The sequence below is a fragment of the Rhizobium sp. CG5 genome (assembly GCF_023701945.1).
Classification (GTDB): Bacteria; Pseudomonadota; Alphaproteobacteria; order Rhizobiales; family Rhizobiaceae; genus Allorhizobium.
In genome coordinates this window covers 75,121-132,791 of the sequence record NZ_JABAEF010000012.1, presented here as the reverse complement: position 1 = coordinate 132,791, position 57,671 = coordinate 75,121, and the positions used below count along the sequence as shown (strand labels likewise).

40 protein-coding genes and 1 tRNA gene (2 of these 41 only partly in view) are annotated in these 57,671 nt (G+C 60.1%); 21 read left to right on the top strand and 20 right to left on the bottom strand.

From position 1 onward, the window contains the following. Positions 1-258: the 5' portion of an ammonium transporter gene (gene amt / locus HGO38_RS19625; protein WP_250957590.1), read on the bottom strand. Its footprint begins 2,868 nt before the window's first position; only the first 258 of its 3,126 coding nucleotides appear in the window; its start codon is at positions 256-258; its stop codon lies beyond the left edge, outside the window. Positions 259-544: 286 nt separating this feature from the next. After that, positions 545-883, bottom strand: coding sequence for an HlyU family transcriptional regulator (locus HGO38_RS19620; protein ID WP_250957589.1), 339 nt, complete (start codon positions 881-883; stop codon positions 545-547). Between the two features lie 174 nt (positions 884-1,057). Here HGO38_RS19620 and HGO38_RS19615 point away from each other — a divergent pair, with 174 nt between their 5' ends. Next, entirely contained in the window at positions 1,058-2,041 is a 984-nt protein-coding gene (locus HGO38_RS19615) for an alpha/beta hydrolase (RefSeq protein ID WP_250957588.1), read from the top strand. Here the strand turns inward: HGO38_RS19615 and ilvA are convergent. After that, a complete protein-coding gene (ilvA, locus tag HGO38_RS19610) occupies positions 2,034-3,290 on the bottom strand; it encodes a threonine ammonia-lyase (RefSeq protein WP_250957587.1) in 1,257 nt (418 codons plus the stop codon). The two genes, HGO38_RS19615 and ilvA, sit on opposite strands and share 8 nt — an antisense overlap. Before the next feature lie 93 nt (positions 3,291-3,383). Between ilvA and HGO38_RS19605 the strand changes: the two genes are divergently transcribed. From HGO38_RS19605 to HGO38_RS19595, 3 genes are all read left to right on the top strand, one after another. Then, a complete protein-coding gene (locus tag HGO38_RS19605; RefSeq protein WP_250957586.1) occupies positions 3,384-4,838 on the top strand; it encodes a TrkH family potassium uptake protein in 1,455 nt (484 codons plus the stop codon). A gap of 72 nt (positions 4,839-4,910) precedes the next feature. Next, on the top strand, positions 4,911-5,516 hold the full coding sequence (locus HGO38_RS19600) for a hypothetical protein (RefSeq protein ID WP_250957585.1): 606 nt from the start codon (positions 4,911-4,913) through the stop codon (positions 5,514-5,516). Positions 5,517-5,588: 72 nt separating this feature from the next. Then, a tRNA-Leu gene (locus tag HGO38_RS19595) sits at positions 5,589-5,673 on the top strand. A gap of 63 nt (positions 5,674-5,736) precedes the next feature. On the opposite strand, the gene HGO38_RS19590 is transcribed toward HGO38_RS19595, so the two are convergent. Together HGO38_RS19590 and wrbA are read right to left on the bottom strand one after the other, a co-directional pair. Beyond that, positions 5,737-5,982, bottom strand: coding sequence for a PilZ domain-containing protein (locus HGO38_RS19590; protein WP_250957584.1), 246 nt, complete (start codon positions 5,980-5,982; stop codon positions 5,737-5,739). A 192-nt stretch (positions 5,983-6,174) separates the two neighbouring features. Then, on the bottom strand, positions 6,175-6,774 hold the full coding sequence (gene wrbA / locus HGO38_RS19585) for an NAD(P)H:quinone oxidoreductase type IV (protein WP_250957583.1): 600 nt from the start codon (positions 6,772-6,774) through the stop codon (positions 6,175-6,177). Between the two features lie 226 nt (positions 6,775-7,000). On the opposite strand from wrbA, the gene HGO38_RS19580 reads away from it, so the two are divergent. From HGO38_RS19580 to gpt, 3 genes are all read left to right on the top strand, one after another. Beyond that, a complete protein-coding gene (locus tag HGO38_RS19580) occupies positions 7,001-7,768 on the top strand; it encodes a competence/damage-inducible protein A (RefSeq protein WP_250957582.1) in 768 nt (255 codons plus the stop codon). A 111-nt stretch (positions 7,769-7,879) separates the two neighbouring features. Further along, positions 7,880-8,722: a universal stress protein gene (locus HGO38_RS19575; protein WP_250957581.1), complete on the top strand. Its 843-nt coding sequence runs from the start codon at positions 7,880-7,882 to the stop codon at positions 8,720-8,722. Positions 8,723-8,948: 226 nt separating this feature from the next. Further along, entirely contained in the window at positions 8,949-9,446 is a 498-nt protein-coding gene (gpt, locus tag HGO38_RS19570; RefSeq protein WP_250957580.1) for a xanthine phosphoribosyltransferase, read from the top strand. Positions 9,447-9,582: 136 nt separating this feature from the next. On the opposite strand, the gene HGO38_RS19565 is transcribed toward gpt, so the two are convergent. After that, on the bottom strand, positions 9,583-11,388 hold the full coding sequence (locus tag HGO38_RS19565) for a M10 family metallopeptidase C-terminal domain-containing protein (RefSeq protein WP_250957579.1): 1,806 nt from the start codon (positions 11,386-11,388) through the stop codon (positions 9,583-9,585). A gap of 66 nt (positions 11,389-11,454) precedes the next feature. Beyond that, complete coding sequence (locus HGO38_RS19560) at positions 11,455-11,718, bottom strand: hypothetical protein (RefSeq protein ID WP_250957578.1); 264 nt, start codon at positions 11,716-11,718, stop codon at positions 11,455-11,457. A 469-nt stretch (positions 11,719-12,187) separates the two neighbouring features. Between HGO38_RS19560 and HGO38_RS19555 the strand changes: the two genes are divergently transcribed. The 7 genes from HGO38_RS19555 (at position 12,188) to HGO38_RS19525 (ending at position 23,524) form a co-directional block, all read left to right on the top strand. Beyond that, entirely contained in the window at positions 12,188-14,104 is a 1,917-nt protein-coding gene (locus HGO38_RS19555) for a methyl-accepting chemotaxis protein (protein ID WP_250957577.1), read from the top strand. A 59-nt stretch (positions 14,105-14,163) separates the two neighbouring features. After that, positions 14,164-14,748: a hypothetical protein gene (locus HGO38_RS19550; protein ID WP_250957576.1), complete on the top strand. Its 585-nt coding sequence runs from the start codon at positions 14,164-14,166 to the stop codon at positions 14,746-14,748. A 722-nt stretch (positions 14,749-15,470) separates the two neighbouring features. Next, the gene (locus HGO38_RS19545; protein WP_250957575.1) at positions 15,471-19,277 is read left to right on the top strand and encodes a vitamin B12-dependent ribonucleotide reductase; all 3,807 of its coding nucleotides are present in this window, start codon (positions 15,471-15,473) and stop codon (positions 19,275-19,277) included. A 221-nt stretch (positions 19,278-19,498) separates the two neighbouring features. Continuing rightward, the gene (locus HGO38_RS19540) at positions 19,499-21,025 is read left to right on the top strand and encodes an adenylate/guanylate cyclase domain-containing protein (protein ID WP_250957574.1); all 1,527 of its coding nucleotides are present in this window, start codon (positions 19,499-19,501) and stop codon (positions 21,023-21,025) included. Between the two features lie 35 nt (positions 21,026-21,060). Then, complete coding sequence (locus tag HGO38_RS19535) at positions 21,061-21,819, top strand: E2 domain-associated cysteine-rich protein (protein ID WP_352230504.1); 759 nt, start codon at positions 21,061-21,063, stop codon at positions 21,817-21,819. Between the two features lie 10 nt (positions 21,820-21,829). Beyond that, positions 21,830-22,396 carry a Pycsar system effector family protein gene (locus tag HGO38_RS19530; protein WP_250957572.1) on the top strand — a complete coding sequence of 189 codons (567 nt, stop codon included), beginning with the start codon at positions 21,830-21,832 and terminating at the stop codon, positions 22,394-22,396. Positions 22,397-22,426: 30 nt separating this feature from the next. Then, positions 22,427-23,524 carry a hypothetical protein gene (locus HGO38_RS19525; RefSeq protein ID WP_250957571.1) on the top strand — a complete coding sequence of 366 codons (1,098 nt, stop codon included), beginning with the start codon at positions 22,427-22,429 and terminating at the stop codon, positions 23,522-23,524. A 506-nt stretch (positions 23,525-24,030) separates the two neighbouring features. On the opposite strand, the gene HGO38_RS19520 is transcribed toward HGO38_RS19525, so the two are convergent. From HGO38_RS19520 to HGO38_RS19505, 4 genes are all read right to left on the bottom strand, one after another. Then, complete coding sequence (locus HGO38_RS19520; RefSeq protein ID WP_250957570.1) at positions 24,031-25,122, bottom strand: hypothetical protein; 1,092 nt, start codon at positions 25,120-25,122, stop codon at positions 24,031-24,033. A gap of 196 nt (positions 25,123-25,318) precedes the next feature. Further along, complete coding sequence (locus tag HGO38_RS19515) at positions 25,319-27,631, bottom strand: AAA family ATPase (RefSeq protein ID WP_250957569.1); 2,313 nt, start codon at positions 27,629-27,631, stop codon at positions 25,319-25,321. A 12-nt stretch (positions 27,632-27,643) separates the two neighbouring features. Then, positions 27,644-33,202 carry a DUF3320 domain-containing protein gene (locus HGO38_RS19510; RefSeq protein ID WP_250957568.1) on the bottom strand — a complete coding sequence of 1,853 codons (5,559 nt, stop codon included), beginning with the start codon at positions 33,200-33,202 and terminating at the stop codon, positions 27,644-27,646. Positions 33,203-33,301: 99 nt separating this feature from the next. Continuing rightward, a complete protein-coding gene (locus HGO38_RS19505; protein ID WP_250957567.1) occupies positions 33,302-33,604 on the bottom strand; it encodes a hypothetical protein in 303 nt (100 codons plus the stop codon). A 368-nt stretch (positions 33,605-33,972) separates the two neighbouring features. On the opposite strand from HGO38_RS19505, the gene HGO38_RS19500 reads away from it, so the two are divergent. Then, the gene (locus tag HGO38_RS19500; protein WP_250957566.1) at positions 33,973-34,341 is read left to right on the top strand and encodes a very short patch repair endonuclease; all 369 of its coding nucleotides are present in this window, start codon (positions 33,973-33,975) and stop codon (positions 34,339-34,341) included. 54 nt (positions 34,342-34,395) lie between these two features. Here HGO38_RS19500 and HGO38_RS19495 read toward each other — a convergent pair whose 3' ends face one another. The 7 genes from HGO38_RS19495 to HGO38_RS19465 form a co-directional block, all read right to left on the bottom strand. Further along, positions 34,396-40,272 carry a DEAD/DEAH box helicase gene (locus tag HGO38_RS19495; protein ID WP_250957565.1) on the bottom strand — a complete coding sequence of 1,959 codons (5,877 nt, stop codon included), beginning with the start codon at positions 40,270-40,272 and terminating at the stop codon, positions 34,396-34,398. A gap of 2 nt (positions 40,273-40,274) precedes the next feature. Next, positions 40,275-42,305 carry an apolipoprotein A1/A4/E family protein gene (locus HGO38_RS19490; RefSeq protein ID WP_250957564.1) on the bottom strand — a complete coding sequence of 677 codons (2,031 nt, stop codon included), beginning with the start codon at positions 42,303-42,305 and terminating at the stop codon, positions 40,275-40,277. 13 nt (positions 42,306-42,318) lie between these two features. Then, a complete protein-coding gene (locus tag HGO38_RS19485) occupies positions 42,319-44,754 on the bottom strand; it encodes a hypothetical protein (RefSeq protein ID WP_250957563.1) in 2,436 nt (811 codons plus the stop codon). A 50-nt stretch (positions 44,755-44,804) separates the two neighbouring features. Continuing rightward, positions 44,805-46,625, bottom strand: coding sequence for a DNA cytosine methyltransferase (locus tag HGO38_RS19480; RefSeq protein ID WP_250957562.1), 1,821 nt, complete (start codon positions 46,623-46,625; stop codon positions 44,805-44,807). 577 nt (positions 46,626-47,202) lie between these two features. Beyond that, complete coding sequence (locus tag HGO38_RS19475; RefSeq protein WP_250957561.1) at positions 47,203-49,062, bottom strand: AAA family ATPase; 1,860 nt, start codon at positions 49,060-49,062, stop codon at positions 47,203-47,205. 10 nt (positions 49,063-49,072) lie between these two features. Next, complete coding sequence (locus tag HGO38_RS19470; protein WP_250957560.1) at positions 49,073-49,699, bottom strand: hypothetical protein; 627 nt, start codon at positions 49,697-49,699, stop codon at positions 49,073-49,075. Between the two features lie 1,021 nt (positions 49,700-50,720). Next, positions 50,721-50,924 (bottom strand): hypothetical protein, encoded by a 204-nt coding sequence (locus HGO38_RS19465; RefSeq protein ID WP_250957559.1) that lies wholly within the window; start codon positions 50,922-50,924, stop codon positions 50,721-50,723. 132 nt (positions 50,925-51,056) lie between these two features. Between HGO38_RS19465 and HGO38_RS19460 the strand changes: the two genes are divergently transcribed. Beyond that, positions 51,057-51,647, top strand: coding sequence for a type II toxin-antitoxin system VapC family toxin (locus HGO38_RS19460; RefSeq protein ID WP_250957558.1), 591 nt, complete (start codon positions 51,057-51,059; stop codon positions 51,645-51,647). Between the two features lie 12 nt (positions 51,648-51,659). Here HGO38_RS19460 and HGO38_RS19455 read toward each other — a convergent pair whose 3' ends face one another. Further along, the gene (locus HGO38_RS19455) at positions 51,660-51,860 is read right to left on the bottom strand and encodes a hypothetical protein (RefSeq protein ID WP_250957557.1); all 201 of its coding nucleotides are present in this window, start codon (positions 51,858-51,860) and stop codon (positions 51,660-51,662) included. Positions 51,861-52,172: 312 nt separating this feature from the next. Here HGO38_RS19455 and HGO38_RS19450 point away from each other — a divergent pair, with 312 nt between their 5' ends. Then, complete coding sequence (locus tag HGO38_RS19450) at positions 52,173-54,323, top strand: DNA cytosine methyltransferase (RefSeq protein WP_250957556.1); 2,151 nt, start codon at positions 52,173-52,175, stop codon at positions 54,321-54,323. Positions 54,324-54,362: 39 nt separating this feature from the next. On the opposite strand, the gene HGO38_RS19445 is transcribed toward HGO38_RS19450, so the two are convergent. Further along, entirely contained in the window at positions 54,363-55,178 is an 816-nt protein-coding gene (locus HGO38_RS19445) for a hypothetical protein (RefSeq protein ID WP_250957555.1), read from the bottom strand. Positions 55,179-55,227: 49 nt separating this feature from the next. Here HGO38_RS19445 and HGO38_RS19440 point away from each other — a divergent pair, with 49 nt between their 5' ends. From HGO38_RS19440 to HGO38_RS19425, 4 genes are all read left to right on the top strand, one after another. Next, positions 55,228-55,398 carry a hypothetical protein gene (locus tag HGO38_RS19440; protein WP_250957554.1) on the top strand — a complete coding sequence of 57 codons (171 nt, stop codon included), beginning with the start codon at positions 55,228-55,230 and terminating at the stop codon, positions 55,396-55,398. A 591-nt stretch (positions 55,399-55,989) separates the two neighbouring features. Beyond that, a complete protein-coding gene (locus tag HGO38_RS19435) occupies positions 55,990-56,319 on the top strand; it encodes a hypothetical protein (RefSeq protein WP_250957553.1) in 330 nt (109 codons plus the stop codon). A gap of 42 nt (positions 56,320-56,361) precedes the next feature. After that, positions 56,362-56,814: a hypothetical protein gene (locus HGO38_RS19430; protein ID WP_250957552.1), complete on the top strand. Its 453-nt coding sequence runs from the start codon at positions 56,362-56,364 to the stop codon at positions 56,812-56,814. Between the two features lie 183 nt (positions 56,815-56,997). After that, positions 56,998-57,671, top strand: the 5' portion of a protein-coding gene (locus tag HGO38_RS19425; protein WP_250957551.1) for a hypothetical protein. Its footprint extends 172 nt past the window's final position; the window shows 674 of its 846 coding nt (coding positions 1-674); the start codon lies at positions 56,998-57,000; its stop codon lies beyond the right edge, outside the window.

Here is a 57,671-nt window from a genome sequence, read left to right as displayed (position 1 = left end):
GTCACTTTCGATCCCGACGATGAAGCCGTCGGACGCTCCAAAGGCGATCATGAAACCGATGCCGGCAAAGGCCACAACGCCAAAGACAAAATCCAGCAAGTTCTTCTGGGCGACATTGATGGAATTCTTGGAGCGCACCATGCCGGCTTCGAGCAGCAGAAAACCGACCTGCATCATCATGACCAAACCGGCTGCGACCAGGATCCAGACGAGATCGAGATTGCCGGCGACCGTGGCGGCAGAGGTATCAGCGGCCATCGCAGCCGGCGGCAGAGCGCAGAATGCGACTGCCGCTCCCAGAAATCTCGACAGATGGCTGTTCACAAATAGCGAAAACCTGAATTTCACCCGCACATCCCGAACCAAGCTTTAAGGCCATATGATCGGCAATCACTTAAAATTGAGTGATCATTTGACGTGCTTTTTAAGGTAAAAGAGGCCACCGCGGGACACGGAATAATTCAATCTTTTCAAGCAGAAAGAGTGTATTTTGGCGCTGCACCATCATGACGTGCAAAAAGAGCATGCGGCACCCTTGCGCCGCTCAGGCGGAACGCGACTTCGCGCCGTCCGAAAACAGCGAAGCGCCGTTCTGGTCGATGATCTGGCGGGCCTTGCGAAAGGTGCCATCCAGTGCATCGTCGGCTGAGGAGAAGACGTCGGCGCGGATGAACACCCGCTCCAGGGTTTCGCCCTCGACGACCTTCTCGATGCGTCCGGCCAGCCGGAACTGGTTTCCCTCGCGGATCGGCTCGGCAAAAATCGTGCAGTCGCCATGAACCTGCGGCTCGGCGGCAAGCTTTGCCACAGAACCAGCCTTGGCGGTGCCCGACTTGGGTGCACCGGAAAACATAGAAATGATATTCGACAGAAACGAAGCCATGCGGTGTGCCTAGCATATCTGTCCGGCGCACTGAAGTCCCCGTTTCATCGAAATGCCCGATTTCCACGGGGCATCGATATCTTGCCCTATCGCGGCAATGGCCGTCGCGTTACGTTGGCACGGATTTGAGACGAATGCGGAACACTGCCGACGATCCTGGCTCCGGGGAGATCGATGCCGTATACACTTATCGCTGTTTCGGTCGTCGTCGCGGCAGTCGCCCTGGCCGGCCTTGCGCTCGTGACCGGCCGCATGCCGCCGTCAGCCCCTGCCCCCTTCAATCCCCGCGTTATCGGCGACGATCCGGACCTTTATCTCGCGAATACCGAAGCCAAAGCCGGCCATGTGCGCCCCGGTGCGCAGAAGCAGATCGTCTGGGCCGATCCGGTCAGCCGGGCAAGGACGCCCGTCGTGCTGGTCTATATCCATGGCTTCTCCGCGTCGGCCGGCGAAGTCCGACCGCTGCCGGATCTGGTGGCGCGGGATCTCGGCGCCAATCTCTATTTCACCCGCCTGACCGGCCACGGACAAAGCGGCGATGCGCTCGCCGAGGCCAGCGTCTCGGACTGGATCGCCGATTTTTCCGAAGCCCTTGCCATCGGTGAGCGCCTCGGCGACAGAACCGTGGTCATGGCCACCTCGACCGGCGGCGCTCTGGTCACCTGGGCGCTGGCGCAGCCGCTTTACCGCGACCGCATCGCGGCGGTCGTTCTGCTGTCGCCCAATTACGGGCTGCAGGCGACGGGCTCGTTTCTGCTCGCCATGCCATTCGGCCGGCAGATTGCCCGGCTGGTTATCGGCGCGCGCCGCGGTTTCGAACCCCGCAACGAATTGCATGCCGCATTCTGGACGACCGAATACCCGGTCGACGCCCTGATCCCCATGGCGCATCTGGTGCGCCTTGCGGCACGCGTGCCGGTCGAGACGATCGATACGCCGGCGCTTTTTCTCTATTCGCCGCAGGACACGGTGGTCAGGCCCGACCTGACGGCCATGATCGCTGTGCGCTGGGGCGCTCCGGCGCAGATCATCGATCCCGGTGCCGTCGAGGATCCCAACCACCACGTCATTGCCGGCGACGCTTTGTCGCCCTCGACGACGCAGCCGCTGGCCGCTCGCATTACCGCATGGCTCAGGGACCAGCCGGCGATCAGATGATCAGGTTGGCGAGGATCTCGTTTTCGGTAATGTCCTCGTAGCCGAGCCCTGCCGCCTCGAAACGGGCCATCAGTCCTGAAAAATGGCCGCGTTGCTTGGTTTCGATGCCGATCAGGATCGAGCCGAAATTGCGGGCCGACTTCTTCAGGTATTCGAACCGGGCGATATCGTCATCCGGCCCGAGCAGATTGAGGAAGTCGCGCAGCGCGCCCGGGCGCTGCGGCAGGCGCAGGATGAAATATTTCTTCAGCCCGGCATGGCGCATGGCGCGCTCCTTGACATCCGGCAGCCGCTCGAAATCGAAATTGCCGCCCGAGACCACCGCGATGACGGTCTTGCCCTGCAATCGCTCCGGCCCTAGTTCCTCCAGCGCGGCAATAGCCAGTGCGCCGGCCGGCTCCAGCACCACGCCTTCGACATTGAGCATCTCGGTGATCGTCACGCAGATGGCGTTTTCGGCGATCAGCAGGACCTGATTGGCCGGAAAGCCGCGCAAAGCTTCGAAATTCAGGTCGCCGATCCGGGCAACGGCTGCTCCATCGACGAAATTGTCGACTTTCGGCAGCGTGACGATGGCGCCCGCCTCCAGGCTGCGCTTCAGGCTCGGGGCGCCGGACGGCTCGGCAAAGACGAATCCGTCGGCCGCCATATCCGTCATATAGCCGGTCATGCCCGCCGACAGACCGCCGCCACCGACCGGCATGATCACCAGATCGGGGCTTTCGCCATCGGGCAGTTGGTCGAGAATTTCAGCGGCGACGGTCGCCTGTCCCTCGATGATATCGGCGTGATCGAAGGGCGGCACCATATAGCCGCCGATCGCCTCGACATGCTCGCGGGCCGCCGCATAGCACTGGTCGAAGATATCGCCGAACAGGCGGATGGTGATGAACTCGCCGCCAAATATCCGCGTCTTGTCGATCTTCTGCTGCGGCGTGGTCACCGGCATGAAGACGATACCCTTGACCCCGAAATGCCGGCAGACAAAGGCGAAACCCTGGGCATGATTGCCGGCAGATGCGCAGATGAAGGTCTTGTCGGTTCCGCCGCCGGCAATCACCTTGCGGAAGAAATTGAAGGCGCCGCGGATCTTGTAGGAGCGCACCGGCGAGAGGTCCTCGCGTTTCAGATAGACGTTTGCACCGTAGCGGGCGCTCAGATGCTCGTTCAGCTGCAGCGGCGTCGCCGGGAAAATCTCCCGCATCGCCTCGGTCGCCTGCACTACGGTCTGTCGGGTCACATCGTCCATCCATTGAATTTTGCCATGGCTCCCGCTATGGCATAACGAACAGGTGGAAACAAAGCGCTTTTCCGCGACATTTTGTACAGGAACGTCTCGTCCTTGAACGCCAACCTCCTCCGCTTCGCCATTTACATCGCCGCCCTGTGCGGGCTCTATCTGGCGACGGCGATGGTCGTTCCGGCGATGATCGACCTTTATTACGGCCATGAGGACTGGGAGATCTTCGCGATCTGCGCCTTCATGGTTGGCGGGTTGTCGCTGATGACCGCCATGGCGACGCGCGGCGCGCCACCGACATTTACCAAGCGGCTCGGCTTCGTCCTGGTCAACCTGCTGTGGGCGGTGTTTTCGCTGGTCGGCGCCGTGCCGATCTATTTCTCCGGCCAGGGGCTAACCTTCGCCCAGGCGCTGTTCGAGTGTATTTCCGGCATCACCACGACCGGATCGACCGTGCTGGTCGGCCTGGATGATATGCCGCCGGGGCTGCTGCTCTGGCGGTCGCTGCTGTGCTGGCTGGGCGGCATCGGCATCGTCGCGCTCGGCCTGTTCGTGCTGCCGTTCCTGAGGGTCGGCGGCATGGCCTTCTTCAAGATGGAATCCTCCGACACCAACGACAAACCCTTCGCGCGGCTGGCAAGCTTCACAAGGGCCTTTGTCGCGGTCTATGTCGGCATCACGCTCTGCTGCGCCGTGGCCTATGATTTTGCCGGCATGGGCCATTTCGATGCGATCAACCATGCCATGGCCACCGTGGCGACGGCCGGCTTCTCCACCCATGATGCCTCGTTTGGTTTTTTCCGGAACGACGCCCTGTTGTGGGTCTCGACTTTCTTCATGACGATCTCGAGCCTGCCCTTCTCGATCCTCATCGTCTTCATCGTGCGCAAACGGTTGGATGCCCTGCGCGATCCTCAAATCAGCGTCTTCATCGGCTATCTCTGCGCCTTTTCGGTGGCGGTGGCGGTCTACCATCACCTGCGCAACGATGTCGAACTGACCACGGCGCTCACCCATTCCTTCTTCAATATCTCCTCCATCCTGTCGACAACCGGATTTGCCAGCGACAATTATATCGCATGGGGCCCTTTCGTGGTGTTGCTGGCCCTGTTTGCCACCTTCATGGGCGGCTGCTCGGGGTCGACAGCCGGCGGTATCAAGGCCTATCGCTTCGTCATCCTGGCCAGCATCATCACGACAGGGTTGAAGAAGCTCATCTATCCGAACGCCGTCTATTCGGTTCGCTACGGTCGGAAAACGGTCGATACGGAGACCCAGTCCACGGTCATCCTTTTCACCACCGCCTATATCTTCCTGTGGGTGGTCGGCAGCCTTGTTATGGGCTTGCTGGGCTATGATATCGAGACATCGACATCGGCCGTCATCACCGCCCTGTCGAATGTCGGCCCCGGCATCGGCCCGATCATCGGGCCTGTCGGCAACTTTTCGACGATCAGCGATCCGGCCCTTTATCTGCTGTCGCTGATGATGCTGCTCGGCCGCCTCGAAGTGCTGTCCGTAATGGTGCTGCTGATGCCGATGTTCTGGAAAACCTGACGCCTGGCCCCTTGACTGTCCCGGTCGTTGCTTGAAATTGTCGCCAGGGGGATGGGCAAGGGAGGCCGGACAATGAACCAGATCAGCACACGGTTTGGCAGGCGCATGCAACGTGTCGCATGGGTGGCGGCGGTCATCGCCGCCGCGACGGCCGCCGAAGGCAAGGCCGGACCGCTTGCCGATGCCGCGGCCACTGCCGAACAAAAGGCGGCGGCTGGCGATCCGCTCGGCGCCTATGATGCGGCGGCCCAAGCCTTTGCCGCCTTTGCCGCCACCCTGCCCTTTTCCGTGAAAACGGCGGTCTTCGTCTCGGACAAACCCAAGGCCTATGGCGCGTATACGCCGCGCAAGGGTTCGACCTTCGCCCCCGGCGAGCCGCTGGTCACCTATGTCGAACTGATCGGCCTATCCTGGAAGGATATCGGCGAAGGACAGCAGCAATCCAATTTCAGCGTCGACCTGGAACTGAAGGACAAGGGGGGCGAGACCCTTGCCGCGCAAAAGGGATTCGGAAGCTTCAGCTTCACCGGCTTTGTCGCCAACCAGGAAATCTACACCCATCTGACGCTTGACATCACCGGCGCCGAGCCCGGCGACTACGTGCTGCATTATACGATCAACGACAATGTCGGCCAAAAGGTCACCGCCTTCGAGCAACCATTCACCGTGCTGAAATAACAAACGGCAAGCGTCACAAAGCCGTAACGCCGCCCTTGACGCGCCTCCGCAACTGGTTGAAACAAGGGCCGCGCGGGCGTGGCGAAACTGGTAGACGCAAGGGACTTAAAATCCCTCGGCCTCGGCTGTGCGGGTTCGACCCCCGCCGCCCGCACCATTTTTGTTTGCGCGCAGCCGCCACACCACCCTGCGCTTTTGTTTGCGCGCAGCCGCCACTCGATCAGCTGTCGAACGAAACGCCGATGTCCTTCATCGTGCGCCAGCGCACCGTGCAGGCGTGCTGCACGCCGTCCTCCAGGCGCAGTTGAAACTGATCCGGAATATCGATGGTGGTCTCGAAGACCAGCTTTGCGCCCTGAGCCGTTATATTGCGGACGATGCAGTTGTGGGTCGAGTAACCATTGTTGGACACCACGCGTCCTGCCTTCAGCGCGCGCGACCGGGTTGCCTTTCGTCGTTCTTCCATAACCGTTATCCTTCACCCAGCGGAAAACGCCGCTGGCGCCCGCCAAGGCTAGGGAAAAAAGGTCAAGGAACAATTAGGGACCTATAGCAGATTGGCTTGGCAGCAACGCGCGCAGCGGCCGGTTCCCAACACGAAAAAGCGCGACCCACAGGGCCGCGCTTCCTCAGACTCACCTCTTTGGTGGCCGTTTTCTTATGCCGACAGCTTGGCGGCAATCTTGGCGACATGGGCGCCCTGGAACTTGGCAGCGTCGAGTTCGATCTCGGACGGCATGCGCGAACCATCGCCATCGGTGATCGTCGACGCGCCGTAGGGCGAACCGCCCTTGACGGCTTCAACGCCCATCTGGCCCTGGAAGGCATAGGGCAGGCCGACGACGACGAGACCATGATGCAGCAGGGTCGGGATGAAGCCGAGAATGGTCGATTCCTGGCCGCCATGCTGGGTTGCCGACGAGGTGAACACCGAGCCGACCTTGCCGACCAGCTTGCCGGCGAACCACAGGCCACCGGTCTGGTCCCAGAAATTGCGCATCTGCGATGCGACCGTGCCGAAGCGCGTACCGGCGCCGACAATGATGGCGTCGTACTCGGCCAGTTCCTCGACGGTGGCGATTTCGGCCTTCTGGTCCATCTTGAAGTGCGAGGCCTTGGCGACCTCTTCCGGCACCAGTTCGGGAACGCGCTTGACGGTAACGTCGGCGCCTGCCGACTTCGCGCCTTCGGCCACAGCGTAAGCCATCGTTTCAATGTGGCCATAAGCCGAATAATAAAGAACCAGAACCTTAGCCATGATATGTCTCCGTTCGTTCAGGGGATAATGTAGAGCGTCGGATGCATATGTAGCGCTCTTGGCGCACAGGGCTAGCCTACCGAGCGAAGACGGACTGTTCACAAGCGCGCTGCGCCTGCGCCCTGCTCCTGACATTCGCGCGACGCAAACCTGTGCCAAGCAGCATTTGCTTTGGCGCTGAACGGCGCTAAGTAGTGAGCGACCAACAGCATTCAGGAACATCTCCATGACCCACGCCACCATCGTCACGGCAGCCATGCTCGCCATCGGCGACGAACTGCTGTCCGGACGGACGAAGGACAAGAATATCGGCCATCTCGCCGACATGCTGACGCTGGCCGGGATCGACCTCAAGGAAGTGCGGATCGTGGCGGACGAGGAGGAGGCGATCGTCGAAGCGCTGAACGCGCTGCGCGGTCGTTACGACTATGTCTTCACCTCCGGCGGTATCGGCCCGACCCATGATGACATCACCGCCGATGCCGTCTCGAAGGCTTTTGGCCTTGCCTGCATCCATGACGACAAGGCGATGGAACTGCTCGGCGAGATGTACAGCCGCCGCGCCATGGAGTTTACCGAAGCGCGCAAGCGCATGGCGCGCATGCCGGAAGGCAGCATCCATATCGCCAACCCGGTCTCGACCGCGCCGGGTTTCCAGATCGGCAATGTCTTCGTCATGGCCGGCGTGCCGCAGGTCTTCCAGGCCATGCTGAACGCGGTGATCGATCAATTGCCGGCTGGCAGCAAGTTGCTGTCGCGGGCGCTCGCCTGCCCGTTCGGCGAAGGCGATATCGGCACCTTGCTGGCCGCCATCCAGAAAGAGCATCCCGACACCAGCATCGGCTCCTATCCGCGCTTCGACGGGCGCAGCTTCAGCACGGAGCTGGTCGTGCGGGCCCGCAGCGAAGCGCCGCTGGAGGCAGCCGCTGCGGCCATTGAGGCCATGATCGCCGACCTGGCGGCCAGCCGCGCGGCTGGCTCTGGAAACCCTTGAGACAGCCGACCGGGGATTGCCGCGGGGTTGACCGAAGTCAAGGAAGGGCAGAGGGTTGCGCGCATACAGTCACAAGGCGGGCACATCACAGATACCGCTGAGGAGAAGATCATGGGCTACAAAACCATTCTAGCCGTCTTGGACACGCCCAAGAACGCGCACCAGATTAGCGAATTCTCGATTGCGCTGGCCGACACCTTCCAATCCCATATCGTCGGCCTGCATGCCGAAACCATTGCCGCCGTGCCGCTGGTTGCACCGATGGAGATCCCCGATCCGGCCACGGTTCAGGCGCTGCAGGACATGGCCCATACCGAAACGGTCAATGTCGAGCAGATCTTCCGGGGTCTGGCCGAACGCAACGGCGCCTCCCATGAATGGCGCAGCTTCCTGTCCTCGGCCGGCTACAGCTCGGGGTCATTGGTCGACAGCGCCCGGACCGTCGATCTGGTGATCGCGGCACAGGGTGACAATTCGTTGCTGTCGGAAAGCCGGGCCGATCTGGAAAACTTCCTGTTTGAAAGCGGTCGCCCGGTGCTTCTCGTTCCCTATATCCTCAAGGCGCCGAAGCCGATCAAGCGGGTGCTGATCGCCTGGAACGGTTCGCGGGAGGCGGCGCGCGCCACCTTCGACGCCCTGCCCTTCCTGAAGGCTGCGGATTCGGTCGAGGTGTTTTCCGTCGATCCGCCGGAAACCAACACCCAGTCGCCTGACATGGCCGGTGCCGAAATCGCCGCGACGCTGGCCCGCCATGGCGTCAAGGTGATGGTGGCACACCAGGAGACCGATAAGATGTCGGCGTCGGCTGCCATCGAGAACCGGCTGGCCGACAGCAGCATCGATCTGCTGGTCATGGGCGCCTATGGCCACAAGCGCTGGTGGGAAACGCTGTTTGGCGGCGTGACCCGCACGGTACTCGATTCGATGACCGCGCTGACCCTGCTGTCGCGCTGATCGCCTTGATATCCGGGCTTGCCTAGAGCCCACGATTGCCGCTAATAGCAATGGCCAAAGACAGATCGCCCCTGCGGGCTGCTTTCGCGCGACGCCGTTCGCGCGAAACGTGTTTTTGGCGGCAGCGCCTGGAACGCGGCATGGCCTCTCCCGCACGCTCCCTGCCTTGTTGAACACGCCGGATGCCGGCGCAATGCCAAACCTTTGTCCTGCGGAGCCCAGACCCATGTCCCTTCCCGAAAAAGCCTTTCCCGTTTCCTGGGATCAGTTTCACCGCGACGCCCGGGCGCTGGCCTGGCGGCTGGCCGGCAGTGGCCAGGATTTTCGGGCGATCGTCTGCATCACCCGCGGCGGCCTGGTGCCGGCCGCCATCATCTCGCGCGAGTTGAACATCCGGCTGATCGAAACGGTATGCATCGCCTCCTATCATGATTACGTCAATCAGGGCGAGATGAACCTCTTGAAGGGCATTTCTCCGGAACTGACCAGCGAAGGCGGCGCCGGCGTGCTGGTGGTCGACGACCTGACCGATACCGGCAAGACGGCAACCGAGGTGCGCGCCATGCTGCCGAAAGCCCATTTCGCCTGCGTCTATGCCAAGCCGAAGGGCGTGCCGGTGATCGACACCTTCGTCACCGAAGTCAGCCAGGATACCTGGATCTATTTCCCCTGGGACATGGGCTTCACCTATCAGGAGCCGATCGCCAAGGGTGCGCGCGGCTGAGAGCTTGGCGCCCCCTGCTGGGGCCCGCCATCCGGCACCCCGGATCTGAAACGACCGGCACGCATGTCGACGAAAAAAGGCGCCCGGGAGGCGCCTTTTTGTTTCAAACCGGTAACCGGACAGCCCGCAACCGACGTCAGATGATCAGGAAATCCTGATGGGTCATCGACAGGCCGGCGTCGAGATGGGCGATCCTGACGCGCCCTCCCGAACCCGTTCCATTCGAGTCATAGAAAAGATTGCCGGTATCGGTCTCGTAAATGATCCGGTCGCTGCTATCGCCCGCCAAGCCGGTAGCATTCTTGCGGAAGGCTGCGGACGACAGGGTTCCGGCCGCGCCGGCCCGGGTGAAGATGGCGTTTTCCAGCACCACGAAGTCGCTGACAACACTGAAGTCGTCGATCGTATCGACATTGGTACTGCCGTTCAGCGTCGTGTTGAATACGAACTTGTCGGCTCCCGCACCGCCGATCAGGCGGTCATTGCCGAGACCGCCATAAAGCCGGTCATTGCCATTGCCACCGAAGACGCGATCGCTGCCCAGTCCTCCGAAAAACTGGTCATTGCCATTGCCACCGCTCATCACGTCACTGCCCGAATAGCCGGTCAGCTTGTCATTGCCGCCATTGCCCCAAAGGCGGTTCGCCAGACTGTTGCCGTAGACGGTGTCGTTGCCAGAGCCACCCTTGGCATTTTCGATCGATGCACCGACGGCAATCGAGACATTGCCCGAGAATCCGCCAATATTGGAGAAGGAGGCAGCTGCGAGATTGATCCGCTGAGCCATGGAATATTCCGAGGCATCGATCGTGTCGTTGCCACGGCCGTCCCAGATGCAGAAGACCGGGTCGGTGTTGGTCTCGAAATTGTAAACGGAGCCGGTATTGGCGTTGAAACCATAAACGGAATCACCGGACCGCGTGTTGCGATTGACGCCGTACAATTGCTGGACTGCCAGGATATCGAACATCAGCAAAGTGTCGGGATAGCTGTCGAAGCTGTCCGTCGTGTTGTCTTCGTCGAAATAGCTCATCACGGAATATTGGTGGGAATCTTCCGTGAACTGGGCATCGTTATCATAGGTAATGTCGACGCCTGCACTGGCATTGTAGTCGCCGGGATGGGAAAGGCCCATGGCATGGCCGATTTCATGCAGCATGGCGAAGAAGGAATAGCTGCCACGGGCAATGCTGCCGGTCGAGATGCTGTCATTGTTGAGGTTGACGTCGCCTGCCGTATCATCGGCGCCCGTGCCGCCCGGGAAATAGGCGTAAGCGCCGGCGCCGTCCGTGGTGGAATTGTAGGCGGAGAAGCGCATCGTGCCGGTATTGGCCGAAGCCTGGGTGAAGGTGACGTTGCCAACCTCGGAAAACAGCGCCAAGCTTTGCCGCGCCGCCGTCTGCTGTCCGGCCGTCAATGCGATGAAGGCGGTGGAAGCGCCGCTGGCATCGGTCTGGTCCGAATTCGACGTGTCGAAGGAATAGGTGACAGTGACGGCGGTGCTGGGCGCGGAGGCCCAGCTATCGCCTTCGCGGATCAGGTTGCCGGCCCCCATCATGTAGTCGTAATGGGCGCGGCTGCCGGCCGTGGCCGACAGGCCATATTGCCCCGTCGCGTCACCCAGGCCGCTGGCCTCCAGATAGTAGGTGCCCGATGTGGTCACGGTAAAGGTGATGCTGGAATTGAACCCCGGACCGCCGTCGTCGTTATACGTGACTTCCACGCCAGATGCATTGAGAAGCCGCAGATAGGCATCGGTAACCCCGCTACCGCCGGTGCCGACCAAGGCAAAGGTGTAGGTTTGCCCGGCTGTCAGCGAGACACGGAACCAATCGGCATCCGCTGCGCTGCTGATTGTGCCCTGCGCCGTCTGGCCGATCCCCAATCGATAGGTCGTTCCCGTCGACGCCAGGGCGTCCGTGGTCTCTGTGATATTCGGCATGGTATCGTCCCCCTTCCCCGTCTCTTTTCGGTGCCACCGGATTGTCCGGCAAGCATCCTGATTCGATCACTTGTCCTCGCCGCACAGCCGGATCATCGCCAGCCGCGCCTGTTCCGCCAGTTCCGCGTTGCGCTGGCGCGAGACGAGCGAACTTCCGCTCAGGGCCTCGTGGTAGCGGGCCGTGGCCTGCGCACAGGTTGTCTCCCGCAGCGGTCGCTCCGGATTGCGCGGCAGTGCCCAGACATCTTCCGTCAGGGGGCCTGTCACGATGAGAAGCAGGGAAAGTGCCCGAACCGCAACCAGCCATGTCGTGCCGCGCACGTCGCCCACCGATAACTCCCTTGAATGTCAAATCCCGTCATCGCACACGGGCTGTGCAGCAGACCCATACATCCCGCAATTCGAACCTAGACTAGTTGAGACAGAAGATAAACCCGATTCCAGCCAATCAATCGACCAAAATCGGTTGTGATACATAGATCCATTCGCCCGGATCGCCGTCTTTACTTGATATGGTTTACCAAATGCTTGGCACAAGCGCTTTGTTTTTCGAGGCAAGTCGATCGGGGTTCGAAACCGCGAACGGCCGGCGTGGCGTGGGCTATTGCCAAGCGCAACATATCTTTCTACTTTAGCATTCATTAATATTTTAGTCGCAAGATCGTTCCGTACGTTACACCATTCAAAGATGGAACAGGCATGAAGGCCTGTGGACCTGAGGCGTATGATGCATTTTTACCATCCGATGCATTGACCGGTGCCCGGCTCCGCTTGACGCCCATGAAGGTTGCCTCAACACATGCCCAGTTTCATTCGCAGACTATCGCTTACCGTCAAACTTGCCGCCATGATCGTTGCAATCAATGCCTTTGGCATTGCCGGTCTTGCCGTTTACAACCTGAACAATGAAATCGAAGGCATGCTCAACATCGCCGAAGATAGCTGGCGCAAGGACACCGAGCAGTTTGCCTCGCTGGCTGCCGGCGGCGTGAAATGGGGCAAGTCCGCAGCCGTGCGGGAGGCTTACGCGCTCTATCGCGACGATTCGTCCCTCAACCTCGTGCAGTTCGCCGCGTTTAATGCCGACCTGAAAGCCATCGACACTTGGGATCGCGATGCTGTCAGCGGGATTTTCACCCAGTCCGAGCTTGCCGAAAGGGTCGCGCGCAAGCCGGAAAAGAGCATCGTCGACGACGGCCGGATCAATGAGGGATATTTCACCATCATTTCGCCTCTGCCGCTGGACAAGGCGGGAAAGGTCAGCGGCTACGTGGCCACCAGTTGGAGTGCGTCCAACATATTCACCGCAGCCCGCAGCAAGGCGCTGTTTGCACTCGCCATGCAGTCTCTGGCCATTACCATCGCCGTCATCGCGTTCCTCTTCGCCATGCGCAAGCTGGTCGGCCAGCCGTTGCGCGTGCTGTCGGATCGGATCTCGGCCCTGCAGCAGGGCGATCTCGATGCGCCAGTCGTCTATCAGGCGAACGGCGACGAGATAGGCTTTCTGGCGCGCGCGCTCGAGGTCTTTCGCAATGACGCCATAGCCAAGATCGAGCAGGAGCGGGTGAACGAGCTGCAGCGTCTGTCGCTCAACAGCGAGCGGGCTCGCAACTCGGAAATGACCGAGCGGACCGCTCTGTCCCAGCGCACCGTCATGGATGCGCTGGCCCGCGCTCTGGAGAGACTGGCGAGCGGCGATTTTTCCACGCATCTGACCGGGCTCGGACCGGAGTACACAAAGCTTCAGGGCGACTTTAACGGCATGGTCGACGCGGTCGCCGCAGCGATCATCGAAATCAAGCAGGCCACCATCGCCGTCGAGAACGGCTCAGGGGAGCTGACAAAATCGACCGACCAGCTTGCCAAGCGCACGGAACAGCAGGCCGCCTCGCTTGAGGAAACCGCCGCGGCCCTTAACGAGGTGACGACGACCGTGCGTACCTCGGCCCACAATGCTGAAGATGCGGGCCAGTTGACGAGCGATGCCAAGGCCGGCGCGCAGACATCGGCAACCGTCGTGCGCAATGCCATCGGCGCGATGGGCCGCATCCAGCAGTCCTCCGCCCAGATCGGCCAGATCATTGGCGTCATCGACGAAATCGCCTTCCAGACCAACCTCCTGGCGCTCAATGCCGGAGTCGAGGCGGCACGGGCCGGCGATGCCGGCAAGGGCTTTGCCGTGGTCGCCCAGGAAGTGCGCGAACTGGCACAGCGCTCGGCCAATGCTGCCAAGGAAATCAAGGCGTTGATCAGCGCTTCCGACAGCGAAGTGGCCGCGGGCGTCGCGCTCGTCAATCAGACCGGCGACGCACTCCTGACCATCGAAAAGCAGATCAACCAGATCAATGACAGCATCATCTCGATCGTCTCCTCCTACCAGGAGCAGTCAACGGGCCTTCAGGAAATCAGCACGGCCATCAACAGCATGGACCAGATGACGCAGCAGAACGCTGCAATGGTGGAGGAAACCAGTGCCGCCTGCCACGATTTGCTGTCGCAGAGCCGCCTGCTGCAGACCGCTTCGGGCCGGTTCCAGATCGCCGACGCGATGGCGCGCCGTGCGCCGGCCGGCACGGCGGCATCTTCTTTTCGCACCGGAACCGTGTCCCATACGCGCGCGCCATCGCCGGCAAGCGGCTCGGTGCCCCTGTCCGCGGCCGGCCGGCCGCGCACCGCCGGCAATACCGCCCTCGCCCAGTCCTGGGAAGAATTCTGAAATCGGGCAACGCCCCGTTCGGAAACCATAATTGAAACCAGCAAAATGAGGAAACAACCATGAAAAGACATCTCGCAGTCCTTCTCATTGCATCCGTCTCCGGCCTTGGCCTGACGGCTGGCGCCGCATCGGCCCAGGAAGCCCATGTCGCCCCGGTCACCGAATTTGTTCAGACCAATGTCGCGCCCTGGCTGAACGATCCGGTGATCATCGAGGCGATCAAGGCCCAGAACGCCGCCCATGCCAGCCTCACGGACGCCGATATAGACGCACTCGACAAGAAATGGCGCGCTGAGGTCGACGGTTCCGACCGCGCCATGATCGACGGCATTCTCGCCAATGCCGTCTCGAAACTGCTTCAGGAAAAGCAGGCTGCATCGGGCGGCACGATTTCCGAGGTCTTCGTGATGGACAACAAGGGCCTGAATGTCGGCCAGAGCGACGCCACCTCCGACTATTGGCAGGGCGACGAGGCGAAGTTCCAGAAGTCCTTTGGTGCGGGCAAGGATGCCGTATTCGTCGACGAGATCGAGAAGGACGAATCGACCCAGGCGCTGCAGTCACAGGCCTCGATGACGATCAGCGACGAGGCTGGCAATCCGATCGGCGCAATCACCGTAGGCGTCAACCTCGACGCGCTCTGACAAATTTCCAGCACTGCCGAACCCGAGACCGGGACGCGACAGCGCGTTCCGGTCTCTTTTTTTGCGCCAAGCGGCGCAGGCTGCTGTCTCGGGCAACGTTTCGAGGATCGGTCCGACCCGAAACGATTCGCGCCAATGGGCCGCCCGCTTCTGCCGGCCTCACCCAAATCGGGTGGTTTTCCGCGATAAAATCCCTTAACGCCTTACATGAGCCGAGCCGCGCGACGGGGTACGGCATATCAAGCTTCCCGTGCAAATGACTGAAATTCCTAAACGACCCATCTTTCCCCGTTTTCCACAGCGTGGCGCCACAAGATGTTGTATTAATATTTTGGACACAAACCAGCCCTTGACGGAATCAGTCGTTTCAAACTTAATGTGATCAGTTGCGGCGGCGGCTGAACCGGACGAGTACGAGACCGGTTCGTTTCAAAAAATCACCAAGGCGAGTGGCGGAGATGCCGATGATCGGCTCTTTCCCCATGGCATGCGCTTTTTTTATGATTTTTGGCTGCCAAAAGCTGCACTGGGACTGGCGGCAATAATCTGTTAATACTATATTTAGTGTTTGCAGCCACCATCACCACAAGATACAGAGTTGGTCATCAGATGATGATTCCTCTCAAAAGAGCGGGCGAAAGGCTGGCTGCATCCATGGTGATGCCGCCGGACGGATATTTATGTGCCTTTCGGGGGCACGAGTTTACGAGGGACAAAGGCAAATGCGCATCGAACGTCACTTCACCAAGCCAGGCCAGAGCGCTTATGCGGACATCGAATTCCGCAAGGCGATCAGCGAGATCCGCAACCCGGACGGCTCGATCGTTTTCCGGCTGGCCGACATCGACGTGCCGGCGCAGTTCTCCCAGGTTGCCGCCGACATCCTCGCCCAGAAATATTTCCGCAAGGCCGGCGTTCCGGCTCGCCTGAAGAAGGTCGAAGAAAACGATGTGCCCTCGTTCCTCTGGCGCTCGGTTCCCGACATGGAAGCCCTGAAGGCGCTGCCGAAGGACGAACAATACGGCTCGGAAACCGATGCCCGCCAGGTTTTCGACCGGCTGGCCGGCACCTGGACCTATTGGGGCTGGAAGGGCGGCTATTTCACCTCCGAAGAGGATGCTTCCGCTTTCAAGGACGAGCTTGCCTATATGCTGGCCACCCAGCGCGTTGCGCCGAACAGCCCGCAATGGTTCAACACCGGCATGCACTGGGCCTATGGCATCGACGGTCCCGGCCAGGGCCATTTCTATGTCGACCCCTTCACCGGCAAACTGGTCAAGTCGAAGTCGGCCTATGAGCATCCGCAGCCGCATGCCTGCTTCATCCAGTCGGTCGAGGACGATCTCGTCAACGAAGGCGGCATCATGGACCTGTGGGTTCGCGAAGCCCGCCTGTTCAAGTACGGTTCCGGCACCGGCTCCAACTTCTCCCATCTGCGTGGCGAAGGCGAAAAGCTGTCCGGCGGCGGTCGCTCTTCCGGCCTGATGAGCTTCCTGAAGATCGGCGACCGGGCGGCCGGCGCCATCAAGTCCGGCGGCACGACGCGCCGCGCCGCCAAGATGGTGGTGGTCGATATCGACCATCCGGATATCGAGGAATATATCAACTGGAAGGTCAAGGAAGAGCAGAAGGTGGCAGCGCTTGTCACCGGATCGAAGGTGGTTGCCCGGCATCTGAAGGCGATCATGAAGGCCTGCGTCAATTGCACGGCCGACAACGATGCCTGCTTCGACCCCAACCAGAACCCGGCGCTGAAGCGCGAGATCAAGGCCGCCAAGAAGGACCAGGTTCCGGAAAGCTACGTCAAGCGGGTCATCCAGTTCGCCCAGCAGGGCTACAAGGACATGGAATTCAAGACCTATGACACGGACTGGGATTCGGAAGCCTATCTGACCGTGTCCGGCCAGAACTCCAACAATTCCGTTTCGCTCAAGGACGACTTCCTGCGCGCCGTGGAGCAGGATGGCGACTGGAACCTGACCGCCCGCAAGGACGGCCGCGTCATGAAGACGCTGAAGGCCCGCGACCTCTGGGAAAAGATCTCCTATGCCGCCTGGGCATCGGCCGATCCGGGCCTGCATTTCAACTCGACCATGAACGACTGGCACACCTGCCCGGCCGCCGGCCCGATCCGTGCCTCCAATCCGTGCTCGGAATACATGTTCCTCGACGACACGGCCTGCAATCTGGCCTCGCTGAACCTCTTGCAGTTCAAGGATGCCAAGACCAAGAAGATCCACATTGCTGATTACGAGCATGCCGTCCGCCTGTGGACGGTGGTTCTCGAAATCTCCGTCATGATGGCGCAGTTCCCGTCGCGCCAGATTGCCGAACGGTCCTACGAATATCGCACGCTGGGCCTCGGCTATGCCAATATCGGCGGCCTGCTGATGTCGACCGGCATTCCCTATGACAGCGACGAAGGCCGCGCCATTGCCGGCAGCCTGACCGCCATCATGACCGGCGTATCCTATGCCACCTCGGCCGAAATGGCCGCAGAGCTCGGCCCCTTCCCCAACTTTGCGCCGAACCGCGACAACATGCTGCGGGTCATCCGCAACCATCGCCGCGCCGCCCATGGTGAGACGGTGGGCTATGAAGGCCTGTCGGTCGATCCGGTCGCCCTGATCCATGAAGATTGCACGGATCCAGCACTGGTCGCCCATGCGAAAGCTGCCTGGGACAAGGCGCTGGAGCTTGGCGAGAAGCACGGCTACCGCAATGCGCAGGTCTCGGTCATTGCCCCGACCGGCACGATCGGCCTGGTCATGGATTGCGACACGACCGGCATCGAGCCCGATTTTGCCTTGGTGAAGTTCAAGAAGCTGGCCGGCGGCGGCTATTTCAAGATCATCAACGGCGCCGTGCCGGAAGCGCTGCGGGCGCTCGGCTACAGCGAAAGCCAGCTTGCCGAGATCGAGGCCTATGCCGTCGGCCACGGCAATATCAACCAGGCACCGGGCGTCAATCCCGGCTCGCTGAAGGCCAAGGGCTTTACCGACGAGAAGATCGAAGCGATCAACGGCGCCACCAAGGCGGCCTTCGACATCAAGTTCGTGTTCAACCAGTGGACGCTCGGCATCGACTTCCTGCGCGATACGCTGAAGGTCTCCGAGGAGCAGCTGTCCGACATCAGCTTCAACTTGCTTGAGCATATCGGCTTCTCGAAGAAAGAGATCGAAGCGGCCAATATCCATGTCTGCGGTGCGATGACGCTGGAAGGCGCTCCGTTCCTCAAGGCCGAGCACCTGCCGGTGTTCGATTGCGCCAATCCATGCGGCAAGATCGGCAAGCGTTATCTGTCGGTCGAAAGCCATATCCGCATGATGGCCGCGGCCCAGCCGTTCATCTCGGGTGCCATTTCCAAGACGATCAACATGCCGAACGAGGCGACCGTCGAGGATTGCGGTGCGGCCTACATGCTGTCCTGGAAGCTCGCCCTCAAGGCCAATGCGCTTTACCGCGACGGCTCCAAGCTCAGCCAGCCGCTCAATGCCTCGCTGATCGAGGACGATAGCGACGACGACGCCCTGGAAGAATTGCTGCAGGCCCCGGCCGCCGCTCAAGCCGTGATCGTCACCGAGAAGATCGTCGAGCGCATCGTCGAGCGTCTGGTGCGCGAACAGGAAAAGCTGCCGACCCGCCGCAAGGGCTATACCCAGAAGGCCAAGATCGGCGGCCACACCATCTTCCTGCGCACCGGCGAATATGACGACGGCCGGCTTGGTGAAATCTTCCTCGACATGAACAAGGAAGGCTCTGCGCTGCGCGCGCTGATCAACAATTTTGCCATCTCCGTCTCGCTCGGCCTGCAATATGGCGTGCCGCTCGAGGAATATGTCGACGCCTTCACCTTCACCAAGTTCGAGCCGGCCGGCATGGTCCAGGGCAATGATGCGATCAAGAACGCGACATCGATCCTCGACTACGTCTTCCGCGAACTGGCGATCTCCTATCTCGGCCGCCACGATCTCGCCCATGTCGACACCTCCGACTTCGGCAATACCGCGCTTGGCCGCGGCATGAAGGAAGGCAAGGCCGACGCCGTGTCCAAGGGCCTGACCCGCGGCTACAAGCCGGTCCTGGTCTCCGGCCACGGCGCGGCCGCCGCCGGCCTGGAGCCCAAGGGTGCCGCAAGTGCAGCACCTGCCAAGGCCTCAGTCGGCGCCACGGTCACGGCGATCGTCGGCAATACGGTGCGCAAGATCGAACCGGTCATGGCCATCTCGACCTCGGAAGTGGTGTCCTTCAAGCGCGACTACGAGGAACGCGCCGCGGCACTCGTCGAGGAATATGCCGAGGAACTGGCCGAAGCCGTCGAAAGCCAGGGCCTGTTCACCGACAAGGCCGAAGCCGACGCGGCAGCCGCCAAGGCAGACGCCAAAAAGAAGGAAAGCGAACGCCGCATGCGCTCCATCGCGCAAGGCTATACCGGCAACATGTGCCTGGAATGCCAGAACTTTACGATGGTGCGCAATGGCACGTGCGAGAAGTGCGACACGTGTGGCTCAACGAGTGGGTGCAGCTGATCATTACAGGGTAAAGTGGAAATTTCGTGAGAAACCGAAGCTAGTACTGGCCAATCGGCTCTAATATTGGCCATTTTGGAACCTAGAATTGGCCAACCCAACATCTGACTTCCTCCGGGCACTGAAAAGTGTCCGGAAAATGCCCCTCAGAACAAACAGTGAAACAATCGCGTGAGTTGGACACCGTCCGAAATGCACGGAAATCCTGGAGTTGAGTAGCAATGGCAAATACCTGGAAGCACGACCGCGCCAAAACCGCAATCGACGCACGCATCAAGGACGTCGAAAACGTAACGGTGGTCGACTACACACGAACCACCTCGCTTCAGTCGATCCCAACGAACAAGGCCTATCGCCTGGACGGCGTTCATCTCTACATCGACATCGTCAACTTCGAAGAGATGCTCTGGTCGACGGATACCGAAGGAGAAACTTCCCACAAGCGCGCGCTCCGGTTCCTGAACCTCCATTACCGAGCAGTGCACCGGATCCTTGCCGACGCAGATGCCATCCGGGTGGACTTCCATAACCAGCGCCTGCACGCAGTCATCGCCAAGCCCTACGGGACGGATGCGACGGGTGACCGTGTGGACCGCGCGGTGGCGATAGCCAAGCTGATCGTGGATGTTCTTGCCGAGACCGGGGACAATGACGAGAATATCCCTAACGCGAAGGTGCGCGTCGGCATCGACACCGGGAAGGCACTGGCCGTAAACAACGGGCGCAATGGATACCGCGAGCCGCTTTTTCTCGGTCGTCCGGCAAACATTGCCGCAAAGCTCGCCTCGAACAACAAGGCGGTCGGGATCTATCTGAGCAACGAGGCCCGCGATGCGATCGATCTCGACACCGTTGATGTACCTGCGAAGACAAAGCTCACGGACGATGAAATCGCACAGTGCGCAGACAATGCCCAGCTCGGTCTGAGCAAGGATTCGATCGTGAAGGAGTGGAGAAAGGACAACGAGAACAATCCCATCGGGTCATTCTCTTTCTCTCGAGCGACACCTCCCTTGAAGAACCTGGATATCACCGTTCTTACACCGGGTAACTCTCGCCGTATGGACATGGTCTCGATCTACGCCGATGTGGATAATTTCACCGCTTACGTCGACTCCCACATCGATGATGATGCGGAAGACGTCGTCCGCTGCCTTCATGTAATCCGCGCAGAACTTGATCGTGTTGTCACCTCGGATTTCTCCGGGCGCCGGATTCGCTTCATCGGCGACTGCGTCCATGGTCACCTCCTCGAGGGCACCGCCTACACCACTGACACCGATGCCACCATCTCCACGGCGGTACTCTGTGCCGGCGGACTTCGTAGCAGTTTCGATCTTGCTCTCGAACGCCTTCAGGATAATGGCGTGGACACAGACGATCTGGGCCTTGCCATCGGCTTCGACTTTGGCCCGGGTTCGATCACGCGCCTTGGAATGCAGGGGAGCCGCGTTCGTTGCTCCACCGGCCGCTCGGTGCTGCTTTCCGAGGCCGAACAAAAGCGGTGCAACGGAACGCAAACGGCAATCGGCCAGTCGGCCTACGATGACGGGCCGTCGTCGGTACGGAAGCTCTTCGGCTCGTCCCGCCGGGTCGCTAACCTGACCTACGATGTCGCGCTCGAAGCACTTGCCGCCGAGGATGATAGCACAGCAAAGGCGGCGCGGGCCGTGCTCTATGCGGCGGCGAGTCCTGCCATTGCTCGAGCGGCAGAGACACCCTTCCGCCCGCATGCGAAGATCGATTGAGGCCAGCGTTGTCACCTATCGAACATCTTCACAGCGTGGCACATAAGAACCACGCCCGGCTCATCTCGGGAAACGATGAGCGAGCGATATACGGAGTCTGTCCGCCCAGCGCATCCGGCGCTCCCTCACCCGAGTTCATCCTGGAAATCTCACGTGAGGGAGAGAGGGTGTCTGTAAAAGAGGCGGAGGCGACCCTCCTGCCGTCTTTCTGCGCAGAGCGGCACATCAATCCAGGCGGCACGTTCTGCCTCAACTGGGGTGAAGTCGAACCGACACAGATCGAGGACCACGAGGAGGCGGAGGCTTGGTGGGGAAAGCTTCTGACCTTTCTGCTCCGCCAACGTTCAGCAGCCGCGCTGCGGCGCTGGCCGGGCAAGGCTGACGCTCGTGCGCATGGCTCGGAGGCTGCACATTTGCAGGCGATGGCGGAACAGAATGCCGCGGCACTTGGTCCCAAGTTCGTAGCCTTGCTGAGAGACGATCGCCTCCGCCTGGGTCGCGGGCGCCGCCGAGATCGCATCGCACTTCTCCAGGACGGCCGACGAGTGGTCACCGTCGTGCCAGCCGTGCGACGTGTGATGACGCTGCGTCAAAGATGCAAATGCGATCATGCTGATGTTCGTCGTCTCCCGCTGGCCTCGTGTGGTGACCACGCGCGGCTGATTGCCGAACTTGTCCTTAACATGGACGGCTGGCGAAAGGCAGAAGCCGACTTCTACACGTATTTGCGCGCCAGCCGTCAGGTCTGCTGCGGCACCATGGACGAGTGCCCGCTTGCGCGGGTTTCTGGCTGAGGAAAAGAAGATGGCCAAGAACGACCAGCAGGAAGCATATGAGAAGTTGCTCGCTGCCAATCACGGCAGGATGATCGACTTCGGTAAGTTTGCCGAGGCCAAGAATGCTGCCCTCCTTACCTTCTGTTCAGTCTGGATGGGAGCTATCATCACACTCCTAAGAGCTCCAGGCGAGCTTCCTTTCGGCTACTGCTACGCGTTTACAGCGGCCTTGCCGCTTCTCTTCATCGCCGCCGTGATCAGCCTGAAATCCTTGATGCCAAAGTTTCTTGACCAAATGCACAAGCGGGAGGACGACTACAAGAACCTTCTCTATTTCGGAGACATCGACAGGGCGGGAACCGCGGCCTATCCCAACATGGCGGCTGAGCTGTATTTGCCAACCGAAAGCGACTCCGCGACGGCGACCTATCTCCATGACCTCGCGGTACAAACCGCGATCCATGCAAGGATAGCACATAGGAAATTCAGGATGTTCAACTGGGCGGGGTCATTCGTCTTGGCGGCTTTCGCCTGCATGGTAGTTCCTCTGGTGTTCGCCTGTGCCCGATGGGCAATCAGCCAACTAGACTGTTAAGGGCGAGCGATGACAGAACAAGAACCTCGCATGGACGGCCAGCCGGTGCGCTGGATCCCCCGCCTCAAGGATGGGGAAAGCTTCTACCTCCACTTTTCGGGAGGGATACGGGCCGGACGTATTCTTGATGACCGCTGGGCGATCGAGCCCGTTCTCTCACACAGTCGGCCCGCCTCATTCGGCAACTTCGCGAGAACGGACATCTGGAAGATCGGACACTTCCTCGGTGTCACGCCAATCGCTTTTCAACACGCCGGGTGGAACAATGGATCCTACTACAGCAACTGGATTCCGATTGTTCCTGGGCAGTCGAACCACATGATTGGCGCATCGGATCTCTGGCGAAATATCTCTAGCCGCATCGGGGACGAGCGGCGAGGCCCACGGCTGGATGCGCTCAAGGATGCCAGTCATGAGGAATTAGCGGCGATCATCGATGACCAGCAGCCCGACGAGAGGCTGGCCCAGTTCATCGCGTTGAGCCTACGCGGGATGGATATCAGTGTTGAGGAGATCGCAGCCTTCTACCACGAGCAACTCGTTGACCTGATGGCTACCGATAGATTGGAGAATGATCGGGTTTCAGGAACGCTGGATCAGGTGCTGAATACGCACGTTCATTCCTTCTTCATGCATGCCGGAGCGGCGCGGGACTATCTGGGATCCTTCATCGCGTTAAAGGTCGGCGAGGACCCAGGCAAGATCGACTCGTTCAAATCACTTTGCAAGAAGCTCAGGACCCGCCACCTTGATGCCGACCCCATGCTCGCTGAACTTATTACGCGCGGCCTCATCAAAGAATCCAAGCAGAAGGGACAATGGCAAACAGGTGACTGGATGTGGGATCTAACCGAGCTTCGGAATACATTCACCCACAGGCGCCCCTACGGAAGCCGTCACGCCGAGCATTCCGGCATGGCCGTCCAACTCTCTGCGGCAGGCCAATTCTACCGATATCGCCGGCCATTTGAGACCAACGCAGGCGAAGACATTCTGGATCTCATCGTCCGACAGTATCAACGCGTCATCAAGCTGTTTCACTGCCTCGCCGAGATTTCCGGGTTGAACAGCGACATGCCCGTTATCACAGACGACGACATAATCGAGGTTCGGATGTCGAATGAGTAAGCATGTTTCTGAATTGAAGCGCGCATTCTGTGCTTTATCACGAGATGAACACTATACCTCTGGTCCACCACCCCCAGTATCCGATCCGTAATCAGGCGGTTCATCTTCATCCGCTTGTTCCCGAAACCGGGGGCGCGGCTCGCCTTCATTCCGACGCTTCAAGGCGACGGACGATCTGATATCACGACGACGTGCGTCCCTCTTGGTGCGATCCCTAGTTCTTTAGAATAAATATTTTCAGCCACTATCTTGCTTCGCTGAAGGCGTTGACCGATGCACTTGTAGATGCGGATCCAGCTCTGAAACTACGACTGACAACCACGGGGGCCATGGAAATATTGTCCTAGCCAGACATCCATCGAATGCACGCGTCCCAGCCGACAGCATCTGCACCGGACATCGCATAGAATAGGTCGAATATTCCCTAGGTAGTCATTCATGGGCTATCGAATTTTGCGCACTTTAAAGCCCTGCGATAAATGCATTCCAACGGGATCCATCGGAGGTCACTCCAAGATCAACTCCGAACGAAAGACCTGACCTATCTGGAAGGATGCAGTCCGTTCGTCGCCCTTGGCAGTGTTAAGCCCCATCTCGGCCGTCCAACTGAACTGACTGTCAAAAATAGGTTCCGGAATCGTGGGGCGCTCTTGAAGCTGCAACAAGACCTCCTTGTTGACACCCTGTCTGACAATCGCTCTCGTTATCCTATCCCCGTTGAGAGAGATAGGCCGAGGTAGATCAAATCTTAGCTCGCGGCCCGTGAATTCTCCTCCAAAGATCTGCGTCCGACCAAGAGAGTTCTGCAGTTCTTCTCGAGCACGCGCATCCCGCGCGGAAACCAATTCCTCTCTTGCCTGTTCCGCAGAGCGCGTGGAATATCTGGTTGCGGATGGGTGACGTCCAAGAGGCGATGCCGTTGCTTCAGCGGCTATCTCGAAACCGCTCAGCCGCAGTGTTTTCGAGAGCACGCCTCTGGTTGCTGCGTCGTCGGCTAGATATAATTGATCTTGACGTAGAACAAAGGGCTCTTTCGGTTCAGGATCGATAATGGTCAGGCGCGTTCCGGCGCCGCCTTCCACTCCAATGCTCAACCCGCACACCAGACGTTGGCCAGTGTGACGGGCAGGAAACACGATCGCGCGCTTTTGCGCGACCCCTCCACTTGGAGGCGGACCGTTAGATCCTAACTGACGCAGGCTATAGTCCAAACCGGACTGCGTTCCCTTGCATTCGACCACATGCCAGACACCTCTGGTATCGCGGGCAACGAAGTCAGGTGTTTTGTTTGGACCGCGCTTTGCGGACCTTCTTTGTACAGCACCCACGGAGGCAGCAATGCGATGCATGAAGTAGTATCCGTCAAGCTGTCGATCGAACGAAAGGCGGTCGCCAAGCCACAACATCGGGAGACCCATGCCGAAGTCGTCACTGAGAATAGTCTTCTGGTGACCATCGAGGGTCGCGAAACCTCGCGTGAGTCGAAGATCATCATCGTCCGCGATGGCTGCAAGATAACGAACCCATGCCCAGAACTCACTCAACGAAACGCCAGTAGTCGAGGTGGGGGTAGTCAGATAGCCAATCAGCAGCAGCATCGCCGGTATATTGATTTGCTGCGTCGCCGCGCCCCGGTGGAAAGTGCGCGGGAAGCGAGGCAGAGTGCCCCGCGGCGGCCAGGTTCTACGATCGACGTTGACTACAAGCGAGCGGTTCAATTTCCTAAGCCCTCATCGCAATATTTCATTTCGTATCGTCCCAGCCATCGAGAATCACCCATCTGCGCAACCTCTATCAAGCCGGAATCGCTGGGAAGCCGCTGGGCTCAACCGAAAGTACGCCAGACTCTTCCAGCATCTCCGTTGCTGTTGCAACAACCTCGGCTGGAATCTCCTTATCTTCCGCGGTAATTGGCACTGGCCCCCGCATCATCGCATAATGCGCACCGTGCCCCGTGACACCAAAAATGCGCTCGAAGACGACCAGATACTTGTCGACAGTCGTGGCATCCAGGCTGGCATAAAGTTCGTCGCTGAAGTTGTGTGATCCGTCGTTGATCCAAGAGAAAAGCGATGCGCACACCTGCTGGTCGCGACCCTCGAACTTCTCGATGATCGAGTCCTTGTCCATGTTCCCCAGAATCGTGAAGTAGTGCTCGAGGATGCGACGCATCACGTTCTGTATCGTCACTGCCGGACGGCTGGGGCGACGGATCTCCTCCCACAATAACTCGTACGACGTGCGGATGGGATTGTGTGCGAAACCCTCGAGTTGACTTCCCTCGTTCGTCTTCCGGACGATCCAGAATGTCTCGTGGGCACGTTTGTCGGTTTTCCGATCGGGGTCGAACGTCACTTCCTTGTGAAAGTAGATGTTGTGGGTCATTACGAAGACCTGCTTGATAGCGCCCTTGCCTGAACAAGCTTCGGAAAGCACCCGCTTTATAAGCGCACTGACGATGAACAGGACGTCGCTGTCGAGACTGGATACCGGATCGTCGAAGACCACCACCCGGTTCCCGCTGATCTCTGCGGAGTTTGTACTGCCACGGATGAGATGGTAAAAATACAGGAAGGAGATGAAGCTCCGCTCTCCCTCACTCAGCGTATTGCGCGCACTACTCCCATCGCTTCGGACGATCGCATAGGATTCATCTCTGTCTCCTGCTGTTTCCAATTTAAAGCTGGTAAAGCCAAACGAGGCAAGAATTCCGTTTATCTCGTTGACGGTCGGCCTGACACTGGTCACGCTTCTCTCAAGGTCGGCCAGTGTCGTCCTTGCTGTTGCGAGGCGCTCGTTTTTGTCTTTGAGACCCGCTCGCATTCCATCGACCGCCTTGTCGAGGCTCGTCTTTTCGGAAAGGTAAGAGTCAATAGCCGACTTGTTGTCGTGGCAAACTAGCTTCCAGATTTCGGATGTCAGCCTCCCTCGCTCAGCACCGAGATTTTCGACAAGCTGATTATGCCGGGAAACGGCGGCGTTTGCCTTTTCAATGAAACTAGCGACAGCCTCGATTGCCTCAGACACCGGCTCCAGACAAACCCTAGAGCTAGGCTCGTTCCGCTTCCTCTCTATATGTCTTTTGTTGAGTTCAAGTACCGCCCGCAATCGCTCGATAAAGGGCCTAAGCGTCACAGCATCCATGTAAGGACTTCCAGAAGAAAGCGCGGCGTCCGAGACGTTGAGCAGCGCCTGCGCCTCTATCTCGTAGCTATCCCTGAGACCCTCGATCGCCTTAATGTCTGCGACATAGACCTCATCAAAAAGCGCTTTGAGCCTATCAAGCAGTTCTGCTTCCATTGCCTTCTGGCAAAATGGACAAGGTGCGCCAGTGCCTTCGACAAAATGCAGTCCGGCTCTTACCCAGTCGCTGTTACCCAGCCTGCTGATTAGTGGTGCAAGGTCGACATCCTGTTTTCCGACCACAGGTTTTTCCAGGATGGCTGCATCTCCCAGCGAGAGAACACGCCGTCCGTCGAACGTCGTAATCGGAGTCACCTTTGCAACAGCTTGCGCAAAGACTGACTCGGCTCTCGCGCGCAGATCCTCCAGCGTGCAGAGCGCCGAGGTGTTCTCTGCGGTTTCCGCCAGAACACGGTCGCAGAAACGCTCCTTTGAATTCCTCGCACCTTCAAATGCTCGCTTGAAGTCACGGTCATGCGTTGACTTGATTTGCCAGCAGCGTTCTTCGAACGCAGCCCTGAGCCGCCCGAGATCTCCCAGCTTCCCCGTGCTGGTTGCTTCTGAACCCAGGGCGAGTTTGAGTTTGTCGATCTGATCGAGGTAGTCTGCGACCTTCGCCTTGGCCTCCTCGATCTGCTTACGCTTTTCTGCTGCCACCTCTCCGAGGGTGAAAATGCCTTTGAGATGCTCCGTGAAATTGTTCTCGACGAAATCGCTGTTGTAGACAAGCGTCTCGACAGTTCGACCTCGGAACCAAATAGTAGTGCAAGTGGGGTAAGCTGCGGTATCGGCCAATATCCTGGAGATCGTAGTTTTTCCCGACCCGTTGGTTCCGAAGACGAAGTTAATCGGCTTCAATCCCTCGAGGCGCTGAGCAGTTTCAGGATAAGTCGCGACACTGGAAATGCAGATCTCTTCGAGCATTTTCTCCTCCCTTCAATGCGCCGCCGCCACCCCGAGGGTCAGCATGCCGTCTCGCAACTGAAACCTTCCTTCCGCTTTCAACGCCTCGATCCGCGAAACGATCAGATCCCTCAACTGGCTGCTGGTCGATTTAAAGCCTAGCCCCCGGGAGATGGCATTGACAGCCTCGTCCTCCGTTGCTCCGAAGCTCGTCTCGATCAGCGACACCAGTCCGGCATCGATTTCCGTCGGCGGAATCATCTCAATCCTTCGCAGGCTGACGGTGGCCACTGCACTTCGATCGCGCAGACGGACCTCGGCTCCCGGCCATAGAAGGAAATCCCCGGAGCGGTAGACATGACCGCCGTTCACGGCGATTTCAATCGCATTTCCAACATGGGCCTTTATCCTGCTCCCTGCCTGTTGAAGCCCCCATGCGCTACGTATCCGGGTGATTGTTTCGTCCCGGTGAACGGGACCTTCGGTCTCGACCATTTCCTTGACCAAATTTACGAGTATTCCCGTGGGTGTTTCATGGAGCTCGTGGTTCAAGGTCGGTGTTAGGACGACTTCCTCGTAGACCGGCGTCGAGCTGTCGTAAGAGACGGGCTCAAGCCCGATTTCCGTGACCGTCTCACGCTCGATCGTGACGACTTCAAACGGAACCGCTCGAGACGGCATCTGCAGCAGATCCGCGTTCGCGAGCGCATCCGCCTTGGCTTTCTCGATCGACGCGACCAACCGATTCAGCTCCGCCTTCGGCCGTTGGAACCAGTCCGTGCTCCAGATTCGATGTATCGTCCATCCATGGTCCTCCAAGACGGCCTGCCGCAAACGGTCCCGGTCGCGCGCCGATCTGGAGTCGTGATACGACGCGCCATCGCACTCGACCCCGAGCAGATATCGTCCGGGAATGGCTTCGTCAGCGACCGCCAGATCGATGAAGAACCCGGCGATCCCGACCTGTGGGTGGACCTGATAACCGCGCTCCTGAAGAGCAGCCATCACCTGCTCTTCGAACACGCTGTCCATATCGCGGTCGGCGCGCTGCGCCATCGAGAGCCGACCCGTGCGTGCGAAATGGAGGAAGAGCTTGAAAGCAAATACGCCCTTGCCCTTGCCGCGCTCGAGATCGATGTCCTCGTCGGTGATCGACGCATAAACCTCGCACCGCCGCTTTGCGCGGCTGATCAGGACGTTGAGACGGCGCTCACCGCCCTCGGCACCGAGAGGTCCAAAGCGCATGCCCATGAAGCCCTGCGCGTTCTTGGCGTAGGCGACCGAAATCAGGATCACGTCGCGCTCGTCACCCTGTACATTTTCCAGGTTCTTGATGAAGAATGGCTCGTGCGGATGGGCATGGAAAAATTCCTCAGTCTGAGGATTCAGACGACGCAGCAGTTCGAGCTGGTCCTGGATTTCGCGCCGCTGCTTGATCGAGAAAGCCGCAACGCCGAGGGACTGCTGGGGCGACTGCAGGGCGTGGCGGATGATCGCTTCCGCGACGACCTTTGCCTCCACCTTGTTCATGCCGTCTTCAAAGATCCCGCCCGGCACATGATGGAAGCGAAGGCCCATGCCCGCTTCCTGGGTGTAGGGACTTGGTACGATGAACAGCTTGCTGTCGTAGAACTGCGAGTTCGAGACCGCGATCAGTGACTGGTGGCGGCTGCGGTAGTGCCAGCGGAGCATCTTTTCAGGCAGTCCTCTTGCGGAAAACAGTCCTAGAATGCTTTCGATATCTGATACCTGCGCGCCATCGTGGTCATCGTCCTCGTCCGAGCCTCCCGAGGTCATCTTCGAGAAGAATTTGGTTGGCGGCAACTGGCGCTCGTCTCCGACGACCACGACCTGCCTCGCGCGGGCGACGGCACCCAACGCATCGACGGGCTGGATCTGACTGGCCTCGTCCATCACAAGGATATCGAACTCGAGCACTCCCGGCGGCAGGAACTGAGCGATGGAAAGCGGACTCATCATGAACACGGGCTTCAGCGCCTGGATGGCCGGAGAAGCCTTCTGCATGAGCTGCCGGATCGGCATGTGGTTGCGTCTGCGAGCCATTTCGCCCCGAAGTATGCCGACTGGACCGATGCCGCTGACCTGGGGAATCCTCCGGTGATGAGCCCTCACGACCTCTAGCCTCGAAAGCCGCATGCGACCTTTGTCGAGGGAGGCGAACTCGCTGACAAGCCTACCATGGACCTCACCATCGAACCGGGCAAGCTCCGGATCACTGGCATGCTGGTGCCTGAGAATCGCCTCGTAGAATGCCATCTCGAAATACTGGATGACATCCGAGGTCGGAACCCGTCCATCCTGCAGGCGGTCCACGACCAGACCTACCCCGAGCTTCGTGGCGTCCTCCGCACGCCCGTTGTAGGCGGCAAACTTCGAGAGTTGTTCCTCGTTCTCGATCCATCGGGCCAGCTTTTCCCCAAGCAGGTTCAACGTGACATCGACGACCTCGGCGGCACCGAACAATGCATCAGGTGTCGCCTGAAGGAATGTCAGGATATCACGGATTTCACGGACAAACCGTTCCGCGTCGCTTGTGGTCTTCCGCGCTTGGGCGGAAACACTTCTTCTGTCGGAAATCCGGGACGCAAGGACGCGAATGTCGCCGTTTTCGAAGATCCAGTCCACGATGCCGGAAAGCGTCGGCCAATCCGATGCACCGCCCTTCCAGAGCGCGCCAAAAGCGGCCCTCCCGAGTTGGTCGGAGCCATCGAGGAATTTTTTGCGCTCCTGCGCCGCGACCAAGCGCTCGAGCCACGCGATACGTTCGCTGTTCGCGTCGGGCTGAGCACGGACCACCGCTGCGAAGGTGGCGTCGGCTGCGGCGATTTCCTTGAGGACCGCCGCGGCCTGGGTGAGGAGGACTTCATCCGGCGCGATTGCGTTCTGGAAGACAGCCGCGGTGCGATCACCGAGATCTGACCACAAGAGATCCAGCAGCCGCCTCGCCACTTCCAGCAGCGCTCTGACCTGCTCGCACCGTGACGCCACGGCCTGCTTGTCAGTGAGCCTGCTAGCGATCATCCGGGCTTCTGCGCCAAGCCCCCGCAGACTGCGCATCCAGAGCACGAGGCTTTCGAGCGGCGTCGGGTCGGAGCGCTCGCCGCGCCAGTCCGCGCCGAATGCGCCTCTTCCGAGGCTGTCACCATCCTTGATGGTGGCTCTCGCCTGCTTGCCCCTGTGAAGGAGATCAAGAAGGCGAACCGTCTCGTCCGGTGGCGCGTCAGGCATTACGGTTCGCAGGAGGGCCTTCGCCTTGCGCCAGTCCCCGCTCAGGAATTTCAGCGCCTTGTGACCGTGCATCGCAACTGCTGTGCGGGCCTGGGTGAGATCGATGTCCCACGCCTGGTCAGCGACCTTGCCCGACAGCTCAGACTTGATCTTCCTGTAGGTGGCGACCGCATCGGCCAGATCGCTCGCCTGGTCCAGGCCACGCTCCCAGATGGCGGCGACGAAAGCATCCGGACTTGCATCCGGAGCGTCGGCAACACGTTCACCGATGGCGACGAGCCTGCCGATCGATCCAATGGTAGGTGATGCGTTGATCCCGAGCATTTGCTTCAACGACGCGGCGGCCTGAAGGAAGCGCGGGAGAAGAGCGTCGATCTGCGCGATAACCGCGAAGGTCGAGGCAGGGAATGAACCCGGCAACCGATTGAACGATGCGAGCGCCGGCTGGGGATCGGTTCCCCACGCGCTCGCGGTCATCACCGCATCGACCTGACCCGATAGCCTCAGGAACTCATGACCGTCCCGCACGGCGTTCGCGATATCCTGGTGCGATGAAGTCCAGACCTCCGCAGCAAGCGCTTCCGAAGAGATCTCGTCCGGACATGCAGCAATGCGGTCGGACAGCAAGCCTACCTTGCCGAAATCCGTGACTGACGTCGCCGTGGCCTGGTGAAGAGCATCCGTCACACCGTTCATCGACCCGCGCAGTGCGTTCAGATCAGAGGATGCATCGGCAAGCCGCTTGGTTAGCCGCTCAAGGTCGAGCGGAGTGATGCCAGTCAGCCCGACCCCGTACCAGGCATGCTGTGACGGCAAGCCGATGTCGTCGATACGCTGCGCCAACTCCGATAGAACAGATGTAATCCGTTCTCGTGCTTCCGGTATCCAACCCGGCGCCCCTGCAATCTCAATGTCGGATGGCGGCATGCCTATACGCCGCAGCCGCGACAGATGACCGACAACTTGGTAATGCGTCAGCTCATACGGCCCATAGATGCGATGAATCCGTTCAGGATGCGCGTTTAGGCCATCCCTGGCTTCGAGCAGCCGTCGGTCGAATGCATCCGCTTGCTCTCCCTTCGGCGCTCCCAGTTCCCAGACATGCTGCAGCTCGGCCAAGACGGCGCGCTTGTTCGCCTTGTTCGAATGGAGCTCGAGACAGGCGTCCCCAACCCCCGCCTGGTCTAGGCGCCGCTTGACCACTTCGAGTGCGGCCATTTTTTCAGCAACGAATAGAACGGTCTTCCCGTCGGCCACGGCTGCCGCGATGATATTCGCGATGGTTTGAGATTTTCCCGTGCCAGGAGGACCCTGGATGACAAGGTCGCGTCCACGGCGAGCTTCATGGATGGCGACGGTCTGCGAACTGTCGGCATCAACGATGTGCGTCATCTCCGATGGAGAAATATGCGCGTCGATCTTCTCATCGTCCGGGAGCAAAGCGTCGGACCTGGAAAATCCATGCGAGACCAATGACGTGATAAGCGGCCTGTCAGTGAATTTCGCGCCTGCGGGCCACAGTCCGGGGTCGAGGTCGCGATACATCAGGAACTTGGCGAAAGAGAAAAAGCCGAGGACGATATCGTCCGACTGGACTGACCAGTTCGGCTTTATCGAAACTGCGGCCTCCACCTGCTGGATATAGGATGCAAAATTGAAGTCGTCGGATGCTTCGAATTCCGGCATCCGGATCTTGTGAACCCGGTCGAGGAACGCCTCGAGGGACAGGTTCGATGCAAAGTCCTCCTGACGAGCTCGCAGCTTGAAACGCTCTGCGGCGCTTCCCCGCTCCAGAACCACGGGCACCAAGATAAGCGGCGCGTACCGCACGTTCTCCGCATTGTTGGGATCGATCCATTTCAGGGTGCCAAGACCGAGGTACAGGATGTTTACCCCCTGCTCCTCCTCGAGCGTCCTCGCGTCGAAATAGAGATCAAGAAGGCGCTTCTGCAGCGCGTTAGGCGTCATGCGTGTCTGAAGCTTGGTGTCGCGATGCCTTATAAGACGACCGGATTCATCGCGTTCGTCGTCGTCCGGCAGAGCTAATTCTATGAGCTCATCTGCATCCTCGCCATCCTTAGATTCGCGTCCTTTCGCCCCTGCAAGGAAAGTCATCGCCTTTCCGTCGGCGACGAGGATCCTGAAGACTTCCGACGACTGCTCCCCGACAATGTCGATCGTCTTGGCGCTCTTGGAGAACCGCGGCACATTCAGAAGTCGGTTTCTTGCTGAAAGATCGAGAAGCTCGGTTCGCGCTCGTTCGATCTTTGCCTCAACAGAGAGATTGCTCTGGAAGATCGATTGCTCGGCGATTTCGCCAACAGTCGCTACATCGTCGGACATATGCACTCCCCCTAAATTCCCCAGAAGGCAGTGATGCACAGTGGAAGCGCTAAGGTCCAGATGCGGGAGAGCAACTTCAGCGATTATTCTCTTTATACTTCAATGCAGACGCACAGTGACAAAACGAGAGCGGTGGGTGGCAGATGTTTTCGGATCGCGCAGTTCATCCCACCTCAGGTGCGGAAGGATTTCAATTTTCCGCTGCATCCCGGCGCCGATCCCGAACCAAGTCCTGACCGAAGCAACGAGGGTGGCGGTGGGCCAATACTCGAAAGGCTCCGGTAATTCGAAGTCAGCAAGACTGTCTGGTTTGCGTCCGCGCGGCTGCCCTCGCTCCTCCCCGACAAAAGTGTATGCCGTGGCATCACGTATATCGAAGATGGGGGGATCGCGCGGTATCATGGCATCGACTTAGAAACCATCCCAGTCCGGTGGCAGGTGACGAGTGGATCATTCGAACTCCAATGAGTCAAAGCGTGGGGACCGGAGGTCGCCTCCCCGTTGTCGAAAGGTCCGAATCGCCCCCCCGGCTCCGAAACCCATGAATTCCTACCAGGAGGCGCGCATTACCTTCCACAAGGGAGGCTAGAGCTGGCTCGGTTTGTCTGAACAGTTTCGGGCGTTTTGTTAAGTGGATTTGCGCCTCGACAATACTGCTACCATCGCGGCGCAAATAGGAACCTCTACGAAAAAACGGCGACCGCGAATTTACTGCTCCGAAATGCGTGTCTTCGCCATTTTGATGCCACGTGTACCTGCAGAAATTAAGCATGGATTACACACGACCCTCTTCTTCTGTACGCCGACGAATGCAGAGAACTCGCGGCCACGACAATCCGTTCGAGCGCGCCGTAAGATCACGAGTCTATGCCAAGGGCATTCGTTACAGGATCCATTACCCAATCCCGGGCATGAAACGCTTCACCTGCGACCTCGCAGTTCCCGGCCTGAAGATCGCTGTTTTCCTAGACGGCTGCTTTTGGCACGGATGCACCATGCATCCACCTTCCGTAAAGAAGAACAGGGTTTTCTGGCTGGAAAAGATCGCCCGAAACCAGGCACGTGATATCGGTGTGCGCGGGCATCTTGAAAAAATCGGATGGACGACATTGCGCTTCTGGGAGCATGAACCGGTCTAGGTCATCGCTGATAGGATAGCCTCGACCGTCCAAAATCTTCGAGCCGTCGCAACCTCATCTCGAGGACAAGCGAGCGCGTTGCAGCACATGAAGGGGGCGTCGCGACAATTCGAAACTGTCGATCGCGACGTAACGCTGATCCAGACCCAAGGAATCTAATAGACGCTCCGCGTCCCATAAGGGATGGACAACCACGCCCCAGCGACTGTTGCGTTCATCGAGGGAAAAGGTCGGAATGTCCGGCCTCCCCTTCACGCTCGAGATCGTGTTGCCGGGAATGAATGTCTTCGTCTGGAGAGCAAGCTCCTTGGCGGTCGCAGGCCAGTCACTGAGTTCGAAGTGGCCGTAGTTCCCGTCGATCCCGCACTCGTAGCAGGGGTCGACCATCGCCCGCAGGTAGGAGAGCCCGAGCCGCCAGTCGAGCAGACCGTGGAAGTTCCTGTTGTTGTACCTCTGCAGGCACCTGTAGCAGGAGGCTCCGCACCGCTTCATGTGTTCGGCATCGGCCACGTCAGTTCTCGGCCATGCGCCCTCCCCGTCGAGGATGCTGCCGATCAGAGCGGAGACCGGGATGGTACTGTCGCCCAGAAGATGCCGGCAGAAGCCTGAGCCGTTTGGAAGCGCATCCGATATCTGCAGGTATGGCAGGCGCTCCCCGGTCGGAGAGACCATGATGTTCGGCGCGAGCGCGTCGAACTCCTCCGGCGCGATGTCGAGATCGAGCGCGGCGCGCTGGACGAGGATCTCCGTCGCCGATATCGCCGCGGCGCGCACGCTCGTGCGGGCCGGATCCCGACGGCCCATGGAGAGGCCGATGTCCATGTCGAGCAGTCGCAGGTTCGGATTGAGCTTGACGGGGCCGATCTGCAGCGAGTTGGTGACCTTGGTAGAGGCGAGCCATGCGCTGATGGGTTCCTCCACCGCCCGGTAGCGGCCGTTCGGGTCGTCTGCGAGGGCATCGGTGGCGATGGCCTGTTCCGCAAGCTTCATAAGCGGCTTGTCCTTCCACCACCATATGCGCTGCGCGTCATTGTCGATAGCCTCCTGGACTTCGAAGCCAGTGAAGTCCGTGTCGTCCCTGAAGCCGGGGTTGACGAGGAAGATCTCCGACTGCTCCGCGAAGTTGACGCTGAGGTTCTCGTCCGTCGTCTGCCTGTCCGGCTTACCGAGGCTGGCGAGGGTCATGCGCTGGCCGACCTTCGATGCGAGGTTCTCGTCAGTCGGGCGAAGCTCCGTCCGATAAGCAGCAGGCGTGATGCAACGGATCCCGGTGTCGGCCAGAGGCGCATCGCACGCATGGCAGGCGACGGTTTGTTCGGTGCCCCTGCTCCACGCGCCGCACTGCCCGCAGAAGCGGAGATGGAAGTCGTCCTTCCACCAGTTCGAGAACGGCCTCATGGGAGCACCGAAATCGGTGGCGAACTCGTCGGGGTCGGGAATCACGCCCGTGAACCCGATGCAGCGGTGGCGCAGCTTCTCGCGCGTGCGGACACTGCCGGGGGCGAAGTCGAAGATCGCCATGTCCTGGTCGCGGTCGATGGTGTCCCATTCGGCCTCGAAGCTTCCCTTGGTCTTCTTCAGCTCGACGTAGAGATTGCGCGACCTCGTGGGCATGCCATAAAGCGGAACAAGACCGCGTTCCGCGAGTGCCGCCGCTATGCCGATCGCCTGCAGGCCAAACTCATCCTCGAGACTGTCGATGGCTGCGAGAACGGTGTCCGCCGAGACCGCCGCCAGGATCTTCTCCAAATCGCAGTCCGAGACGGCGGCGAGGATCGTCGCCAGCCGGACACGCCGATGGTCCGTGCGCTCCAGCGCGTCGGACAGCCGATCCCGCCAGTTCATGTCCTGCCGGAAGTATTCCCTGCAGTAGAGGAACTCGCCGTGGATGTCGCCGGGAACGAGGTCGTCTCCCGCCCATGTCCCACCGCTTTCCTCGCGGAGAATGCGGAAGGCCTCGACCAGCCAGAACTTGCGCAGCAGACGGCACGGGATATCCGTCAGTCCGGTCGTGATGAACGGCGGCGGCGGAGCCGATCCGGTGATCTCGATCGGGTTGTGGAAGTAGTGGATGTCGTGGCTCTTGCTGCGGCAGACGGTAAGAACGGTCGAGAACGCCTGTCCACGACGGCCAGCACGGCCCACGCGCTGCTGATAGTTAAAGCGCTGGGGCGGCATGTTTCCCTGATAGACCGCCTGCAGGGAGCCGATGTCGACACCCACTTCCATAGTCGTCGTGACGGAAAGCAGGTCGGACGTGTCGAAGAGTCTGCGCCAGCGGAAGTCTTCGTCGGTCTCGTCGTCCTCCTTAACGAACACTCCCTTAAACTGCTGGAGCCGCCCGGCCGGATCGCTCGTCTGGCCCGTCAGCTCCTCGCACTTGAGCCTGAAATGCGGCTCCCCGCTCGATATCGCGCGCATCACCCTGCGTCCGAGGAAGTTCTCTCCGGATATCTTCGCAGCCGTCAGATCCTCGGGCCGGGTCAGCGGCTCCCCGCAGCGGGTGCAGCGCCCGAACCCGGTGTGGAGATGGACGCGTCCGCAGCGGCCGCAGCGCCAGGCGGCTGCGGACGGGTCGGCGGCGCGGAAGAAGAGCATGCTGATGTCGATCGACCCGTCGCCGCGAGTCTGGCGCAGGGTGGTCCTGAGCTTGTCGAGGAAGGCGTCACATTCCTGTTCCGGATGCTGAAGGATCTTCGACATCAGGCGCCTCAGCCTGTTGTCGCCCCTGCCGAGCATGTCGAAGGCGTTCTTCCAGGCGGTACGCGTCTCCTCCTGGAACTGGTTGGGCGTGATCCGATAGGCATCGGCGAAGATGCGCAGCATCGCGTCGTCGCGCGACTTATCGGGTGTGTATTCCTCTGGGCCGTAGAAGCTCGGCCATCCGAGACCCGTCTCCTCCAGCGCGAAGTACGTCTTGCTGAATAGCAGGTCGGCGGCATCCGGCGGCTGCTCGTCCTGAACCTTCTCGCGCGCCTTGCGGATCAGCTTGAGCTGCTCTTCGGTGACATCGTGCTTCCACGATATCTGGCCGTTGCCGTCCATCTCGAAAAATTCGTACCAGTTACGGTTGCGGATGCGTGTGTGGATCGTGTCGGCTCCCTCGACGGGTGTCGAGCCGAGCTTCATCAGCTCGGTCAGGATAGGCCGCGTAGCGTTGCCCGCCTTGTCGCGCTCGAATTCGAAGAGGTCCTTGAGCGGGACGCTCGGAGGCTGCCCCGCCCCGGCCTTGCGCTTCTGAAGGGCCTTGAGCCGAGGCTGGAGATGATCGGTGTCCTTGTCATCCATCATCAGGTCGGCGACTTCGCGCTTCAGGCGTTGGTACTCGGCCTCGTCATTCGCGGTGTAAGTGTGCTCGGCGGCGATGCGCGTCGCGGCCGATATGAGGATCTCGCGGCGTAGGTCGCGCTGGTGCTGCACCTCGACCTCGAGGGCGAGGTTCGCCGCATCTTCGCGGCTGTCGGAGAAGGCGACCAGCTTGCCGTCGCCGCCCTGTGCCTTCAGGGATGCGACCAGTTCGGTGGCGAGGAGCTGTGAGGTCTTGCCGAAACCAGTCCTGAAGCTTCTGATCGGCGACAGGCGGCCCTCGCGCCTCTTCGAGTTTGCCTGTCGATAGCGTCCTGAATAGTCCGTGCCGCACTTGGCGCAGCAGAACGGAACCGCGGTGCCGTCGTCTTCCATCGTGCGGCTTTGGAACCCGTCGGTTCCGGTCCAGCGAAGCAGATGGCCAGGAACGTCGCCCGTCTCTTCCTTGTCGCTAACGACACCTGTTCGGGGATTGAGGTAGCCGAACGTCCATCGATACGGTGTCCTGCCCGTGCGGATCTCGACTTCGGCCTGCCCCTGGCTCGGCCAGAAGAGGGCGAATTCACGGTAGCTGGCGTCCTCGAAGCGGATCGACGAGGCGCTCTCCGGAAGCTTCTCCAGTTCCTGCGGGGCAGGAAGCAACGACACGCGGCGCGACGAGCCGGGATCGGTCTCCCCGCGCTTACCGCCGAGATAGAGATCCCCGCACGCTTCGCAGTAGAGCATCTCGAACAGCCGCTTGCGGCCTTCCGTATCGCTCTCTCCGTCGTAGTTCTGGCCTCGCTCGATGCTGGGGGTTCCCCAGACGACGGCACCGTCATCCTCCCTGTGGATGGAGGCGAACAGGCCTTCGATGTTGCGGACGAAGCAGTGCATCCTGAAGCCCGGCAGCGAGGCGACGATCGACCGTCGCGGCGCGAGTTCGGCGGGCAGCACGGGGATCGGATGGTCGGGGCCGGGAAGATCCGGGATCGCCCTCAGGGCAAGCAGGCCACGAACGGCCTCTCTGTCGTCGGCTCCGAACAGAACCTTGCCGATATCCTCGACCGTGCGCGGCCGCTTGGATCCATGCTTGTCCTGATCCTGCAGCGCGTAGTCGAGCATCGCGGCCGCCGTCACCGTGGCCGCCTCCATCATCGCCGCAGGGGTCTTTCCGGCAGAACCCGGAATGCTCGCCGCCGCGGCGAGGAAGCGGTCGAGAAGATCGCCGGGTTTCCGGCGATAGTCGAGGTTCTCCAGCGCGCGTGCGAGTTCGGCCAGACTGTCGCGTGACGGCATGCTGTCGGGCCGCGTGACCTCGATGGTCTCGCCTTGGACAACGCTCTGCTTCCAGGCTTCATCGAGATCTGTGGCTCCCGCCGTCCCCGCGTCGCCAAACATGTTCTTGAGGTAGTCGATGCTGGCCGCGGCGTTTTCGTCGTCCATCGGAAGCGACGCGGACGAGGACAGGATGCGGAGCTTGTGGGCGTTCGCCGGATCGGCCAGCCCGAGCCGCTCGAGAAGCACCTTGAGAAGGCCCGCCATTTCGGCACCGGCCGAACCGCGGATCAGGTGAAGCTCGTCGAGCACGAGGAAGAAGCGTGCATCGTCGTTCCCGGTCAGCCATTCGCGGGTCTGCGTGAGGATCGGGTCATCGACTTCGCGGACGAGCATTGCGTTGAGGATCGACTGGTTGGTGACGAGGATGTCCGGCGGGGTAGCCTGCATGTCCCAGCGCGATATCAGTTCGCCGCCGTCCGTCGCGGGGAAGATGTACCGCAGGTCAGGATCTGCATCGCCCGCCAGACGCTGCTGGATCGACTGGTAGCGCTGCAGTTGCTGCTTCAGCTCCCGGCGCGCTCGGGTGTTGCGCGCCTTCCACGTCTTGTCCTTGCTCTTGCGCGGGTGGCTCAGGAAGCCCGTGACCGGAGACTTGCCCGTGTATCGCCCGAAGAAGACGCGGTTGCCGTTGAAATGACGCGCCATGACATCCTGCGCCTCGTCGGAATCAAGCGCCTTGCGCAGGCGGACCATCTGGTCTTCAACGAGCGCGTTGAGTGGATAGAGGATGAGCGCCCTGACCGCCTTGGACCTGTCCGGATGCTCGTTCCTGCGGTGCGGCTGGAATTCGCGACCCTTTTCGAGCCACAAGTCATCGAGCGGCTGCAGGGGGGCGGGCCATGACGTAGCCTCCCGTGCGAGCTGGGCGAGGATCGGCAGCATGAAGGATTCCGTCTTGCCGGAACCCGTGCCCGAGGTGACGATGCCGGGCGTTCCGTCCCGCGCACCCTTTTCCAGCATCTGCACCTGATGCAGATAGGGGGCGTAGGCGCCCTTGTATTCGCCGCTGGACTTGTCGCGGTCGAAGAGGCCGGAGAGCGCAAGTTCGACGAAAGCCTGGCGTTCGCTCCGCGAGAAATGCGGGAGCCGTCCTTCGGGATCATCGATCAGCCCCTCGAGCCCATACTTGACTGGCTTGTAGCGCGCCACGGCTTCGAAGATCGGATCGAGGGAAAGCTCACCCGGCGTGGACAGCAGTTTCCTCCTAAGCGCCGACACGCGCGGATCATCGATCCGGTACGCCGTGTCCAGGTACGCGAGGAACTGATCGATCATCCTGTTGAAGCCGCCAATCGGATCAAACATGTTCAGCCCTCTATATTCTTGAAGTATTTGTTGTGTTCGTGCTCGTCGCCCGCGGCGGTGGCCGAAAGCCACTTCGCCTGCCGGAGGAAGACATCCTTCAGGTCCCCGACCTTCATCCATGCCGGGGTGCGCGCGAGTGCCCTTGCGGCGTTCTGCATGACAACGCCCTCAAGTCCTCCGTCGATGAGGATATCCACCGCTTCCTGGAACCGTTCAGGATCTGAGCCGGCCGATGGCCAGAGCCCTTCGAACTTTGCGGAGCCGGGGCGCGCCAACTTCCCCGCCGCGACGGGGAACAGGTGTCGGAGCGCGGTGTCAGGGATCGAAATGCGCATCCCGTCCGTGCCAGCGCTTGCAAACAGCGTAAGGTTGCGCGGAAGGCGGCCGACCCTTCTCATCTCGATAATCTGGGGGAGCCAGTATTCGCACGGGCCGTTGGTGATGCCGCACAGTGCAGCGGCGGCCAGCATTTCGGGGCGTGCCCTCGCCATGTCGATGGCGGCCTTGAAGCCCGAATTCTCGTCGTTGAGGATATCAGCAAGGGAGAGCCTGGTGGGATCGCAGAAGACGATCGCAGCATCCTCCCCGGCTATGGCCGTGGCGATGTCGACCACAGCGGCAGCCGCGTCGGGTCCGACCAGAACAGGAACCACGTCCATTCCCAGTGCGATGACGGCTGCGACCTCGGGGTGCGTCAGGCCAGTGGCGACGGACAGCTCGCGGACGGTCTTCTGCCTCTGCTCGTCCGAAGCGAATGGCGGCCGAGGGGGTGTCGGAGCCGCTTCCTCCGCCTGGGGCGCCGCGACTGGCATCGGTGCCGCTGGAGCGGCGGCTGCGATCTGGGCCATATCGTCGCGCAAGCGAGCGACCTCTTCCCGGATCATGGCCGCATCTCGCGAGGATTCGCTCTTGATCCCTTCGGCGGCGCTCGCGATTCGGTCGCGCAGGGTCTCCTCGTGCTTCTCAGTCTCGGTCCTGAGAAGGGCCTCTCGGTGAGAGAACATTGCGAGTTTTGCTTCCGCGGTGGCGACTTCTTCCCGAAGCGCTGCCAGGCGGGCGCTGTCGGCCTCCGTCTCCCTGCGGAGCTGGTCTTCCAGTTCCGCTCGCAGCCGTATCTTCTCCGCTTCCCCGAACCTTGCGATCATGTCCTTGAACGCAGCATCACGCCCGAGGATTTTGGGCAGGATGTCGGCAAGCTCGGTGCGCATCGACAGATGTCCTGCCACAGCGGCCAGATCGGCCTTCTCCTCCTCGCTGACGGCCTTGTCGGCCAGCAGGCGGAGGAGTTCCGTGGGAGCCATGGGGCCTGCCGGAAGGGTGAGGGCCGCTGTCGTCCGGGAGAGCCATCGCTCAACCGACTGAAAGATCTCCTCCTCGGAGCGCAGATCCGTGCATTTCGGCTCGGACCACTTGGGATTGGAGGCGAAAACCACGAGGCCATGGCCCAGCCTGATCATTTCGGGGCTATTTTCGAGCGCCACCGTCGCGACAGATCGCAGCGTCGCCCGCTTCAGACCGTATCTACCCGATGGCAGTGCATCGAAACCCGATGTCAGCCACTGGCCGGGCCGCACCTCGATTGCGGAAACCGCGGTTTCGAGCGGGATATGCAGCGTGCCTTGGGAAAGCGCTGTAAGCGTCTCGTCGTTGCTGCCGTCCGGAGGGCTGTAGCCGACGATAAGCTTTGTCGCGGATGAAAAGGAGACAGCGTCGAATTTGCCGGGGACAACGTTTTCGTTGACGAGCTTCGGAACCTTGAAGATTGAGCTTGCCTGAATTCTGGCGGCCATCGGTGAAACACCGATCGAGAATGCCGGGCTGATGGCATCTTCCTTCTGAAGAAGGATCTTCGGCTCCTTTTTCTCGCCAGTGACCAGCCAGAAGGAATCCGTTCCCCACAGCGCCATCCTGCTGTCGCGGGTCTCCTTGACCTTGCCGCTGTTAGCGTCTCCATCCTTCACTTCAGATATGATCGCGACATCGTGCCCGACAAGCTGCCTTACCCTGTAAACCGTCTTGCTTGATACTGACATGCTTCCATCTCTTTCAGGACATGCTTCGGGCGATGCGTATCGTCCGGGCCTTGCTGTCATAGATCGCCCGGCCGCGGTTGGCGGCCGATGCGAGAAATCTGTCGATCCATTCCGAGCCGCCTTTTTCAGCGTGCTCCTCGACGGGGACGAGGCGGGTGATGGAGGCGAGCGACGAAGCGCCGATGGCGTACTGGTATCGCCACGCTCCTTCGGAAAATCCGGGGGCCGCGTTACAGAGGACCCTGTCGGAAATCCATCGCGCCCAGCTCGAAGGAAGGAGAACGCGGGCGCGCATGGCCTGCAGGATCCCGTCGTAATGCAGAAACAGCGCGCCGCGACCGCGCTGATGATGCGCAAGGATAGCCACCGACGGTGAGACGTAGTTCTGCGTCGGCTTTCCAGAGACGACCGAGCGGTAAAGGAAGGGATTGTGGGATTCCTTCCTTTCGAGCCTGTAGAGACCGTCGGGAATTTTGTCGTCGTAGCGTACGGCGAAGAAGCCGCGTTCCTGGTCCAGCCTGCCAATCACCTGATAGCCGTGGACACCGTCGGGATCGCCCACGTCGGAGACAGCCTGGGTCGGGATGGGCTTTTCAGCGATGGCCATCCTTCTGATGAATTCCTGCCGCACACGCTCGCTGGGCGATCTGACGACGTAGCGGGGCAGCGACCACCGCGACAGGCCATTCCATGCCTCGACGGTGGCCCCGGCCGCTCCTGCAGCCGCATGGAGGCGTTCAATCACCGCAATGGGAGTGGGGCCGCTGATCCTGACGAGATCGGGGCCGACGCACTCACCCGACAGCGGCTGCTGCAGTATCCTGCGCGCAGGAAAATGGCGCAGCAGGGTCAGCTCCAGCCAGCCAGCGTCGGCGAACGAGCGAAGAATGTCCCATTCGGAAGGGCGGTCGTCCGCGGGCAGGCCTCTCAGAATGATTTCGACGGCTTCGGAGAAGGATAGCCCCCGCGCAGTTCTCTCGTAGAGCGCTTCCGCGATCGTCACCAGTTCGTCGCAGGGAGGAGTGCGCGTACCGCTCCATTCTTCGACGCTTATGGCGGTGGACGGCGCGGTGTCGTGGTGGAACTCGTCCTCCGAAATCTCCCTTGAGAAATCGAAGGCGAGGCGACGGCCGTCGCCTACCTCGTTGGCGCGCGGGACAAGCAGAATCTCGCGGTTTTCCCGGAGACTGCGGGCGATGAACCTTCCAGAATGGATGCCATCCGGAAACGACAGGCCTTTCTCGTGCCGAACCATGTCAATCGGCTTGCCGTTCTTCTCGACGCGGATGGCCGCCGGCAACGGGCCTTCGATCATTGGCGCGAGCGGCGAGCGGCCAAGGTAGGCTCCGCCAACCCTGATGCCATCGCGCCAGCCGAATTCCCTCGGGATGCCTTCTGTCTGGGCCCCGCCATCGACGCGGTTTCTGAAGTGGGCCACGACCCATGCGGCGTTCAACCCGGCAGCGGAGCGGATCGCTTCGGAAGCGCATTCGGCGAGCCTCGCGCGCTTCATCAGGAGGATGTTGGACGGCGATGTTGCTGCCCGGTATCTGCCGAAGCCGAGATTCTCGAGGAAGACGATCCCGCTCCGAATGAGCTTTCCCAGAGGCTTGGGAATGAACTTGAGCGCCTCCTCGGGGGTCGAGATCGCCACCCGGTCGCCAAGTGGCGAGACCCGGAAGAGCTCGTGATCCCCGAATTCGCCTTCTGCAATCTCTATGTCTTCAAGTGCGGCCTGTTCCGCCACGATGGAATACCAGGCCTGCCAGAACGGCGTTTCCATGTATTCCCGCATGCCACGTTTCCACGCGTCATCGAACTTTCCGAAGTTGTACACGAACGACTGCATCGTCTCCCCGCGCATCTTCGACGTCTGGATCTTGTTGGCGACTGTAAGGGGGTCGAGAAGTTTATCCGGAGGAATAATGTCCCTTGCTTTTCGCAGTTCCACTTTGTGGCGCCAGGTCGGAAAGGCCATCTGCAGCGTGCGGCCGATCCGGCGAATGTGAGTGGGAATGTTCTCAGGCAGCACAAGTTCAATCCGGTGTTCCTGCCAGAGAAAATCCTTCAGGTGCTCCCACATCAGATCGAGGCCGTTCATCGGGAACCCGGTGAAGTACTCGTTAAGCTGCTTCGCAAGGAGGTCGTCGCGGAAATCCCGGTCCCCGGGCTGTCTTGTCTTGGTCGTCTGCATCCAGCAGAGGAATACGAGGATCCTTACATAGTCCGGCGCATTCCCCTTTCGCGGCGCCACATCTCCAGCAAAGCGTTGCTTGAGGATATCAGTGTGCGGAAGGCTTCGGATGAGGCGCTTCCGGGCCTCTTCCAGATCTGCAACGCCGAAGATATCGAGAAGGTCCTCGTCGGCGACATAGACGCTGGCTATAGGCCCAGTGCTGCCAGGAGCCAGAAAATATCTTTCGATGCATTCCGCCTCGAAGTTTCTCAATATGTCTTCCCCCTCCCTAAGACATCCCTGATATGAAACCCGCCCCTACTCTATCGGCAGCTATGGCGGTCGGCTGCGGCTTTGATCTTCCGTCGCGGCGGCTCGGGATGAAGGACAAGATGCGGAGCCTTCAGCGACGCGCGCTCCGACAAGTCCGTCTCCTCGAAGGTCAGCCGGGCGAGAAGGAGAGTCCCCTTGTCGCTTCCGAGCAGGACAGCCGCGCCGTCCTCCTGAATGGCAAGCGGGGGCAGGTTCGAGACCAGTCGTTCGGAGAGCTGGTCATGCAGCAGCTTCAGGCGCGCACGAAGATAGCGCACGGGAACGTCAAGTTTCATGATTCCTGCTCGGGAGCCCAGTATGGCTAGGAGCTGGACGATGGCCCGGTCGATCGCGTCGACATCCCCTTCCCGTGTCAGCGGCAGCACGATCATGCCTTCGGGGTCGATGCCGCGGCGCTGCTGCTCCTCGTATACTGCAACGAGATCCTGGTCGGTGAACTTATCACGGGAAGCGCGCCACTCGTCGCGTCGGCGGTAGCGTGGTGTCGCGTTGCTCAGACGGTATCCGTTAGCGGCCACCGCGTCGGCCGGGATCGGCTCGCCCCATCCGGCCGGCCAGTACGTGCCGCTGCCGTATCCGTCTCCGGAACGCTCGGAGTCGTTCTTCTTGTTCATGTAGCGCTTGACCATCGGGGGAAGCTTGCGGCCGCTTGCGATCACTTCGGATGTCATTCTGGCGGGTACACCGTCTCGCGCGCCGTCAAGGAGATGGCGCACAAGCTGCATCATGAAGAACGGCGGCACCGCATTGCCCACCTGACGGTATTGCGCGTGCCGGGAACCGAGGAACTCGAACGAATCCCTGAACCCCTGAAGCCGGGCGCCTTCCCTGACCGTCAGCGCGCGATCATGCGTCGGATGGGTGAAGCATCCTGAAGTCACGTTGGCGAAGCCGGCGGAGATCGTATAGGCGGGAGCCGCCTCGTGGAGCCGTCCATAGAGAGTGGCGTAGTCGGTGAGGCGGACCCGGCGGAAGCGGTCGGGAAGCAGCTCAGGAGGAATGTCCTTCCAGCAGCCGCCCTGAGGAACCTTCGAGACCCGCTTCCTGTTGATCTCGGAAAGATTGTTGGCGTGATGGTTTGGCGCCTTTCCGGCGCCATCGCGCACGAACCTCTGAAACGGTGTCAGCGTGGTGGCTGCCTCCAGCGACGCGACCGCAGACCGATCCGTGTCGCAGTCAGTCAGGTCGGAGATGGCCTCATGGACGTTCACATATTCCGGCAGCGTCCCGGATGCGTCCGATGCATGCGTCGGCAGCGGGAAGTTCGCCGGAAGGGCGTCAAGGGTGGCGACGAGGATGAAGCGGTTGCGGAGCTGGGGCAGTCCGTAGTCAGCCATGTTCACGACATCGGCGAACACGTTGTAGCCCCTCTCCTCGAAGAGCTTGAACAGCTCCTTCACGATCACGAGATTCTTTCCGTAGACTACACCGGGAACGTTCTCCATGACGACGCGGCGCGGCTTGCGGCCGACGGCGGCGAAGCCGTCCAGTAGTCTTATGAAGTGGACGAACAGCGCGTTGCGCGGATCATCGAGGTGGAACACGCCCATCGTGCTGACCGCCTGGCAGGTCGGCCCCGCGAAGAGCCAGTCGATCTTGTCGATCCCTGCCCGCTCGATGACGTCGGCGGCGGAGACAAGCGAGACGTCGCAGCAGTCGACCAGAGCTTCGGGATGGCTGTTTCGGAAGGTACGGGTCGCATCGGTGTCGATGTCCAATGCCCATTTAACTTCGAGATCCGGTATCGCCGCGCACGCGCCTGCCGACATACCGCCGCAGCCGGAATAAAGGTCGATTGCTGTCTGCCCCATGATTCCCCCATACATTGAAGCAACAGTAGCAACACAACGCGTATGCGGCGACAGTTTTGTTGACTTGGAAGGAACTTTACACGCAAATACCGTCGGTATGTCAAAGACATGCGACGATAAGCGCAAGTGCATCGCCTCGTACCGTTCATCAGACTACGCGGGGAGATCGCTGACGTATTCCAGCGGCTGAAATGCGGATAGCATGAAATCCAGCAGCAACATACTGTACCAATTGCTGGATCGATCGAACCACTAAATGGATCGGTACTGCTTGTCGAAGTTGGACGAAGACGGCTACGGCGGCACGAGCTTGTAGCCTTCAGGGCCGCGTGCCCTCCACGATCGACCACGTGTCCCGAGATCATCAGCGTTTGCGGAAGACAAGGCATCTAGTACAAAGGCAACGGATCGCTAGTGATGAGCGTGAGGTAGCCAGCGCCACTGAACTTTATCTCAGTCCCCACCCACGCGCGGAACGTGGGAACACGTAGAGCTTTGCTCCCCGACCCATGGAGCTGGGGGCATAACGGCACCGGAAGGTGCCGTTTTCCGTGCATCATCTCAAGCCGCAGACTGATTACCGGGGAGCGCGTCCAAGCAGTCGAGCGACATCGTGTCCGGACATTACCTCTCGCTCGCTCAGTATCGCGATAAGCGCCTCCGTATCTGCGCGGCGGCTCCGGATGATCTCCACTGCCCGCGCGAGCTGCCCCTTGAGAAGTCGCTCAACCCGGCGTCGGAGCGTAGGATCAGAACGGCGCAGTTCATCGAGTTCCTCGGATGTGGAAACGTCGAAGAACTGCAGACTGCCCAGACCTAGGTTGGCGAGCATGAGTGTTCCGATGTCGACGGCCCGCTGAAGATCGGAACCCGGCACCCCACCCGATCCATCGAAAACCTCTCCCAGGATCACCTGCTCGGCCGCCATCCCGGCCAACAGCATCGCGAGTTCATTGAGATAGGATTGGCGAGAGCGGTTGCCTCCCCTCGCCCGCTGCCATTGCACGTGCCCAACACTTCCCTCGTGATGCCCGATCTCGCGGGCTACGACGATCATGACGATCTCGCCGATCATCAACTCGAGACCGACGACGGCATGTCCCGCCTCGTGCACGCATGCGGCCCGGAGTTGTTCTCCTTGGACTGGCATCGAGGGTGGAACGAGGCCGAGCAGATCACCAGTGTCGACTTCCCGACCCGCCCGGCGAGCGAGCCTTCGAGCATCGCGGGCAAGCTGTTCGATGTGGGCTCCCGAGTATCCGGCGGTTGCGGCGGCGATATCCTTGAGATGGTTCTGTGGAATGGCATTATCCAGATGCAGGCCCAGCATCTGCTGGCGGGCGGCCCTGTCGGGCAGTTCGATCGCCACATGGCGATCCAGTCGCCCGGGCCGTCGGAGCGCGGGATCGATATTGTCCGGATAGTTGCTGGCGGCGATCACGACAACGCCTTCCCGACTTCCCGAGCCATCGAGAAGCTCCAGCAGGGCGTTGACCACCTGCAGGGAGTAGTTCGCGTTGTCGCCGCGGAATGTCCTACGGTCTCCGATGGAGTCGAATTCGTCAATGAATAGGATTGTCGGGGCCTGTTCCGCAGCATCCCGGAATGATTTTCTCATGGCTCCGAGCATATCACCGAGGTGGCCCTTCGACTGCCATCGGCCGCTGGACGTCGGCATGAAGGTCGCGCCACATGACCGGGCGATCGCGCTCGCGAACAGGGTCTTGCCCGTCCCTGGCGGCCCGGACAGCAGCAGCCCAGCATCCACGTCCCGCCAACGAAGCCGCCCTTCCCGCCATGCGCCGAGATCCTGGACAAGGTCGAGCGCCCACGTCTTTGCCTGACCATAGCCCTCGAGATCTTCAACCCTCGGCTCCCACCTGTCAGCGGCAGGAGGTTCCGACACCGAAAGCTTGCGGAGGACGACGTCGATCGATCTGCCGCGCCGGAGTGCGGCGAAGAGGAGCTTTGACGGATGCGAGCAGAGGACGCAAGCCGCCTCCGGCGTGACGATCGTCCCCCAGGCCTCCTTGATGGCCGAGATCAAATGCCTTGGCCTGATCGGCCCGACTTCGACGACACGATCGACGGCGACGAGAATCTCGAGAGGAATCGTTGCGCCGTGTTCCACGAGGACAATGACCGAGCCACCCCTCGATACCTCCAGCGCCGCCTCGGCCGAATAGGTTTCACCACGCTTGCCGAGCACGACCCGTGCGATCGAGAACTGGCCTGCAAGCCCCGACTTCTTGAGCTCCTGTCCGAGCGCGACCTCATAGGCCTCGAAGTTGGCGTCCTGTGGAAACACGATCGCCGCTCCCCGATCGGATTCCGAGACCTTCACATAGATACCGCAGCGCCGCAGGGCGACACGGATGGCGTAGGCATAGGTGAGGGTTTCCAGCGTCGCGGGACGCTGGACTGGTGTCCTGGACATGGCCGCCTCCCTACTTCGCGGCGCGGCGGACCACGGTGTCCGGACCGATGAGCGCGGCATCAAGATCTACTTCGAGAAGTCCAGAAAGGACCATCGAAGCGATGGTGTGCATGGATTTGCTCTCGCGAATTGCGGAAAGGCATTCGGTCAGGGTCAGCGTGCCCATCTCATCCAGTGCGGCAAAGATTCGCACGCGATCCCCGAGAGGCACCTCGGAACCGACGTACCGCATAAGGTCCTTGGAGTTTTGGAGACGAATCTGATCGAGCTCGAGCATCGAAACGGGCTGGAGCCGGTAGCCCATCTGTTCGGCGACCCTTGGAAGCCAGGAGGGTCCTCCGGTACTTGTCTGCCAGATCTCGACTAAGCGCGCCTCGGACGACGTTTCGACGGCCAGGTCGACATGCCACCATCGTGGCCGGGCGGCCCCGCTCTGGTTGACGATCGCTTCCGGCGTGCATCTCCAGGAGATGACGTCCGGGTCAAGGTCGAGCAGGCACGCGTAATCTCGGACACGCTGGCTGCGGAACAGCGGATCTCCGATGCATTTCAAAGTCAGGTATGGCGGGTAGGGCTTGTAAATATTGCGGAAATCGCAAGCATCATCGCCTGCGGCATGCGCGAATCCAGTCTTCATGACCATCACTCCAAGAATACGGAACTTGTGGCTCCACGGGATCGGTCCCGTGATCCGTCATCGTATTCGGAGGGTGAGGGTTCGGAGTTTTCTCATGTCTGGACCATATAGAGAACAAACTCACGGACGTCAATTGTGGGCCTGCAATTTCCTGAGGCACGCGAAGCCGGGATACAACATCCCGACGGTAGCAACCATCTCGCTTTCATGTCTGGTCGCGCATCGCGGCGGATTGACCATCCATCGCGGCATCGTCCGAAAAGGATCCCGATCGATCCTGCCTCGCCGGCACGATTATGGGATGCAGCCTGAAGCAACCCCTGACATGGAGAACTCCGGCTTCCTCGCTCGACGGAATCGCCTGCAACGGGGCCAACTTGAGAAATTCCGGCGAAAACAGAAGCGCCTGCAGTGCTCTATCTCTTTGTTTTAACGCAATTCCGAACGGGAAACCGGATCCCAATTTTGCTGGAATTGCTCTAAATACCTTTAGCACAAGGATAGAATAACTCCTTTCAACCGGCTGACCCCGCTGGGGAGCATCAATGCCAAAGATCTCCAATCGATTGCGTTATCTTCACTGCCCCCAGATTGATCTGAGGCCTTTGCCATAGTTCAGTTTCTTTCCTTGATGCGCCGCAGCGGAACTGATCGGTTCAAGCCTCGAAGCAGCGACCGTTACCCATCGCCATTTTCGCGATCCAGGTCGTTGTTCCTTGACGAGACTAATCGCAGAGCGCCGCATCTGAGCCACCCTGACATCAGCTCGCTGTGGCGGATTGAGCCGCGCAAAGCCCTCCCACCTCCGGTAAGGGAAGTGAGGATACGGGACGGTAATGGCGCTGCTCCTGCAAACGAGAAGCTTGTACGGTGCTTTTGCGAATTTCCGTCACCGTCGGCGCCAACGATTCAATCATTTCAACCAGTGCGGTAGGCCGAAGTAATCGAAAATCGCCCCCCCCATCTTGTTGGTTTTGCCATCGCCGGTTACGGTTCCGCACCGTAGTTGCAGAAAACTTGATTAGAGATTGATATCGTCATCGTCCGGAAGGGGACCGGGACGGGAGAACAACTCTTCCAGTGTCCGTTTCCCAGGTACGAACGTCACGTCAAATCTGCCGTCGGTGTCGACCACTCTCTGAGTGCCGCGTGCTTTAGCCGCGTCCAGAACCTCCTGGATGCGGGCCTCGGCCTCGTGTCTCTGCCAATCGGAGTTATGCGTCATCTGGGCCTCCCTCGGACGACTTCATGCCAGCCTAAGCAGTATAATGATCGAATTGAATCCCACTTCGAAGTTAATCAACATAAAGATCCCTGACGACAGGTTTTTACAGTGCGGACAGACCCTATTCTTCTAATGGATACGGATATCGTCAGCCTTATGGGCCGTGTGAAATCGCCGCCGGGACTGCGCCCCTGGCTTTTGCGAGTCGGCACACATCGTCTTGCGCTCTGCTATCCGGTCATAGCAGAACTGCAGCGCGGAGCCCACCTCCGGGTGAAGGACGATCCCCATAGAGCGCTTCTTATCACCAACTGGGTCGATGAACTCATCTCCATCGCGTTTCCGTTTCCGGAAATGACCACAGAGGTGGCAACGATCTACGCCGGGATGACATCTGTTCCCAGCCTCCGGCACATGTGGACCGTTCAGCACGGCCAGAAGAGCAACAGGCTCGGACACGATTTGATGATATCGGCCGTCGCCATCGTCCACCGAATGCCGATCCTCACAGCGAACGTCAACGATTTTCTCGAGATCAACGAGCATTTCCGTCTGCCTGGCGTGTATCATCCCATGAAGGCACGATGGTTCGTGGATCCCGGTTTCGAGGTGCCGCTACCCTATTTCGATCCAACCGAGCCCGACCCGCACGAAAAGGCTCTGCCCAAGCTCACCAGCCCCAGCGCCTACGGTTCGGTCGTCCCGGGAAGCGACCCACAATAGCGCACCGAAGTTCTACTTGTCCGGCTCCTTGGAACCCCACCTCTTCAGACTTTCCCTGCGTTTCCCCTGGGATACGATCTTGCGGCCGACCTTGGCCCACTCGAATCCCACCTTTGACAGTGCATCGCCAAACGTTTCATTGTCGTCCGCCATTTCCCCGATCGAGCCAGCGTCGCCGGCTTCGCCCTCATCCTTCTTCCCATGGTCTGGCATGCCAACTCCGATTTCGACAGTCCGCCGTCGCGGGGATGTTACGAGCTTTGGCCTACATACTAACCCATTTTGCAGCGTGCCTGAAGGACGCCGCTACAACGCCCACGTGGGGTTTTCCGAAATCGGGTAGTGATTGCCATCAGCGCCAGAGCCGCTTGAGCACATAGGATCTGCCCAAGCTCCTGAAGGCGCCGGACACCCTCCCGCTGACGTGACCGGCTATCTCCGAATAGGATAGCTAGAGTTTTAATCAATCCCTTTCCGGGACAGCAACTCCGCCACGGTACGACTACCAAAAACGGAGAGCCTGCGATGGCGCGGAAAGTAAAAGACAAGCCGGTGCTCGATGATGCCCGGGCGAAGGCCATGGGTAAGGCGAAACGGGAAATCTTGAAGGTGCATGCCGAAATCGGGGGACGATTCTTCAAGCTTGGCAAACTCATCGAGGAACTCGAACACACCGCCCCGGAAATCGACTTGCGAGAATTCCTGAGCACGGAGTGCGCCATAGACCGGGCCGAGGCCAATACGCTGCTGCGCTTCGGGGAAATTTTCCGCGGGCGGGAGAAAACCATCGCCAAGGTATACCTGCCGCCCTCCGCGCTGATGGCGATCGCGCAAGCGGACGAAGCCACCCGCATCGAAGCCTTCACCCGCATTGATGCCGGGCTGCGGCTGGATACCGATGATGTCGACGCTCTCAAGACCGATCTCCGCCGCATGTCCCGGTCATACGACGAGAACCGCAGGGATGATCGGCTGTCCGCGCTCGAAGACAGGGCAGCTCAAACCGCGAGGTTGACCGCAAGGACCCTGGAACGGCGCGTGGACGAGTTGCTCGACATGATCCACGAATTCTTCGAGGAGCACCTGCTGGTACCCGAAGGCTGGGGAGCCTACGAGTACGTTGTCGACATAGAAAGTGCCGACTACAAGGCCAGCCATGCAAGGATTCGATCCGAGGCTGCCGCCGCACTCGATGAATTCGAATGGGTCTATGGGTGCCAGCACCTTCCAGGACACGAATGGCAGTCCGCCCTCGCCCGGGGCGATGAACTCGGCCCCGGCCTTGCCAAGGCGCACCTGTCGCTGAAATCCTTTGCGACCGGACGTTTCGGAGAACCGATGGGCTTCGATTTCCAGACAGACGAATCCCAAACCATCGGATTCGACATCTGGGAGGGGCTGGTGTTCCTGTCTCCCGACACGAAGCAGATCGGAAGCCCCTGGAAGGATCCGGTTGCCCGACCTCCGTTCCGTCTGAACTGCGTGGAGATCTGCGCTGGTGCCGGCGGGCAATCCATTGGCCTCCATGCCGCAGGATTCGACCCTGTCGCACTCTACGAGAACGACGAGGACGCGGCAGCCACGCTTCGACGGAACTGGTACCGTTGGAAGGTTATCAGGAAGGACGTCAGAAATGAATCCTTCGTCCGCTATCGTGGTGTCGACCTGGTGGCCGGAGGAATTCCCTGCTTGTCTTATTCCCAGGGCGGTGACGGACTGGGAAAGATGGACGACCGCGACCTGCTGAACGAAGCCGTTCGAGTCGTACGAGAGGCGCAACCCAAGGCTTTCTTCTTCGAGAACGTTCCGGGTTTCATGTTCGACAGGCATTCAGACCACCGGGCCCAGGCACTCGCCGCGTTCCGCGATCTCGGCTACGAAGTCACGATCCAAAAACTAAAGGGCAAGGACTTCGGCATCGGGCAAGCTCGGACACGCATTATCATTGTCGGCTTTGCAGACGGTCTGTTGCATCGTTTCAACATGCCCCGAACCGCTGACGCGAGCACCGTCAATGTGCTGGAGGACCTGTTGATGGTGCATCGAACACCTCCGGAGGCGCGCACTCGCGATGGAAAAACCGGCGCTGGTTACTCCGCTGAACAGAAGCGTTTCGACGAGTGGGCAGACCACTGGATCACGGAATACGGTGAACGATGCACGCCGACCATTGCCGGGATCGCCAACGGCGCTCAAGACAAAACGGCCAAGGCCTGGGCGGCAGCCGGCTTCGATGTCAGAAAGCTAGCCGGCGGCCCGCCGACCCCTGCCGATATCACAGGCATCGACTATCTTCCAAGTCTCACGATCCGGATGCTCCAACGCCTCCAGAACTTTCCGGACGAGTGGGTATTCTCCGGAGATCGCAGCCAGCAAATCCGGCAGATCGCCAACGCATTCCCTCCACGACTAGCACGATCGATCGCGCAGTCGATTTACACGGCACTTACCGGGGTCACCTTTGATCGGAGGAGCTTGATGACTTCGCCTCTTCCACGCGGCTCGATCGGTGCAACACCGCCGAAGATCAATCTGAATGCGGGGCGGTACGAGCCGGATGATGGTGTGCCATCCGAGACCTGGAAGACGAGGTTCAAGCGAGGCGTCGCCATGCCGGGTGACGGCTGGCCGGAAGGCGAACCATATCCCGGCGATCGGACATGGGACGACGCATAAACCTTAGACACTCTAGGAAGCAGAGGGCAGTCCCCTCGTCTAACGGCTGTGCCTTGGCAGATTCCTCGGGTCAAAGAGCACGTCTAATACCTGTTCCATTTCCGCATTTTCGTGCTGGCGGATCTCCAGCACCTTCCTGCCATCGATGGTGATGAGCGCCGGAAGCTCTTCATCAAAAGGATAGGAGACTCGAAACTCTCGGCCCAGCACATCCTCGAAAACGAAGCTCTCCGTCTCCCGGACGCTGTCACGTTCGACGATCACTTCCTCGACCTCGTTGACTTGAGTGGTACCACGAACCGCCTCTTCCCACGCAAGCGCGAAAGCGGTGGATTGGATGATCCTGGGCCGGGAATAGTCGACGTCGATGACGGTATACGTCATCATCTCCTCTTTCATGCCCGCGAGTATCTCCTCGTCGGTGCCTTCTACGCGATGGCTCGTATCCTGCACGTACCACCAGTGGATCCACCCGTTGTCGCCAACCTCGATAAGATCGTAGCAATTCACGGCAACCGTCGCATCCTGAAGAGTGACATCGCGGTCTACGTCCACGCCGAACCAGAGTGACATAGGCGAGAAGACCCTGGGGCCGGCCTGGAAACGAACTGCCAGTTCTCCTGCATTCTCCTCGGTCACCATGGTCAATCCAAGGCTCCTGTACGCCGGACCGAGCGCCTGCTCGATCTTCGCTACCACGCCCTTCACGTTTTCCCGCATCGTCAGCCTCCCTTGTGAGCCGTCTTGCTCACCAGAAAGCTGCGAGGTGGTGATGCAATCGACAACGGATACCGACAGTGTCTCGGCCCGTCTCGATGAAGGCCGTGTCGGGACGAGAAATTCAACCGGAGTCATCGAGCTATCTTCGCTGAGATCGCGGAGAGAGTATCAACCGGATAAGTATATGAAGATCATCGACAATATTCGCAACGAAGGATTCGCACATAAAGTTGACACGCGCGAAATGGGAAAGAGAGAAAGAATATTACCGACCACACCCAAGGTCGATCTGGAATTTTCTATAGCAAGCACCGTTGACGTCAGGCGATTTTTCGTCCTGAATATTCTTCATTGAAGCTGGCGAGTAGCACAATGACCTACCATTTCGCAGCCATAGCCGGGCGAATAGCCCTTCGGTCGAGGATCGTCGTCTAGCGGACGGTGCGCGCCATTGCGCGGGCGCCTGGACCGACTGAAGTATCCGGGTCATCCAAAAAAAAGTGAACCGACCTTCATTTTCCCTCCATACGGACGAAAAAAATCCGAGTATGTACTTGTTCCGACCCGAGGCTCCATGCCCCGGAAGCTCAGTTTGTGCTGATGATCGAAAGGAACCACACATGCGTAATATATGCTGCTAGCACCTGACCCAGGCCATGCCTAGGGCGTAAGCCCAGCGGCTGCCTGGCGAGCAACCCTGCTTCCCAAACATCTGAGACCATGATCCCGACGTCCACCGTCGGGACGGCATCGTGCGTCCTGCATCACGACAACCAGGAGGATTCAGACAGTGAAGCCTGCCATCGAAGAACCGTGCCCGCTGTTCGCGGCACCAATGCGCCCCCAACACTTCGTCTCACACCGAGGACCGGCTCAACCGCTAATGCTGGATTCTGTAACCGAATCCGGCCGCACACACAAACGTTTCATGAATAGGGAGATTGAAATGGACAATCGTAGAACCTGCGATCTCATGCAAAACGCCCTCGACATCCTCACCGAGGGATCGAGAACCGCCGATTTCCGCCGGGAGTTCCAATACGACGAACTCGAGCAAGCGACCATCCAGGAAGCACTCGGCATCGCAATGGATTTTCCCTCTCGCCAACGCGAGGCGTGGGAATTCATGGCTTCTCTGCTGACCGACATGAGCAGCAAGCTCGAGCAGCTCGATGCTCCGCCACTGCGATTTCCCTCGTACGAGGCATTTCTCGGCCTGCTTCGCACGAAGACTGTGGCGACGGAAGTGGCGCCGCCGGGCAGAACTGCCAGTTGACCTCCATGATCGCCAACCCACCCCGTTAACAAGGTATCCAACATGTTTCATGAAGAAATGACAGCCTACTACGCGACCCTTGCAGACTTCCATCCCTCCGTCCTTCGGTGGTCAGGCAGTGTCCTGCAAGGCGACCCCATGCTCGCACCGACCTTCGCGATCACGCTGAAGGTCATTATCCAGCAGGCCCAGTTTCCGGAAATCGATGATGAAATGGCGCACGACGCGATGATCTCCATGATCGACCAGGAGGCCGGTCCCACCCTGCGGCGGCTGGGTATCAGCCTGCCGGTCCCATCGATCGAAGTTTTCTCGAAGCTGGCGCGCTCGTTCCGCGACGACGCCGAAATCTCGAAGCATCTGCTTCGAGAACCCTTGATGATGGAAAAAGGCCCTTTCGGGATCCTACGCAAAATGATGTGGGCAGAGGGCATGAGGGAGCCGGAGGTGTCAGAGAGACTCGCCGAACTTCGGCAGCAGCACCCCATAAACTGACCCTGCCGCGCCAGGTCGCCTGACCCAGGCAGCAGCATATTTTCCCACACATCGCAAAACTGGCCTCGCCGTGCGGCCCACCGCGCGGAGCGGCGGAGCCATGCCCATCCCAACAACAGACCCTTCAGCCCCGCGGGCGACTGCCCGCAGAGAATGGAGAGTTGCGTCCCAAAGGAATTCGAAATGACACGCATTCGCCAAGTCATCCGATACATGAAGGAACTGGAATCCGGCTTCGACCGTACCCTCCTTCCCCTGCCCACCGAAACCGTCTTCCTGAAAGCAAGCGAACCCCTCTCCGGCCGTTACGTGCCGTTCGAATCCGATCCGCACGACGAAGAGGATTATTCCGGCCTAACCAGCATTCCCTGGGTATGGCGGCCGACCGAAGAGGCCACCCCTTCCAGGTGGTATCCTGCCCGTACCAAGGGCCACAGCCGCGGCACCATGGTCAACGGCAAAACGCGCAAGGCAATCACGTACTCGAGCACCTACGAGCGGAACCTCGCATACATGATGTGCGCCTCCAAGCACATCGTGCTCGTCGAAGACCAACCATCCGCAGTTCCGGTTCAGCAGGAGGACGGCACGTCCCACCACACATTCGACTACCGCGCAACGTTGGCAAATGGAAGGCTGATCGTCGTGGGAGTGCGCCCGACCTACCTCCTGGAGAAGGACGGTCTGGAATACACCATCGGCACCGTGGACCGGAACCTGCCCCACGGCTTCGCCGACGGAGCCACCATCATCACCGAGCGGGAAGCCACCGACGCGCGCTGCTGGAATGCAATGAGCATCCTGCGTGCGCTCAAGCATTCCGTTGCGGCCGACAACGACCGCCTTCGCGAATACGC

What these genes read in the sequence shown, in the direction of transcription:
- HGO38_RS19470 (WP_250957560.1), bottom strand. Translation starts at nt 49,699, where the DNA reads ATGAAGACTGGATTCGCGCATGCCGCAGGCGATGATGCTTGCGATTTC.
- HGO38_RS19475 (WP_250957561.1), bottom strand. Translation starts at nt 49,062, where the DNA reads ATGTCCAGGACACCAGTCCAGCGTCCCGCGACGCTGGAAACCCTCACC.
- HGO38_RS19430 (WP_250957552.1), top strand. Translation starts at nt 56,362, where the DNA reads ATGTTTCATGAAGAAATGACAGCCTACTACGCGACCCTTGCAGACTTC.
- HGO38_RS19455 (WP_250957557.1), bottom strand. Translation starts at nt 51,860, where the DNA reads ATGCCAGACCATGGGAAGAAGGATGAGGGCGAAGCCGGCGACGCTGGC.
- HGO38_RS19445 (WP_250957555.1), bottom strand. Translation starts at nt 55,178, where the DNA reads ATGACTCCGGTTGAATTTCTCGTCCCGACACGGCCTTCATCGAGACGG.
- HGO38_RS19460 (WP_250957558.1), top strand. Translation starts at nt 51,057, where the DNA reads ATGGATACGGATATCGTCAGCCTTATGGGCCGTGTGAAATCGCCGCCG.
- HGO38_RS19575 (WP_250957581.1), top strand. Translation starts at nt 7,880, where the DNA reads ATGGGCTACAAAACCATTCTAGCCGTCTTGGACACGCCCAAGAACGCG.
- HGO38_RS19620 (WP_250957589.1), bottom strand. Translation starts at nt 883, where the DNA reads ATGGCTTCGTTTCTGTCGAATATCATTTCTATGTTTTCCGGTGCACCC.
- HGO38_RS19565 (WP_250957579.1), bottom strand. Translation starts at nt 11,388, where the DNA reads ATGCCGAATATCACAGAGACCACGGACGCCCTGGCGTCGACGGGAACG.
- HGO38_RS19600 (WP_250957585.1), top strand. Translation starts at nt 4,911, where the DNA reads ATGAACCAGATCAGCACACGGTTTGGCAGGCGCATGCAACGTGTCGCA.
- HGO38_RS19515 (WP_250957569.1), bottom strand. Translation starts at nt 27,631, where the DNA reads ATGCTCGAAGAGATCTGCATTTCCAGTGTCGCGACTTATCCTGAAACT.
- wrbA (WP_250957583.1), bottom strand. Translation starts at nt 6,774, where the DNA reads ATGGCTAAGGTTCTGGTTCTTTATTATTCGGCTTATGGCCACATTGAA.
- HGO38_RS19530 (WP_250957572.1), top strand. Translation starts at nt 21,830, where the DNA reads ATGGCCAAGAACGACCAGCAGGAAGCATATGAGAAGTTGCTCGCTGCC.
- HGO38_RS19440 (WP_250957554.1), top strand. Translation starts at nt 55,228, where the DNA reads ATGAAGATCATCGACAATATTCGCAACGAAGGATTCGCACATAAAGTT.
- HGO38_RS19480 (WP_250957562.1), bottom strand. Translation starts at nt 46,625, where the DNA reads ATGGGGCAGACAGCAATCGACCTTTATTCCGGCTGCGGCGGTATGTCG.
- HGO38_RS19615 (WP_250957588.1), top strand. Translation starts at nt 1,058, where the DNA reads ATGCCGTATACACTTATCGCTGTTTCGGTCGTCGTCGCGGCAGTCGCC.
- HGO38_RS19450 (WP_250957556.1), top strand. Translation starts at nt 52,173, where the DNA reads ATGGCGCGGAAAGTAAAAGACAAGCCGGTGCTCGATGATGCCCGGGCG.
- HGO38_RS19580 (WP_250957582.1), top strand. Translation starts at nt 7,001, where the DNA reads ATGACCCACGCCACCATCGTCACGGCAGCCATGCTCGCCATCGGCGAC.
- HGO38_RS19545 (WP_250957575.1), top strand. Translation starts at nt 15,471, where the DNA reads ATGCGCATCGAACGTCACTTCACCAAGCCAGGCCAGAGCGCTTATGCG.
- HGO38_RS19495 (WP_250957565.1), bottom strand. Translation starts at nt 40,272, where the DNA reads ATGTTTGATCCGATTGGCGGCTTCAACAGGATGATCGATCAGTTCCTC.
- HGO38_RS19540 (WP_250957574.1), top strand. Translation starts at nt 19,499, where the DNA reads ATGGCAAATACCTGGAAGCACGACCGCGCCAAAACCGCAATCGACGCA.
- HGO38_RS19555 (WP_250957577.1), top strand. Translation starts at nt 12,188, where the DNA reads ATGCCCAGTTTCATTCGCAGACTATCGCTTACCGTCAAACTTGCCGCC.
- HGO38_RS19490 (WP_250957564.1), bottom strand. Translation starts at nt 42,305, where the DNA reads ATGTCAGTATCAAGCAAGACGGTTTACAGGGTAAGGCAGCTTGTCGGG.
- HGO38_RS19510 (WP_250957568.1), bottom strand. Translation starts at nt 33,202, where the DNA reads ATGTCCGACGATGTAGCGACTGTTGGCGAAATCGCCGAGCAATCGATC.
- HGO38_RS19435 (WP_250957553.1), top strand. Translation starts at nt 55,990, where the DNA reads ATGGACAATCGTAGAACCTGCGATCTCATGCAAAACGCCCTCGACATC.
- HGO38_RS19525 (WP_250957571.1), top strand. Translation starts at nt 22,427, where the DNA reads ATGGACGGCCAGCCGGTGCGCTGGATCCCCCGCCTCAAGGATGGGGAA.
- HGO38_RS19520 (WP_250957570.1), bottom strand. Translation starts at nt 25,122, where the DNA reads ATGCTGCTGCTGATTGGCTATCTGACTACCCCCACCTCGACTACTGGC.
- gpt (WP_250957580.1), top strand. Translation starts at nt 8,949, where the DNA reads ATGTCCCTTCCCGAAAAAGCCTTTCCCGTTTCCTGGGATCAGTTTCAC.
- ilvA (WP_250957587.1), bottom strand. Translation starts at nt 3,290, where the DNA reads ATGGACGATGTGACCCGACAGACCGTAGTGCAGGCGACCGAGGCGATG.
- HGO38_RS19550 (WP_250957576.1), top strand. Translation starts at nt 14,164, where the DNA reads ATGAAAAGACATCTCGCAGTCCTTCTCATTGCATCCGTCTCCGGCCTT.
- HGO38_RS19500 (WP_250957566.1), top strand. Translation starts at nt 33,973, where the DNA reads ATGGATTACACACGACCCTCTTCTTCTGTACGCCGACGAATGCAGAGA.
- HGO38_RS19465 (WP_250957559.1), bottom strand. Translation starts at nt 50,924, where the DNA reads ATGACGCATAACTCCGATTGGCAGAGACACGAGGCCGAGGCCCGCATC.
- HGO38_RS19505 (WP_250957567.1), bottom strand. Translation starts at nt 33,604, where the DNA reads ATGATACCGCGCGATCCCCCCATCTTCGATATACGTGATGCCACGGCA.
- HGO38_RS19590 (WP_250957584.1), bottom strand. Translation starts at nt 5,982, where the DNA reads ATGGAAGAACGACGAAAGGCAACCCGGTCGCGCGCGCTGAAGGCAGGA.